This is a genomic window from Dyadobacter sp. HNCC25DJ186 (genome assembly GCF_056895235.1).
The window spans coordinates 57672-115342 of the sequence record NZ_JBXHAS010000005.1 but is presented as its reverse complement, the minus strand read 5'-3'; the positions used below and the strand labels follow the sequence as shown (position 1 = coordinate 115342).

Below are 57671 nucleotides of genomic sequence, written 5' to 3'. Positions count from 1 at the left end.
TTCCACGCACGTATTCAACCATGTTATTTTCGAGCCCCAAATTGAAAGTAAGCAATACTTATAAAATATTTACTGGCGGAAGTGTTGCCGGCGGTAACGGTTTCAATGGTTTATACACCAGCGGCACTTATTCTGGCGGCACACAATCTTCGACTTTCACTACCAGCAGCATGGTAACGAAAGTTGGAGGGAGCAATGGGCCTGGTTGATATGGTTCATGTTCAATTGAAATGCATGGATGTTGAGGTATTCAATGTTAGTGCTTTTTTTGTTTTCCAGCTTCAAGCTGCGATTTCTGGTCTGATTATTTGATGAAATTCTGCTTAAAGGATTAAATAAACAGGTCCAGCCTAAATACCAGCAAAATGCCCGAAGGTCCATCGATTGTGATTTTGAGACAAGCCATTGAGGAATTAAATCTCAAAGGTGAAAAAATTGAGTTTGCGGAAGGAACCGCAGCAATCGATATGGAAAGACTGATGGCTGAGGAAGTGATCGATTTCAAATCCTGGGGAAAACATTTTCTGATTTGTTTCAAAACCTTCACGTTGCGTATCCATTTTATGCTTTTTGGTTCATACCTGATCAATGAGCGAAAGAAGATGAAGGTTCGGCTAAGTCTTCAATTTGAAAAGGCTGAGCTGAATTTCTATGCCTGTTCGGTTAAAATATTGGAAGAAAAAGCTGCGGAAATTTATGATTGGGAAGGAGATTTGATGGCGGAAGAATGGAATAACAAAAAGGCATTGCAGAAATTAAATAATGCTCCTGCTATGCTCGCCTGCGACGCTTTGCTCGATCAGAATATTTTTTCAGGCTCTGGAAATATTATCAAAAATGAAGTCTTGTTCCGGATACGGGTACATCCGTTAAGTGTTTTAGGTGAACTTCCTGCGGCTAAACGTAAAGCAATGGTTAAAGAAGCGCGTGATTATAGTTTTGATTTTCTGGAATGGAAAAAAGAAAATTCGCTAAAAAAACACTGGCTGGCGCATACCAAAAAAATATGTCCGCGCTGCGTGATCCCCTTCCACAAAGAATATCTTGGCAAAGCAAAAAGAAGAAGTTATTACTGTATTAATTGTCAGATTTTGTACAAATAATAAAACTTAACATGCAATAGTTATCCATCGCAGATACGAAGCTTTTTTACAGGTGGTTTAAATTGCTAGAGTATTTTGTTTTAAAAAATTGTATCAATGTAAACTAGCGGCTACCATCCACTCAAATGAAATGTTTGTGAAGTCTGCTTCTGATTTATTTTTTGTCTGTTTTAACAATGATGCGTTGGGGAATCTTCTGATAAATAAAATCCAGGCGACCGGTTCGCGCAATCGTTACAGACAAGTGATCGACCAGGTGTTGATCCAAATACTTAAACAAAAAGATCTGATTTCTGTATGCAAGGTTAATTACCAGCCAAGTCAGTATTAGTGATCAGCTCGATAGGAATTATTGAATCTGGAAATTGATATTTAGACGGCTGAAAATAGCGGCCAAGATCATCCGGAAAATGCAGATCTGCTTTCGGCTAAGTTGATTTCGTAGACGCAAGCAGATCTGAAATTTGCGAAATCCTGAATTATTTTAACAAAGCAGTTGCCTTATCAATTTCAATGCTGAAAGATTTCAACGCATCACTCACACGCTGGATACCGGATTCAGCTTCTGTCCAGTTTTTTTGTTCGATGGCTTCGCGGATCATGGGTAATGTTTTTACACCATAACCGGTATAAAATCCGGGAGCATAAATCTGATGTTTGTACCAGGGGCGTCTTGGTAAACCCTCCTCGTTGATCAGAACACGTTCTGTTTTGTATAAAATCTGGTTAAGCTGTGCCAGTTTTTCGGCTGGAAGCGTCGTCATCTTACTGCTCGCTTGTGCGTAACCGGCGGCGCTTTTTTCTAATAGGGCAAGTGCATTTTCCAGTGGAGCAAAGTTCAGGAAAGGGACCGAAACCATTTCTTTTGGTTTGGTAAAAGGCTCTTTCGGGTCAGCAGCGATTTCAAAACGATTTTCCTTTACCAATTTGTTATGGTCATCTGATCTCATCCGCGCCGCTTCAAGGTCTCGTTTTATCTCAGTCGCATAAGTCTGGACTGTATTTGAAAAATTGCTGAAATCGAAAGGAAGTACTTCTGCATTTGCAAATCTTAGAACGGACCGTCCCATGGTTTTGGCCAGTGTCGCGCCATAAGCGAAATCGCCATCTTTGAACCGGACATAATTGTCATAAGAATCGTAAATGGAGTGGTAATCACCACCAGCATCCTCACCGCCAAAACCTAAGTTGATGGAGGCAATGCCCAAATGCTGGATGAAGGGTGTATAATCTGATCCTGAACCAAGCGCGCCGATACGCACATCGTTCCTTGTTTTCGCGTCCTGTTTGGCCGTGGGACTGCCCTCGACCATCATTCTGGAACGTAATCGATCAATAATCGGGATATTTCTTTCAGGATCGATAACGTCTCTGCCAACCTGATTTAAGAATTTTTCCAAAGTGTGGGATCCGCCGGCACCTAAAAATCCACGTCCGTTTCCATCTGTGTTAAGGTATACCACTGTCTTTTCCGACAAAGTTTTTTTGTATTTTTCAACCCATTCTGTGGAGCCCAGCAAACCTGGTTCCTCTCCGTCCCACCAGCAGTAAACGATTGTTCTTTTAGGTTTCCAGCCGGTTTTTACCAGTTCTCCCAATATTCTGGCTTCTTCCAGTTCTGCAACTGCGCCGCTTACAGGATCGCTCGCACCAAACACCCAGGCATCATGGTGGTTTCCACGCACGATCCATTGGTCAGGAGATTCGCTGCCTTTCAGGGTTGCGATGACGTTATATGCCGGAACGATATCAAAGTTAAATTCAAGTTTCAAATGCACCTTTGCCGGTCCCGGACCGACGTGATAGGTGATCGGTAAAGCGCCACGCCAGGAAGCAGGTGCAACCTGACCGCCAAGTGCTCTTAGCAACGGCAAAGCATCACCATAGGAAATAGGCAAAACCGGAATTTTCATCATGCTCGGCGCATCTTTTACGGACAAACGTTTATTGTCTTTATCAGCAACAAATCCGTTTGTTAGTGGATCGCCGGGCGCTAATGGTAAATCCACGACGGAACCGCGCTGTGCTCCTGCGTCGTTTTTAAAGGGACCTTTTGGATAAACTTCTCCCTGGAAATAACCGTCTTCCTTTGGGTCAGAGTAAATAATGCAGCCGATCGCTCCATGTTCATAAGCGACTTTTGGTTTGATACCACGCCAGGAATTACCATATTTAGCAATGACTATCTTCCCTTTGACGTCAATGCCAAGTTTTGCCAGTTCTTCATAGTCATCCGGAATTCCGTAGTTGACAAAAACAAGTTCTGCCGTCACATCGCCATCAGCAGAAAACGCATGATAGGGAGGTAGTACATCTTTTGTTTGTGCGGAAGTTGCATCTTCTTTTACCGCACGTTCTGTGAGCGAAGCTTTAAATTTTGAAGGTTCCGTCAATTCCAATATTCTTATTTTGGGCGTCGGAAATAAAACATGGACGGTATCCAAATGTGCCTCAAATCCCCAGGAAGTCAGTTTGTCTCGAAGAAAAAGTGCATTGTTTAATCCATAAGCAGACCCAAGCTGGTGCGGATAGGCAGTCATTCGTTTCATCCAGTCACGCAGGTTATTGACCTGCACCTGTTTATCAAATGACGTTTCCAGTTCAATTTCTTTTTTTGCGGCATCTGCCCCAAAGCCGATCAGAGATTGTGCAAAAACCGGACTTAGTAAGATTTGGGAAAATAGAAGTACAGGAAGTGTTTTTCTGAAAATGTGTTTCATAAGCGGAGTGAAAATTAGATTCAGGTAATGGGTATTCCTAATATAGTGATAATTAAGAACCCAATCTTCTCAACTCCGGAAATTCATATTATTGATATGATTATTTTAATTTTGAACGTGCCAGACCGATAATTCTGCCTAAAGCATTATTGCAATAACACTGATGAAATCCTGACGTTCAGTCCGTATGCAACATCAAGCGCCAGTTTGGTATCAATTTTGAAAAAGCGGCCTATTTTTTGTTTTAATATAAATTCGCTTTCAGGTCCTTCAATGCGTTTCATGGCCCGGATGATATTTTGAACCAGATTTTCTCTGTCGCCAGCGGATAACATTTCTCTGAAAAAAATACCTGAAAGCCGGAAGTTCTGGTCGTCCTCGCTGAAACAATTCGCCACATTAAGGCCCATCAGCAACGAAGTGTTTCGTTCCTCTGCGGTGCCGTTGAAGCAGTTTCCCGAACATTGATCCTGACATTTTACTTTCTCCTGAAAGACTTTGGGTTCCGGTTTTGTAATTGTATTCATTGTAGTGTATTTAATTTCCCGTGAAACAATCAGGTATATTACCATTTAAGAGACAATACAAAGTTATCTTACCCCTATCCTCAAACCGATTGCTTTTTTAAGGTAATTATGGTACAAATCACTGTATTTACTCACTCATTATTTACGCGTCAGCTCTTTATAGCTTATACGGTGTTTTTAATACGATAGATTCAGTAGAGGATAAAATTTATTTTTAGATACAAAATGCCTGCCAGAAAATGATCTGACAGGCATTTTTATATATAAATATTTTGTTTTAGCCGCTGTTCCGGTTATCTGGCTAGTCAATTTTTACTTCCATAATCAGTATAATGGCGTCATTCGAAAGGGCTTCAAATTCGAGTTCTTCCAAATTCAATAACGACAAGCCGTCACGGGCTTCCAGCAAACGATTCTGGACTTCAAATGCACCTTCAATAATAAAAACAAAAATTCCGTTATCAGGCTTGTTAATTTTATAAATGCCTTCTTCCCGGCCACCATATTTTCCAATGTACCCATAAGTCTCCTGCTGAATTCGTAACCCTTCATTTCCAGGCGAAAAAAGCGGGATCAGCTGATTGCGATTTTCAAGATTAAAACGTCCTTCCTGCGTTTTTGTGTGCAATTGCGGTTGATTATTTTTCAGCCTGATCTGTATATAATTGACAAGTTCCTTCTCATAGGGATTCCATATTTGATAATCCACAGGTTTGTCCGTAGAAAAAATCTGAAACTGGCCTGCCTCCAAATGTCCCGTTTCACCTATACTATTTTGAAATGCAACCGCTCCTACAACCGGGATCAAAATAGACTCCGTATTTTTTTCAAGCTTCATAACCAAACTTTTCCCTCCTGCCAGCGTATCGTCGTTCAATGTTTCCAGACTTCCAAAAGGTGCCCTGGATTTTTCCTGGTAAGACCCGAAATTGAACGTATGAAAACTTCGGAATTCAGATAACTGAAAAATGCCTCGTTGACCAGCCAAATATATTTGCCCTTGTGTTTGCGCGATCATGACGGACTATTTTCAGATGTTGGTAAGGGATAATCTTTCTCCTGAAAGTCAGCCTGCATACCCAATCGTATGCTGGAAATATTCAGATAAGGCTGTGGGCCAATGAGTTCAGTTTCAACTTCCAACCCGGATTTTAAAGCTTCCCTTTGATCACCATAAGCGACCAGTAATTTACCGTCCAGCGTATCAATCCAGGTGATGGGCTCACTGTAAAAATAAATCGCCACCTTATGTGCAGATTTATCTCTGATGTCAGAATGTATGATTTCAAATTTGAAACGTTTGAAAGGCAGGCATAATTTACCATACACATTGGCAATATCCGGAACAATCTCGTTCAGCTGACGGATATAGTTAATCGCCGCCGTGCTGACCATGTAGGTCATGTTACCCGCAGCCGGTATTTTGTCAGAAATTTCCTGAAAAGTATGATATCTGCCGTCCTGTGTGTAAGTCTGAGCCTGCATAAAAAACTCCATCCACGTATCTTCAAACACATATCTGTCCCAGGCTTTCTCTGAGGAAGCATCGATGATTTTTCTATAACAGAGCTGAATTAATCCTTTCATTATCCGTTTACAACGATCGTATGCGTTAATACATAGCCATCCGCAACGCTGCCTGTGAATGAAGCCAGTTCTGTTCCTACACCATCTCCGAAAACATTGTCACTGCCATTTGTAGTATCCTGCAAACCATGACTTTTGTAAACACTCTGCGCATAAACGGTATTATTAATAGTCTGGTCAAAAGCAATTTGGGTTACCAAAAGCGAATTTCCTGAACTGCTGTAAATATGCACGTGGATATGCGGTGCCCGGCCCGAATACCAGCCCGGATAAATGCTCGTAAAAGTTACCAGGCCGTTTGCATCCGTTGTCTGTCTGCCTCGCAGGAAATGAACACTGGTAAAATCGGTAGACTGCATACCCGTTCCGCCATACTCCGAATAATTCCCTCCGGCATCGCAATGCCAGATATCCACAATCGCATTGGCCTGTACTGCACAGCTGTTATTCTTATTCTGGATCGTGATTTTTACAGTAAGTTTCGTTCCGCTACGGTCGGAAGTGATATCGGTCATGACCAGGGAACCAGGTGTTTTAGTCGGAAAGGGTCCAGCTGTTTCCGAAGCCGTCGTCGTACAAGAGCCCGTTGTAGTTCCGGTTGTTGTACCCGTTGTCGTCTCAGTTGTGGATTCAGGATCGACAGTATCGCTGTTGCATGCACCAACCATCGGCAGGATAAAGGAAGTACCTAACGCCGACAAGAAACCTCTTTTTAAAAATTCTTTACGTTCCATAAGTTAAACAGTTCTGGTTTTTTAATCATTACGCCTCAAAGCAAAAGGTTGTTGCCAAAATCGGATAATTTTAGGTAAAGCGGTGGAATGTTGCGGTAAATTCGGAGAATTATGAGCAGCCTTCGGAATAACTTATTTACTTTGTCCTATGAAAAAAGTCTTCATTTTAATTGCAGCGGCAGCGTTAGGATGCTCCACTTCCAAACAGTCTGCTGTTAGTTCCAGCAATGGGTTGAACCTGACAGCTGATGGAAAGTTATTCACAGCATTATTTCAACAGCGCGCCGCAGAATATAAAGCATTATGTTTCCAGGCTTTCAATATCGCACATCTTCGCGTCGACGAAGCTTTGGAGCAGCCGCAAACAAAACCTCTGGCGATTGTAACCGATATCGATGAAACCGTTTTAGATAACAGTGCGTATGATGTGAAACAGTCGCTGGTCGGGAAAGATTATGAGCAAAAATCGTGGGAACAATGGACCGGACTTTCAAAAGCCGATACAATTCCAGGCGCTTTATCTTTTTTGAAGTACGCAGCTTCAAAAGGTGTTAAGATATTTTATCTGACGAACCGTGCAGAAGCTGAACGTAAAGGAACTTTGGAAAATCTGGTTCGTTTTGGATTTCCTGACGCGGTTAATGATCATCTGATTTTAAAACAAAATGTATCGTCCAAGGAATCACGGAGGCAAACCATCGCGCAAACACACAACATCATGATGCTGATGGGCGATAATCTGGCCGATTTCAGTATTTTATTTGATAAAAAACCGGAAGATGAAAGGATAAAAAATACCTACGCTTCGGCTTCCGAGTTTGGCAAACGGTTTATAGTTTTACCAAATCCTGTTTACGGAGATTGGGAAAATTCCGTTTATCAATACAACAACAAGCTGACAACCGCACAAAAGGATTCGATCATTAAAAGTGTCCTGAAGAGCTACTAGTTAAAACTATAATTGACCCAACCCTGACTATTTCCTGACCAAACTTGACAATTCCCTATAATCCAAACCATACTCCTATGCTAAATCGTTTTTTCATATTACTGATTCTTCTTGTTCCAATCGCAGCCCAATCCCAGAATGCGGTAATAAGTGCAAAACCTTTGAGCCAGCTCCAGCAGGAATTTATTGATCTACGTTTTGGCATGTTTATTCATTACAATATTCCGACTTATATGGATCAGGACTGGCCTGATCCGGATGCTTCTCCGGCCATGTTCAATCCGACAAAACTGGATTGTAGCCAATGGGCAAAAGCGGCGAAATCAGCGGGGATGTCTTATGGTTGTCTTACAACAAAACACCATAGCGGATTTTGTATCTGGGATACTAAAACTACCGATTACAGCGTCATGAATAGTCCGCTGAAACGAGATGTGGTAAAAGAATATGCAGAAAATTTTCGGGATAATGGTTTAAAGGTGATGCTTTATTATTCCATTTTGGATACGCATCACAAACTTCGTCCGGGGCATATCGAGAAAAAACATGTTGATATGGTGAAGGCGCAGCTGACCGAGTTGCTGACCAAGTATGGAGAAATTTCAGCGCTAATTATTGATGGCTGGGATGCGCCATGGTCCAGAATTTCCTATGACGATGTGCCGTTCGAAGAGATTTATACTTTGGTAAAAACCTTGCAGCCAAATTGTTTGCTGATGGACCTGAACGCGGCGAAATATCCGAAAGAAGCGCTGTATTACACCGATATCAAATCCTACGAACAAGGCGCCGGCCAACATATCTCGAAGGAGACAAATCAGCTCCCTGCACTTTCCTGTCTGCCGATTAATAGCGCCTGGTTTTGGAAAAAATCCTTCCCGGACGCTCCGGTGAAAAATCCGGTTGATCTGGTTAATAATAATCTGGTTCCATTCAACCAGGCCTACTGTAATTTTATTTTGAACGTAGCCCCGAACCGCGACGGACTTATTGACGACAATGCGCTGAAAGCTTTGGAACAAATGGGAAAGGCCTGGAAAAAGGGGAATGTGCCAAAACTGGGTAAGTTCGATGCACCGATTATTTCTTCCAACATCGCCAAACATCAACCTACAAATTCGAGCTGGAGTGAGGATATGGATATCATGGATTTTGCCAATGACGATAGTTTTACAACATCCTGGAAATCAAATAAGGAAGTAAAAAGTCCCTGGTTTGAGATTGATTTTGATAAGGACAAATCATTCAATATGATCACGATTGCACAAGGTGGAAATGCGGAGATCAAAAAATATCGGGTGGAATATTTTGGCGACGGCGGCTGGAAGTCAATTCAGACGGTTGAAAATCCTGAAAAAATAAAAACCCTTCGTTTCGACAGGGTTTGGGGTGGAAAGGTCAGGATTATGATTGATGAGTTCACAGCTGCGCCGGCATTGGCCGAGGTTGGTGTTTATAACGAAAGAAGATAATTCAATTAAATTCCGAAAGTCCGTTTATCCTTTTTTAGGGGTAAACGGGCTTTTCGTTTTAATCAAGATGATTTTAATCATGAATAAGGCGAATTGAAATCAATTTTTCTGTTGCCGCTTAGATATAGTTTTGAATCGTGAATTTAATACTCCGGCAAAACATCATGATTCAGGAAAATACTACGCATACTTTTCATATACCCGTTTTAGGACTGGGATATTCTGTTGATACTCCTATCAAAGTTTCCCATTTGGGAATTTCATCCGTTGCTTCCATCGTCGATGACGAAATGATTGAGCGAATGAGGAAATTTCATACATTAAAAAACGAAGAGAAATTTGAACCGATTTATTCCGGTGCGCCTGATTTCCGGAGCCGGCGCATTACTGCTTATCTGGATTTGATGGAAAGAATTGTGAACAAACAGTTCGATTTGTTGAAGCAACAGCCGTTTGGAGCAGGACGCGAAATCGACAGATATTTTGAGCTTTTGCCTGAAACTTCTTCGCTGAAAAAACAATACATTGAAATGACGTTATGCCCGGATGAAGATCAGAAATTAAACTTGCAGAAAGCACTGCGGGGAAAGCTGAAAAAAGGAGCGATTGACGTCAACATAATGTCAAAAGTGGATAAGCTGAACCGGGATGTTCATGGGGAAATGCTGCCGGATGAATACTCAGATGCTTCTGCATCTCTGCGTGGTTTTGCAGAGAGTACGCTTACTTCTTCGCTGATCCTTTCGGCAGGAATGAACCCGAGACTTTATAATTACCTCGAAAAATTTGAAGATTTTTATCCTGATAAAAACGGCGATTTACGCAAGAAAATAATCCTGAAAGTAAGCGATTTCCGGTCTGCATTTATCCAGGCCAAATTTCTCGCCAAAAAAGGAATCTGGGTTTCCGAGTTTCGTATTGAATCTGGTTTGAATTGCGGCGGACATGCTTTTGCCACCGAAGGTTATCTGTTAGGGCCGATTCTGGAAGAATTTAAAACGAAAAAGCACGAAATGTTGTCCGAGCTTTTTGGGTTGTATAAGTCGGCACTTACCGCAAAAGGATATGAAACGGATGAAATTCCAGACCTGCGCATTACGGTTCAGGGTGGAATCGGTACGGCGGAGGAAGATCAGTTTTTGTTGAATTATTATGAAGTTGATGCAACAGGCTGGGGGAGCCCGTTTTTACTTGTGCCGGAAGTTACCAACGTCGACGAAGCGACTTTGAAAGATCTCGCAGAAGCTGAAAGCGATGATTATTACATCAGTAATTCTTCTCCACTGGGTGTTTTGTTTAATAATTTTAAAAAAAGCAGTGCCGAAAAGGAGCGTTTACAGCGGATTGCCGCCGGAAGGCCTGGAAGTCCCTGCCGGAAAAAATATCTGGTTTCGAATACAGAATTTACGGCCGAACCTATTTGTACGGCATCAAGGCAATACCAAAATTTGAAAATCAAACAACTCGAAACGCTTGAACCGCGTCCGGAAAATTTTCAGGAACAATTTGATCTGATCACCGAAAAACTTTGTTTGTGCGATGGACTCAGCACATCTACTTTGCTGAAAAATAACCTGATCAAACCAAGGGAAAATAAAGCAGTCTCCATTTGTCCGGGACCTAATCTGGCCTGGTTTTCCAAAGTTTACTCGCTCGACGAAATGGTCAGCCATATCTATGGAAAGGTGGATTTGTTAAGCCACGTAAAACGGCCGAATATGTTTATCAACGAGCTGAATTTGTATGTTGATTATTACAAAAAAGATCTCGAAATGAACGCGAAGATGTTGAACGATAAGAAGAAAAAATATCTTCAGAAATTTAGCGAACAGCTGATCGTCGGGATCGATTATTACAAAAAACTGATACCACAATTAGTCAATCAGACGGAAGTTTACCGGGATGAAATGATCAGCCAATTGAAAAATATCGAAGCAGAACTGCTTGAATGCCGGTTGGAAATAGCATAATATCAATCCTACGTCCGGCTACACTTTTGCAGACGGACGTAGGATTGATATTATTTTTCTTTAATCACCAGGTAGTTATTCCGGCCAAACGTGAGGAAATATCCCATAATTAAAAAAGCAGGAATGTTGAACCAAATGATATATTGTATACTGAAAAATGTGAAAGCAATAAAATGAACTGCCAGGACGATAAACAAAGAGGTAATTATTTGATTTCCATATTTGAAAATATCGGCAGAAATTGATTTGGTCTCGTGTTCAGTGATCGGAATTACCAACTCTTTACTTCCATACCACCCAGATTTGACACTAATTTTATGCACTCCGATTTCTACGTCGAACGTGGTAGTTTCTCCATTATTAACCATTCCTAGCTCTTTCCCATGGTCAAAGACCGAGATTTGTTTCGTTCGCTTATTCCAGGATTTTGTAAGGGTTACTTCTAATTGTGGCATGAGATCAGTTTTATAGAGGGGTAATCTGATTAGTAAGTTTGAAACTAAGCCGTAAATCTGCTCAAAGTTTCTCTTGAAACACCAAGATACGAAGCCATCAGCGTTTTAGGTACTCTTTGATATAATTGCGGATATTTTTCGATCAGGTGCATGTACCGGGCTCTTGCGTCGAACTTTAAAAAAGACAAAATTCTTTGTTGTAAACCTACATAACCGGTATTGGTTTTAATCCTGAAAAAATGCTCCATCTTGTGCATCTCTGAGCAAAGCTTGTTTTTATTAAAATCGGTCAGTACCAAAACCGTAACATCTTCAATGCAATCGATATTCAGGGTCGCTTTTTCATGATTGTTAAAGGCTTGATAATCTGTAACCCACCAGTTCTCCATAGAAAATTGCAGGATATGCTCCTTTCCGTCATCACCCATATAAGTGGATTTTAAGAGTCCTTCCAGCACAAAATATTCCTGATCCACATCATTCCCTTGCTGCACCACAAACTGATGTTTTTTGAATTTTTTTAATTCGAAATGAGATAATACATAATCGAACTCAACGTCTGTCAGTGTGACAATTTCTTCTAAATGTGTTCTTAAACGTAAGCTCATAGTTTCGTCCCTGATCTTTAAACCAGCAATTTTTAAAAATTAATCTCCATGGCTGGTGTGATATTTGTCACAATAAAACAGTGATTTATTTCCTTATCCTGATCGTCAATTCTTGTCGACCTTTGTAAAAAATAAGTTATGAAATTCAAATCATTTCTGTTGGCGTTTTGTCTGATCCCTTTTGCGATTTTAAAGGCAAACACGCCTGACACAAATTTAACTAAACAAATGATGAACGATATGAAAACTAAAAAAGTCCTTTTCGTAGTAACCTCTTATGATCAGGTACCAAACGGAACAAAAACCGGGATCTGGATCGAAGAATTTGCTTCTCCCTATTTTTTATTGGCTGCACAGGGTATTGATATCACCGTTGCTTCGCCAAAAGGTGGCAAGGCGCCGATTGATCCTAAAAGTACAAAACCAGAATTCACAACAGAAGCGGTTAAGAGATTTTTTGACGATGCCTCGGCTCAGGAAGAGTTAAATAATACGGTCGCGCTGGATGCTATTGATTCGAAAGAATTTGATGCTGTTTTCTATCCCGGCGGTCATGGCCCTATGTGGGATTTGCCTGAAAATAAAATTTCAATCAATATTATTGAATCATTTTATAAGGCTGGAAAACCTGTTGCCCTGGTATGTCATGCGCCGGCAGCTTTGAAAAATGTTAAAAGTGAAAACGGTGATCTTTTTGTGAAAGGCAAAAAAGTAGCCGGTTTTACAAACAGTGAAGAAATTGCGGGACAATCAACTGGCGAAGTTCCGTTTATGCTGGAAGATATGTTAATTGAAAATGGAGCGGTTTATCAGAAGGGTGCAGATTGGCAGCCATTTGCGGTAAGCGATGGCGTGCTGATCACCGGACAAAATCCGGCATCTTCGGAACTCGTTGCTGAAAAGATAATTTCTGCTTTGAAATCGGTTCAATAATAAGAAAGAATGAATTAATGAAGACTGAGACTGCCGAAAGGTGGTCTCTTTTTTGTTGTCAAATCAGTGTGGCTATGGCTAAAGCCGGATATATTCTGGCTGTTTCTCCCCAGGCTGAAGCCTGGGGTTATGTAACGAAACTGTTGACTGGGTCAGGTAACTTGGCTGAAGCCTGGGGTTATGTAACGAAACTGTTGACTGGGTCAGGTAACTTGGCTGAAGCCTGGGGTTATGTAACGAAACTGTTGACTGGGTCAGGTAACTTGGCTGAAGCCTGGGGTTAGGTAACGAAACTGTTGACTGGGTCAGGTAAATTGGCTGAAGCCTGGGGTTAGGTAACGAAGCTGTTGACTGGGTCAGGTAAATTGGCTGAAGCCTGGGGTTAGGTAACGAAGCTGTTGACTGGGTCAGGTAAATTCGCTGAAGCCTGGGGTTATGTAACGAAGCTGTTGACTGGGTCAGGTAACTTGGCCGAAACATGGAGTTAGTAATCGGGCTGTTGAATGAGTGAGGTAACCTGGCCGAAGCCGGGGGGTAGGTAACTACGCTGAGGACTCGTGTTAAGTAAGTTGGCCTTGGTGACTGCTTGACATTAGAATTAGACGGTTGTTAATACGTTTCCATCACTTTCAATTTATTTCGGTCATTAAGTTTAATGGAAGCAAAGGACAGTTTGTAACAAACAAATCCAGCCGCCATCAATGCCCCGCCAACAATAAATGCGGAAGCGTCTGTTGTAAAACGCTTGTCATCCACACCCTTGTTTACGAAATCCGCACCGATATACAACAAACCCGCTATCGGAAAGTAATAGGATGCTTCAGTGACGAAGGGAATCCGTTTGGAAACTTTGAAAATCCGTACATCTTTCAGCATAATTTCTCTGGAATCCATTTTGCCGGTTGCTTCATTGGCGATGTTGAAAGATGAGTCAGAAATACTTAGTATCGCCGATTTGAAGCGGATTTTTTCATGATGCATTCTAAACTTTACCTGGTCTCCGGGAAAAAAGCGATATCGTCGAAATTTTCCAATGCGTGGCGAAGAATCCAGGATCAGGTATTTCTGGCCGGGCAAACCGGTGATATTTTTGTTGCTATTTTGCTTGAAAAAAAGTGCTTCGCTGGTAAGCGCTTTTGCGCGATCGTATTTGTCTTGTGACCGGACAGAAGAATTGATCATTATCACGGCGAAAATCAAAAAAAGATATTTTTTCATGAAAGACTTGAATGGTTCATATAGGGAGGTATTCGTTAAAACGAGAAGAAGTGTTGCATTGTTGCTCCCCCTTGGCCAAGGCTGTGCGTAATAATGTTTTATCGAGAGTTTAGTAAAACGTAAGGCTATTGAAAAGTAAAATCTACGTTTACTAACTACCTCTTTAATTTCATGGTTGTCTTACAACTTATTAGTAATTTCTACAATTATTTTCTGTATGTAAAATTATGTAACTTGTTATTATTCAGTATTAGTAGCACAATTAATATATGAAAAGAGAAAACTTTATCACTGCATTGATTGTACTTTGTACAGCACCGTCTATCGCATGGAATAATGTTAAAAGAGTTTTTACAAGAAGCGAAAAAGGCTTTAAGATCTCCGCAGGTGAAGGAAGAATTCACGGACATATTCGGCTAAAAGGTGTCAACGCCAATATGCTTGATGTTAAAATCTCGGGCAGCGATACCAATGGAGATCTGGCTATTTTTGAACAGACATCGCTCTCGCAGGGCAGAGGCACGCCGTTGCACGTACATCCATTACAAGACGAGACATTTTATGTTATGGATGGTTCGTACATTTTTTTGGTCGGAGAAGATAGATATGATTTGAAAACAGGCGACAGTATATTTCTGCCCCGCAAAGTGCGTCATGCCTGGACTCAGGTTTCAGAAAAAGGTAAAATGCTGGTTATATTACAACCTGCCGGCAAGCTTGAAAATTTCTTTGTGACCATGGCTGGTTTGGATCATGTACCCGCACAAGAGGAAATCACAAAGATTTTTAATGAGAATGAAATGCAGGTGGTTGGACCGGGTTTGAAGGTTGATTGATTAGGATTTTAGTTGATGCTCCGTAGAAAAATAATGATTTTGCTATTGAGTTGGCAAATTACCAACTCAATCATAACTTAGATTCTTTTAACCGAGAAAAATGACAAAACCACAATGGTTTTTACTGGAAACTGAACAGGAATATGACAAGGCTCTTGCCCGGTATGAAGAAGTAAAACGTACACCAAAAAATTCGGAGGGTTACAAAGAGAAACTTCTCCTGATACACCTTATTTCAGAATATGAAAAAGAAAACCGTAGTTTGCCGGAGGGGGATCCAATTGAAATGATCAAAATAAGGATGGCAGATTTTGGGTACAAATCTGCGGATCTTGCCAACGAATATGGCGACAAGGGGACGATAAGTAAGGTTTTAAACTATAAACAGGCGCTCTCGCTGACCATGATCCGGAAATTCAGCAAGCTGTTGCACATTCCTGCGGATGCTTTGATAAAAGAATACGATTTGATCGCATAGAATATTTTTTCATTTCTGAAAACTCACAGAAACCACGCCCTGCGAGTTTTCAGAACAAAAATATTCCTAAACCGTTTGATCATCAACCGTACCTGTCGGTCCGTTTTTCTTCACTGATTCAATTCCGTTATCTCTTCCCGATGTGCTTTCGTACATTTCGCTGCTTCCGATGATCTGGCCGTTGGTGGCTTTCAGGCTGAAAAAATACTTGCCGTTGGCGGAAGTTTTTTTCTCATAACGTGCGTCATCCGGCGAATTTTTCTTTACCGATTCTATTCCGTTTTCGCAGGAACTCTTGGTACTATATCCCTCGCTGGCCAGAATGACCTGGCCATTGTCCGCTTTTAGGTTAAACTGAAACTCTCCATTTGCACGTTTGGTTATCACATACTTGCCCATAATAAACTGGTTTTGTGTATAGAATTTTTTTTACGGTAGTAAGTAAACGTTTTGGTTTAGAAAATGCAAATTTTCTTTCAAACTTGAATATTTAAAAGTAGTGCAAAAATGTAATCCTAAACCACATCCATCCTCCTGAACGCCGTAGGCGTATTTCCCGTATATTTTCTAAACTGTTTACAAAAATGACTTTCGTCCGTATAGCCAAATTCATCCGCAATCTCTGAAAGTGAAAGCTGACTGTAAAGCAGCCGTGCTTCGATGAGTTTGATCTTGTGTTTGACGATGTATTGTTTTAAAGATTCGCCGGTTTGTTTTTTGAAAAAGATGCTGATATAGGCAGGCGCATAGTTAAAAACCTCAGCCAGATGTTCCATCGTCAGTTCCGCCGGATTGTAAATGTGTTGTCTGACGTATAATAGTATAGGTTCCACTGAATCTTTTAAAACAGCTTTCATTCGCGTTTGCCCCAGCAAATTCCGGGCGAGGATCACCATCATACTTTGCATCAGACTATCACGAACAATCTCAAAATATGGCGATTGGTGGTTTTCATATTCCCCTTCCAGAATTGTGAGCAGGCTATGAAGTTTCTGCTTTTCCAGTTTATCTTCCACAATGGAGCCGCGACTTTGGGAAGAGGTATACAACAAAGCCTGCCTGATCTGCTGCCATGGACTGTCCTTTTCTGTCTTATGATTTTTATTGAATAACTCATTAAAACGTATAAAACAGAATTCTGTAAGGTCTTCGATTTCAAAATCATGAAAATCTTCCGGGCCCAGAAGAAATACGTCACCTTCCTGATATCGGAAAGTATTCCCGTTGATATTATGAACGCCCTTACCTTTCAGTACAAAAATAATTTCAAAATACGTGTGTTTGTGCACCGAGTGCATCCACGTTTCAGCCTCAAAATGGTAGATGTTAAAAGGCGTATGAAGTATGTATCGTTTCATAATAAATTGGCAGAGCGACAAACATACCGAGAAATATTAGATTTTTACAATGAACCGAAATTTATGCCTGGTTACTTTTGTATCGGCATAGCCAGTTATGCCAATAATAATTACTATGCTATGAAATATATTTCCCTTTCAATTCTTATTTTAATTAGCATTTTCGCACTTTCATCCATGAAGAAGGCCGATGAATGGACTGTACTTCTGGATAAGGATTTATCTCAATGGGAATCGTACCTGAGTTATCGTCATAAAAATGGCTATAATGGAAAAATACCGAAAGATGCCTCGGGCGCAGATATTGCACCGATTGGTTATAACAAGGATGATACGCATGTTTTTTCAATATTAAATGAGCCTGGCGGACCGGTTTTACGCGTAAGCGGTGAAATCTATGGTTGCCTGATTTCCCGTGCAGTATACAAAAACTACCATTTGAAACTTCTGGTGAAATGGGGAAAAGATAAATATGAGCCGAGGAAAGATAAGTTGCGTGATTCGGGTATTCTATATCATTCCATTGGACCTGCCGGTGCGGAATACTTTCGTTCGTGGATGCTTTCGCAGGAGTTTCAGATCATGGAAGGGCATATGGGCGATTTCTGGTGCCAGGCCAATTCAGCTATTGACATCCGTTCGTATCCTTCGGAAGGTGTCATGAACAGGGTTGCTGACGAGAAACAGCCTTTTGGCATATTCAAGAGTGGTAGCGATTATTTCTGTCTTCGCTCTGTTGATTATGAAAAACCAGCCGGAGAATGGAATACGCTGGAACTGATCTGTGTCGACGGGAAAAGCCTGCATATCGTGAACGGGCGTGTGGTGATGGTTCTGCAAAACTCGCGGTATATTGAATCTGATGGAAAAGAAGTGCCGATGACCAGTGGCAAAATCCAGTTGCAAAGCGAAGCCGCCGAGGTTTTTTACAAAGACATCCGCATCAAACCGCTTTCAGCTATGCCGAAAGAATATGAGAAGCTGTTTCTCTGAAATAGTCGCTTGCCACGATTTGCAATCGGGGCGTTGCTGGTTAAGCGTTTGTAACGCGATTAAATAAAATAGCGTTACAAACGCCAAACAACTCAACCCCGATTGCAAATCGGGGTTAGCGGTAAAGAAATCATTACGAAATCACTTCCGGTTTTGTTATATGATTTCTTATCACGAATTTTAATGCAAGATCATCAGGGAATTTAAATCATCCGAGATTTCGTTCCGAGCAACCATCTGAAAGCCTGTATGGCCCAGCCGATAGCCGAAACGGATCTGCCTCTGCCAATGACTATACTGCTTCTAATGAAAATGGGTTAGAAAAGCTTATTTTTGAGTGAAAAGACCATCATTAAATTCATTTTTGAAATCATTGATGTTGTTCAAAAAGACAATATTTTTTTTAAGCCATTCCGGATCTTTTAACCACCATTTGAATTTTAGTAAAAATTCAATTGTATCTTGATCAAATCGATATTTAATAACTTCAGCGGGTACGCCGCCAACAATTGCAAAAGGAGGAACGTCTTTTGTAACAGCTGCATGTGCCAGTACTATTGCTCCGTCACCAATGGTGACACCCCCAACTAAAAACGCCCGATAACCAATCCAACAATCGTTGCCAATAACAACCCCATATTTATTGTCTCTGTCAGCATAACGATACTCATTAAAAAGCTGTGAAGATGTAAATGAACTTCCGTTTTGCTTGGCCAGAGATACAAAAACCGGCGAAGTGGAAGTATAAGGTGATGTGTATGGATGAATTCCGTTGTTGCTGCGGACCTCGGGAGCTATTGATGTGAACTTCCCAATTTTTCCATATATATGACTTGATTCCCCAAGATAAGACCCGTATCCCATTTTTCCGACAAATCTGGAATCTGGATAAAGTTTATTTAGGCCTTCAAAAGAAGAATGTTTTCCAATTCTTACAGAATACGAGAATTTCACTTTATTCCAGTATCTAATTTTGAAATAAAAGAATAAGACAATTTTCTTAAGTAGAAATGGTATTTGCATATTTATAACAGATTAATCTTCAATAAATTGGCATCTCGTACTATCGAAATAAAATACCAGGGAACCTGAATTAAATATTGATTTCAAAGTAGTTAGCTAAAATATTAAATTTCTTAGTTTTTTTTGAATATAATCGATTAGAATAATTATAATAGTCCGAAAGGTGAAACTTCTATAATCATATTTGATTTTTATAATATAATTATTTTTATTTCGATTAGGACTAATGCGGGCTATTTCAGTGTCGTACAGATAAATGTCTTCACCCTCTATTGCTTGAATAGCATTATTTTCATGAGGTCTCAGATCCAAACCAAATGATTTTACAACGTGAAAAGGTTTGATCTCCATCGTTAATAGGTACCTTTTATCAATGTTTACTTTGCTACCATACAAGTCCACGCACAACTCATTTTCTTCAAGATTCAAAAGCTTTCCTATCTCTTGCCTCTCAAAAAAGACGTCATATTTTACAGCTTCTGTCAATGATGGTGTTTTATAGTTTATTTTTCCGTTTTGAAGCATTACTTGGAAAAGGCTCATCTTGGATTTGATGTGTGTCCCCGTATCAGAAAAATTTGTTGTCAAAGAAATGTTCGGATAAATAAAGTATTTGTTATGTGTTACCAAATACATTATAAAGTGTTTTAACCACGAGGAGCGTGGCCAGCTTGACACGAATGCAGGAATGCGTTCAATTGTAACCGCTTCGGATTGATTTAATACATACCAGGAATGGAAGTGGTGCCACATGCCTGCAGTCCAACATTGACCCCAGGATTGAGCAAATTGGAAGAAAAAAACATCAAAACCATTCATTTCTGGTACAAATGGCCTGTTTACATTGACATTCCATTCATGCTTATAAAGCGATATTCCTGCGATACGCGATTCATTACCGTACACATCTAACATTTGAAGCGTGTAGTTGTAAAAATGTGGTGATACGTAGAGGTCATCTTCCAGCATAATGATTGCATCGTATTCGCTGCTCAGATTGCCACATTTTATAACATGATCTCTAAGTCCTAAATTTTCATTTAGTTTAATTATTCGTTTACTTCCAAATTTCCAGTCAAAATTTTGAGCTTCCCGAAGAACTAAACGATGAGAATCCGAGTCCTCATAGTCAATACTTATAATAAGAGGTATGTTACTGACGTCATATTTTGCAGATGCCAGGGATTGTAACAGTCTATTTAATGAATGAGGCCTGTTATAAGTAACCACTATGATTGCAGGAATTGTCATTTACTTTTAGTTTTAAACTTGTTTCCTAAGTGGTTAACTACTTCAATTGCTTTGTCATGCTCATTTTTATTGAGGCCTATAAAAAATACTAGTCCCAAGTAAACAACAGCGGTGAATAAAAATAAAATAGATTTGAAAAAATAGGAACAAGAAATTCCGGAAAATATATCAAATGTTAAGTAGGTGACAATCAGAATTAAGGTGCATGGAAACAGCACGTTTTTGTAAAATTCTAGTGTAGAATATTTTGTTAGCCTTGCGAAAAAATTAATACTAATAAACAAGACTATACTTTCGGTTATAATAGAAACTAGGATAATAGAGTATGGTGGGTAATTGTAATGGAATAATAAATAACCAATAGGGAGGCTGAGCAGCTGAATTGGTGCGTTCAAAAGCTGATATTTTTTTATGTCTCCAATGGCATGGGTGGCGGTGGTAATGCCTGTCCGTAACTGTAAAATCAAAGTGAGTATAATGATCGAGCGGCAGAAAGTTACAGTGTATTCAGGGATATTTGTTAGCCATAGTTTCAAAATTGAGGGTAATTCAATATAAGTCGGAATAGCAATAAACGCGAGCAAAAAAAAGGAAATCTTACTCGAGAAAATAGCGAGTGTTATTAATTTAAGTCTGTCTCCTGCACCCTCGCTTTTGATCATTTGCGGCTGGATAGCCACCATAATTGTGGTAGAAAAGAAAGAAAGTTGTCCATTAACCTGGTTTGCGATTCCGTAGGCAGCGTTTACTACTGTGCTAAAAAATAGGTTTAAAACGACTGCCGTGCCTTGATTTCGTCCAATATAACATAATACACCTAGCAGATTCCAGCCAGCGAAGGAGGACAGTTCCCGGATCACGTTTATGTCGAAGTTTGTTTTCAAAGAAATGTGTGTTTCAAAATATTTATTTTGACTGTAAACTCTTTTTATTGTAATAATAATTATTGATGCCAGCATTGTGAGAAAACCGAAAACCAGTAATTTGTCCCAGGTAGTATGGCTAAGGTATATGGCAATTCCTAATTTTAGTACCGTTTCAAAAACGCTGATTAAAGCCACAAAAAGCATATTTTCGTGAGCATTTATAAGAGCATCGTAAGGTACTGAAATAATAGAGATGACCGTCGAAATGACGACAAAATGGAAAAGTAAATTGGCTGTTTTTAGACTTTCCGGATTGATTTCTAACTTGTTGTTGATCAAATAAACACCTATTAATTCTATTGCAAGAGCTAATAAGATTCCAATGCAGTAGTGAAGAATAGAACTGTTTGCAAATACACTTTGAACTTTTGTTTTGTCATTCTTTCCTAAATTAAAGGAAATGTAACGCTGAGTCGAAGTAGCCAATGCAGCATTGAGAAAAGACAGCATACCAACTAATCCACCTATTACGTTAAACAAGCCAAAGTCTGCCGCGCCTAATGTATTTAATATTAGACGAGTGGAATATAAAGTTATAACAATTGTAACAGCAGATTTAGCATAGGTAACTATTGTGTTAAATAATATTTTGTGTGTGTTCTGCATTAAAGCTAATTTTGTTTATTGCTTTTTCCTTGAGACTTGCCGCTGGGAAATTTTGCTAAATATACATAACTTATTATATGTAAAGGGTTTCTGTAATAGCAAAAAAGGGTTTATGTATCTTGCCTCTCTTTCATATGTATTTTGATATTTCATTTTTTTACAATAGCATCTTGAAATTAAGAAGCCTTTGTTGAAAATGTGGAGATTCTTATTGATAAATTGTAAAATATAAGACGATCGTTAAAACCTGCTTTACAATCCAAGAGCCAAAAATGACCGACCTCGAACAATACCTTCATTCCTATTTCACCTTTGATCAGGACGACCTTGTGAAAGTGTCGGGACTGTTCAAAAAGAAAACTTTAAATAAAGGCGATTATTTCCTGAAAGCGGGCAAAAAGTGTAATCAGCTCTGTTTCATTCAATCAGGACTTTTGCGGATTTATGCGGATGTTGACGGCAAGGAAGTGACGCAGTGGATATCGACCAAAGGTTATTTTGTAGCCGATCTGTCAAGTTTGCTTTTTCAAACATCGTCGCGCTGGAATATGCAGGCGCTGACGAACTTGGAAATATTTGTGATCGAACGGGCGGAATACAATCGGCTGGGGGAGATTATTCCAAAATGGCCGGAGACGGAAAAGTTATTTCTTGCGCATTGTTTCAAGATGATGGAAGACCGTATTTTTTCGTTTATTTCGATGACAGCCGAGGAGCGTTACCAATTTTTCTTCGAGAAAAACCGTGAGATTTTTAATCAGGTACCGTTGCAATACCTTGCTTCCATGCTGGGTATGACGCCAGAAACCATCAGCCGTATTCGGAGAAAACAGTTGCAGTGATCGCTTAAAAACCAGCTGCTCTAATATTCACTATTTTTCTGAAAACTCGTTTTCTTGATTTTTGTCAAGTAACCTGGCCTGCCCGACCGGTACTTTTGTCATGTACCAAACCAAGTCAGAAATCATGTTTTTAGGACATTACGGTCTCGCCCTTGCCGCGAAGAAAATAGCACCCAAAGTTTCGCTTACCATGCTTTTTGTAGCCGTAGAATTTGTAGATATCCTGTGGCCGTTTTTATTGCTCTTCAACATTGAAACCGTGAAAGTACATCCTGGTTTTACCGAAGTGACACCTTTTGAATTCGTCCATTATCCCTATACGCACAGCCTTTTTATGGGAATTGTCTGGGGACTTATCGTTGGCGGCGCCTTCTGGTTTTTCAAAGAGGATGTTAAAAGCGCGGTTATTGTCGGTCTCGCGGTATTGAGCCACTGGTTTCTTGACGTTGTTGTCCATATCCCGGATCTGCCCCTGACGCCTTTTGGTGATTTCAAAGTCGGCATGGGTTTATGGAATTATAAGATGATCACGATATTGCTGGAAAGTATGATCTTTTTCGGCGGGGTTTATATTTATTCAAAAAGCACAAAAGCCATCAACGCCCAGGGTACCTGGGGATTGTGGATCATGACCGGCTTTTTCATTCTGGCCAACGCTTACAACCTGTTCGGTCCGCCACCGGAAGATAATGTCATGGTTTTGTTTGTTTCGTTTGTGGTGTTGCAATTGATTGTGCTGGGGTTGGCCTGGTGGGTTGATAAGAATAGGAGGATGGTTGAGGCCAAATAATACAAAGTGCGCAGCGTGCTTTTAGTACACTGCGCACTTTGATTGGCGAATATTGTCTGCAAAACAGGACGTTCAAAATTACCTGATAATAATAAACGAGCTGCTTGCCTCCTGCTGTTTCGTGCGGATTTTAATATAATAAGAACCTGGCTGCGTAGCAATTCCTGGCACCGATATCTGCTGATTTTCAGGAAGTATATATTTTGTATTTTGGTACACCGCCCTTCCCTTCTGATCATAAATACGAACCGAAATACTTTCTTTATCAGTATCTCCTGCCACGATAAACGCAAGCTCTTTGCCCGAACCCGGATTTGGAAATGCATGAACCGTCAGTTCCTGATGATAACCCTTCACGGCAATAATCCTGCTGTAGGCAAAACTCCCGTCCAGGTCAACCTGCTTTAAGCGGTAATAAGTGTAGACTGTTTCTGCATTGGGTTCGGTGAACTGGTAGGATACGTTTGCAGCCGAATTTCCCTGTCCTTTCACAGATCCGACTTTCTGAAATCCCGTGGCTGGATTAAGCGTCCGTTCAATCTCAAAATAATCATTATTCACTTCACTGGTTGTTGTCCAGTCCAGTTGGGTTTGTCTGGTATCAAGACGTTTCCCACTGAAACTGATCAGTGTTACCGGAAGCGGTGACGAAGGGCACGAAGAACCGCAATCTCCAACAGCGCGGGTGCGGGCATTAGGCATTTTAACGCCCTTTCGATTTGTGACAAAAAGCGCGGTGTAGTAACCGGGCTTTGTTCTGGCAAGCATCTCATCGGCCTTCTGTTTTGTTTTTGAAACAGGAGGATCAGAAAGCCCCACTGATTTTGTACCGGAGGCTGCGAGAGAAGCTGGTAGCAAAGCCGTCCAGCTTGCTAAAATGATCAGCACAATCCGGACAAACCGGTTGCCATTCATAGTAAAGATAGGCATGAGGATCGGTTAAAGGGCTGTGTTTCTGATAACATCCCAGCCAAAAGGGGAAGGATTCTGAGTTACTCTGCCGTCAGGTAGTTGCGAATAAGTGAAAATTTGTAAGGTCCCATATTGAAGAGTATAGCTTTCAGCAAGGCCCGCACATCCGTTTCCACAATCTCCCGCACCGCCGGCAGAGAAGTTTTTGATTCCGGCAGCACCCATCACAATCTTGTACGTAACACGAGGACTACTATCCTGATCCGACGCCAGAAAAATCACTTCAACCGTCTCTAATGTGGTTCCTCGTGCCTGGCCCTGTAGCAATTTTGTGGAAGCAAGATTGGTAAATGTAGTGAATGAAAAATCGCCGAATGCTACTTTTCCTGCACCAGATCCCGAAGGACCTGTACTATAAGTCTGGTCTGTACCAAATTGTATACTGGTTACCTCCATGTAATTTTTGAGTACCACGGCTTTACCGTTATCAGTGGCATTTCCTGCAACCGGGCTGGCATTCGTGGTTAATTCACTGCCCCTGTTATCGATGCATTTAATATACATCTTTTGGGCCATAACGGTCCCGTTAAACAAAAAGGTAAATAGTAATCCCGCAAGGGCAACGTAAATTTTTTTCATAATGTAAAGCTGGGAGATTTTTAAAAATGATTGAAGTTTCCTGTCGAACTCATAACAGTTACCAAAAGTAAACATACCACCCAACTATTTACATTAAAACAGGATTTAAATTACTGATTATTAGCTGTGTATTAACTTTGTGACACGCAAGCGGTGGATTGTGGATTATGACCGGATTTTTCCTTCTGGTCAACGCCTACAACCTGTTCGGCCCGCCACCGGAAGATAATATTTTGGTTTTGTTTGTTTCGTTTGTGGTGTTGCAGGTGGATTGTGCTGGGGCTGGCCTGGTGGGTGGATCGGAATAGGAGGGTAGTTGAATAATCGTTAAAATGGTGTACATAATCTTGTTAAACTGCAAGATTACCATGAATATTCACAATATTTGTAATGATTCTGAACCCATTCCCGAACTGCTATTAGGAGTCATCCGGGATTCCGTAAGGTTTTCCTTTTTTACAACGCTACATATAGTTCACTGCATTTTTTGTTAAGGACTTTTTATTCACGACTGCGGTCAAGGTATTTAATATAGTACCTTCCTAAAGGTTTTTCTTAATCCTTAGGGAAAATATTACAACACATATTTGAAATTAGTAGTTGGTAAATTAAATTTCTTTTGATCGATCACCATAAGGGCAACCTCGTCCAAATCCGAACACCCAACCGTTCAAAAACGAACAATCTCAATCCACCAAAACCCGCATTACGCTCCCAAAACCCAATTTCCCACCCGTGGCCTCATATTTACTATGCAAAGAGAAAAGATATACTCGACCAGCATAAAAATGTAATATCCGCCGATGAAAGGAACCCAGTTAGGAGAGTTTGAAGAAGTCGTGTTGCTCACCATTGCTTTGCTGTATGATGATGCGTACGGTGTTGCGGTTGTGGAGGAATTGAGTCAGCGTTTGCAGCGACCTATGAGTTTGGGCGTTGTGCACCGGACCATGCAGCGGTTGGAGGAAAAGGGGTTGGTCCGGTCGCGTTTTGGTGAGGCTACGGCTGAGCGTGGCGGGCGGCGTAAACGTATGTTTTCGGTGACCGCAGATGGCGAGCAGTCGCTGCGGGAAGCACGGCGAATCCGGGATGAATTGTGGGGTGGTATCCCTGAAACCGCTTTTGGAAATTGACATGGATAGCAGAAAAGATAAAAGGCCACTGCCGCCACGCTGGGCGGAATGGCTGATCGGGCGCATCACAGCCCCGCATATACGAGAAGAAGTTTTGGGCGATCTGTACGAATTATTTCAGAATCGGGTTCGCAGTCACGGATCAACAAAAGCGTGCCTGTTTTATGTGCTTGAAATGCTGCTGTTATTGCATCCCCGGCTTTGGCGCAGCCCTGCGCATTCCACCCGTTTAAGTAGTCAGTTTACTTTCGATTCACCATCAAACCCGACAGCCATGTTCAGTAATTATTTTAAAGTCGCTTTCAGGAAACTCAGTCGCCACAAATCGTACACCGTTATCAATGTCGTCAGTCTGAGCCTGGGTATTGCCTGCGCCATTTTGATATTTACATTGGTCAAATACCATTTGAGTTTTGATCATTTTCATGCAAATGAAGACAGGATATACCGGATTTATACCGAGCTTCATAAGGAAAAGGTGACATACAGTACCGGTGTTCCCAACCCGATGGGCGAGGCGTTCCGAAGCGGGTATAGCGTAGCAGAAAAAGTAGGCCGGATTGCATTTGTAAATAAACGGGTTGTAAGCCTGTCGCCGGAGAAAAAGTTTGAGGAAGATCTCGCATTTGCAGATCCCGAATTTCTAAATATTTTTGATTTTCCGTTGATAGAAGGCAATTCACAAACCGCGTTGCAGGAACCCAACACAGCCCTGGTCACGGATCGGATCGCCAAAAAATATTTTGGAAATCAAGACCCGATCGGGCAGCTATTACATATTGATCAATCACTGGTTGTCAAGGTCACAGGCGTTCTCCGGAACCTGCCGGCGACTACGGACTTTCGTTCAGAAATTTATCTGCCCTTTGCCAGTTTGAAAGACCACAGTCCCTGGATGGTCGAAAAGGATTGGTGGCTTGGTTACAACAAAGAAATGCAGTGTTTTGTCCGCCTGAAACCGGGCGTATCTGCCGATATGGTAGACTCCAAAATTCTTCGTGATATTGCTGATAAACATTACGACAAAGAAATGGCGAAACAGTTTCATTTCAAATTGCAGCCACTTTCCGATGTCCATTTTAATCCCAAATTACGTGGATATACAGAGAAGAAAAATCTGTGGACCTTCGCACTTATCGGCTTGTTTCTGGTCGCTACGGCTTGTGTGAATTTTATCAATCTGGCTACGGCGCAGGCTTTGGGGCGTGCCCGGGAAATAGGTGTTCGCAAAGTGCTGGGTAGCCAGCGGGCAGCACTTTTCTGGCAGTTTATCACAGAAACAGGCATCATAACGGCACTGGCGCTGCTCATCGCGCTGGGACTGACCTACCTGGCTTTGCCTTTTGTTAATAATTGGTTCACCATTGCGCTGGTCGTCAATCCTTTAACGGATACTTACCTGCTCGCCTTTCTCCTTGGCATTTTGCTCATCGTGATTTTCTGTTCCGGTGCTTATCCGGGTCTTATTCTGGCCCGTTTCCAGCCGGTACTTGCGTTGAAGGGAAAACTTTCTCAAAGATCCGTGGGCAGTTTTTCGCTGCGAAAGGGATTGGTTGTAGGTCAGTTTGCTATTTCGCAGCTGCTGATCATCGGTACGCTTATCGTGACCAACCAGCTGCGTTATTCCCAACAGGCTGATATGGGTTTTAAAAAAGATGCCATGATAATCTTGTCCGTTCCGAACAACCAAAAGTCAAAAACCAATGCGCTGGCCGCACAACTTTCGCAAATGTCTGGCGTTGAAAATGTGACCTTTTTTGATTCACCACCAGCGACCGAGACCATCGGGAGTACACCGATTCAATTTGATTCACGACCGGAAGCTGAAAAATTCAACATTTCTCTCAAATCCGCAGATCATAATTATATCCCGACGTTCAAAATTTCCGTTCTGGCTGGCCGCAATTTGAATCCATCCGACACGGTCAGGGAATATGTGCTGAATGAGGCGGCAGTCAAAGCCCTTGGATTGGCTTCCATACAGGAGGTAATCGGTAAAACTGCAACAATTAATAGTCGCAAAGGTACCATTGTCGGAGTGATAAAGGACTTTCATTTCAAGTCATTCCGCACGGCTATCGAGCCACTTTGTCTTACGACCTGGGGGGAAGTTTACAATAGTTGCGCTGTCAATGTCAATACAGCGAATCTGGAACCGATACTGTCAGGTTTCCGGAAAGCCTGGACGGCTACTTATCCATCTTCCGTATTTACTTACCGTTTTATGGATGAAGACATTGAACGGCTCTACAAGCTCGACAACATGCTTCTGCGCCTCATTCAGGCTTTTGCCGGTATAGCGATTTTTGTGGGTTGTCTGGGATTATACGGTTTGGTATCGTTTATGGCCGCTCAAAAAACGAAGGAAATCGGCGTTCGGAAAGTCTTGGGGGCGACCACTACGAATATTCTTTTTTCATTCGGAAAAGAATTCATGCGACTTCTGCTCATCGCATTTGTGCTCGCAGCGCCACTTGCCTGGTGGGTTATGGAAAACTGGCTGAACAACTTCGCCTACCGCATCGAACTGGGTGCTGGCATTTTTTTACTGGCAATCCTGATCACTTTTATTGTGGCCTTAATCACGGTTGGCTTCCGCAGTGTGAAGGCGTCACTGGCGAATCCGATTAAGAGTTTGCGGATGGAGTAGGGTAGTTTGGGGTTGTTGGCTTCTGTTTGAATTGGTTGAGGAGGAGGAAGATAATGGGCTATTCCAGGGTTTAGGTAATGATTACCGGAATAGAGTGATGGTTGGAAGTCAGTTTGATTTTTTTCCGACGCCTCAGAAAAAGCATCATAGGCTAGATCATAAACACTCCGGCATACCAAAATATACCGGAGTTCTTAAACATTTCCTCTTACAGATTCAACAATTCCGTATGGTAAATCGCGGCTGGTTCCTGAATTAATGCCGGAATTTCTGCAACAAGCTTTTTGATGTAAGGCTGCTGATCATGCAGGTCCAGACCTTCCTGGCTTTCCCATATTTCGTGAAAAATGAAAATTTCGGGATTTTTTGTACCGTGGTGCAGGTCATATTGCAGACAGGCTTTTTCTTCTCTTGATTTTTCAACCAGGTTCAAAAGCATGGCACGTACGTCTTCGATATGCTCAGGTTTGCTTTTAAAAACTACTGTTAAATTGATTTGCATTGAATTTCTGACTTATAATATTTTGATTTTTTCTCTCTTATGAAACAGCAAATACGCTAAAATCAATGGAAAAAACGTAAAAAAGCCGAAACCATTTTTCACCGCACTGTACACGGTAATGCCTATACAGATGCCAATAAGGAATGCATTGATCAGTTTATTGTTTTTTATCTTTTTTTGCTCTTTCAGTGTTTCTGCGTCGGGAAGTTGGTTTTGTTCCATATTTTCAGTTTTTATGTTTTTCATAACCCGGCTATCACTTAAATAAGCAGCAGCAAAAAATAGTTAACTTTATTGATTTTGCAATGACTTATCAATCATCCGATTACAGCGCTAAACGCTAACAGCTAATGGCCAAAAGCTACTTAGCGATATTCTTTACTGTCCACATGACTCCATTTTTCGTACTGAACTTTTCTAATTTTCCCTCAGCAACCAGGCCGTTTAAAATATGCTCACTCTGAGTTCTTTCCGTTCCTGTTATTTGGGCGTACTCGTTCGCTGTTAATGAATTGTATTTCAAAAAGACGGAATTCCAATCCGTTTGATAGATCAGTTTTGTTGCTGCCGGATAAAGTTTAAGCACTACACTTTCAAGGACACTATAAGGCTTCGAACCATATACGAATTCCTGTTCTCCTGCTGCATTGGTAAAAATCATTGTTGGAAATCCTCTGACACCTGATTCTTTCCCGACTTGTACATCCTCGTGAAATAGTATTTCTGCTTTTCCCTCGTAATCATTTTTTAATTGTACACTGTCCAGGCCTACTTTTGCAGCCGCCGCTTCCAGGTGTTCCCAGCTGGTGATATTTTTCTTTTGCAAAAAGACCATTTCTCTGATCTCACGCAGAAATAAAAGGGCCTTTTCCGTGTTTTGCATCTGAGCCGCCTTAAATGCAATCGACGGTGGATAGGATGAATCGAGGGGATCTTCCAGCCAGATATCCCCGTCTATGGGCATATCGTAATGCACACTTACCTCGTCCCAATGCCCTGCTACGTCCGACGGTTTGCTGATCTGCCCGCTGTTATAACTCCAGTCTTTGAGCAAACCGCCCATTTTATATTCAATTTCAAAATCATTTCCATACTCTAATTTCAGCTTTCGCAATTGCGGTTCAATTCCCCAGCAGGAGGAACAAATCGGGTCTGTATAATACGTTATGGATAAGGGCTTTTTAATAACTTTTGATGTTTCAAGGGCTGTGGTGTCCTTTTGATCAACGGGAACTTCACAAAGACCGCTTTCGATGTCGCATAATAAAGGATTTATCTGTTCTTGCATTTTCGTTTTGTTTTAAGCCTGGTAACTGAAATTTCCATTATGGAAACTGTGATTGGATAAGTTACTTTTGCCGGTAGTGGATTACCCGACACAGTTTATTTTTATCTTTGGGTAAAGTTGAGGACTTAATTTTGAGTGCGCAATAAGTCAGATATTTATGACTACTAAAAACGAAGGGATAACCAATGAAACTTGTCCTGCCCAGGCACTTTTAAAGTCGCTTTCCGGGAAATGGAAGCCTGAAATATTTCGCCTCGCTGTGGACGGCACCTTGCGTTTCAGCAGCCTGCTTCGCCAGATTGAGGGCGCTAACAAACAAACACTGGCCGTTGCCTTAAAAGAGCTGGAAGTCGTTGGACTGCTGCAAAAAAATGTGATCAAACAAAAACCTTTGCACATTGAATATGTACTGACCGAAAAAGGCCAGTCGCTAATTCCTGTTTTTCAGCAGCTGGAGCGTTTTGGTTAGGGTGAAATCGGATAGGGAAATCTCGTCCATGAATATTGTAACCATAAGCAAAATGCTGGATTGCAGTCAGGTGTTTTTGCCAAGCATAATCTGTGATTTTAGGGAATTGATGCTAATGGTTTGATTAGAAAGTATGCGATGGTGGGAATAGTTGGGTGGTTGAATAACCATTAAAGCGTTGTTCATTTACTTATCGAACCACCAGATTATCAAGGATATTTATCATATTTGTAATGGATTCTGAACCCAGTCACGAACTGCTAGTAGGAGTCATCCGGGATTCCGTAAGGTTTCCCTTTTTTTGTAGGTTTGCAATATGGTTTACGATATTTCTTGGTGCAACCATTAAGTAAGTTGAATGTGGCTATATCCGATTTAATTTGTATTATTACGATTCAACGTTACCCTCTTTATTAATGTCAGAAAATAAATCAAACCTGGGAAAATGGGTTATTGGAATTTGTGCCTTTATAATCTTGCTTCAAGTTGTTAACATTTTTAAGAAACAAGAAATACCAAAAGGAACAAAAACATATACAACTTCTAATTCAGAGATTTCTGATAATTCTTCCAGTGCAGCTAAAACTTATAAATTCATCCTTACTGAGTGTCTTGGAAAGGATTTATTGAGACCTGCTACATTTATCGTTGATCCAAGTTCTACCAAATGGAAATTGGATTTCAATAATGGCGAATCCATTATCTACACAATCATTTCAGGAAATCAACACGATCCATTATGCGGATTAAATGCCAAAGATAGCTTCGGGGATCGGTGTAAAACTTGCATTAAAAATAATGGAGATAGGGTTACTATTACGCTTGATTATTCTGGTAAGGTGTTGGTTTATAAAGGGTATTTTGAAAAATAGGCTTTGGTTACAAGTCAAAAATACAGGACAGCACTTTTGTTAGACATATCTACTATTATGAAAAATTTCAACCTTCTACTTTTACTTTTAACGTTTACCCTTTCATGCACTTCGAAAAAAACACAGGCTCCATCAGGGATTGAAGATGATAAAGAAATAAAAGAGTCCGTTGCTCCAAAAATATACGGTATTCAAGGTGATGGAATTGAAATATATACTGGTCCTGGTAAAACATTCTCAAAATTAATAAATGAAAAAGCTACGGAAGTTTTAAAGAAAACTCAGTACGCAACCGTCGATCATTCTGTTAAAGTTACTCAGGATAGTATCATTGGAGATTGGTCAAAAATTTCGGTCGTAGATCCAGAGTGGTTATCAAACAGCCATCATGGGTGGATTTTAACAAAAAACATAATTAAAGACGAAACAGAATCAACAAAGGAAGTTACCAAAATTGTTAAAATTGAAAAATTTCAAAATCCTGAAACTTTAAGCGCCATTTTATCACAAAATGGTATTGGTCAGCTGAATCAATGGAAGAAGGATTACATGGGATGGATTTCTTTATCCTTTTACTTTCCAATTGGAGAACAATCATCTGTTAATGGAATGGAGAACAATTTGGCCTATTACTTAGAAAGTAAGAACGAAGAATATGTTGAAGAATTGAAGCTTGTTTTAAACATTAACAACTCTGAGGAAAATGCGAAAGCACTTTCCTCTTTTGCTGATATTACTAAAAAAACCTTCTATTCGATTGATCAAAATGTTCCCTCAGGGTTGATTGAAGCTATTAAGAAGCAAAAAGAATTTAAGGTAGATAATATCAATTTCAAAGCTAGTTTGGAATTAGAAAAAAGCATGATCAGGACTTGGAAACTAATTATTATTACTAAGTGATATCAATGTTTAAACTTATATTTGATGAGAAATGAATTGCCAATACATCGTTTGATATTGTTTTTAATCATTTCTCTTTTGTTACTTACCGTAGCTTTTCTTTGGGGAGAATGTGGAGACATCAGCTTTGACCTAAAAATTAATGATGATAAAGTTGACCACTATTTCACCTCTTTCGCTGCCCTCACTGGAACATTTGCTATTATTTTTATCTATTTGCAATACGTTCAAAGTATTCAAAGCAACAAACCGAATCTACTAATTAAAAATGATGAATTTGAACTTACTGATAGTGCGCCTACTATGTTATCTAATGGATTACCATTCATGGGAATGATTACAGTTAACAAAAATGTTATCGTGCCATATTTGGAAGTTTATAATATAGGATTAGGAAATGCTAAGGATGTAAAATTGAATTGGGTTTATGATAAACAAGCAGTCATACAGGCAATAAGCAACACTTATTATTATGATGCGGATTTTGAGCCTGAAAAACAGTCAATCCAATTTATTCCGAAGGACAGCTCCCAAAAAATTTCCCTACCAAATAAGTATTTAATTTGCTGTGGCATCAGACTAAATGGCACTGAGCTTGAAGCAAGGCTGGGCCAAGTGGGTACTAAGCCCAAACTTCAATTAAGGATCACATTTAAAGACATTGCTGACAAAGAATATAGTAATCTAATTGATGTCATAGTGATGGCACGATACAATAGGCTTGAATTGAATTTCAATATGATTGAATCAAAAAGCTAGCTACGTTATATTGGCTAGAATCACATAATTCGGTCAAAAGGTTCTCAAATAAATTTTGTGTTATGGATAATTTTAGCATGTACCATCAACTTCAATATGATAGAATAGATAAACTTGAAAGTAGGCGTGAAAGCTTCTCAAACCTAGTTCTAACTTTAAATGTTGGAATATTAACATTTGGATTTTTGAAAGAATACAACGTTGAAGAGATCATTCAAAATCTACTTTTATTATTAATAATAGTGATAAATACTATTGCTTATAGTTTTATTCGTCAATCTATCATTTTTATTGAAAACCATCAGAATAGGGCTCGTCTAGCACTTTCCTTATACGATCCAGTTTTAGATTCTATAAGTGTCAGGTTTCGGGAAAAACAGTCAAAATTCCGGCTTTTTCGCAGAAATAATCTTTATATCTATTTACATTTATTTTTTGGATTAGTTGCATTCTGCTTACTATATAGGCGAGGTCTTTTAGAGTTTGTTTTGCATTATAGTTGTAAAATTTTCAACTCATTTAAATATTATTTGATTTTTAAAAATGATAAAATGTTAGAGTCTATTGTGTTAGGTGTTTTGGGCAGTATCATTGCGTCCTTGATTATTTTTGGTGGTCAATATCTTATTAGAAGAAAAAGATGTGAAAAACTATTTAAGCCTTGGGAAGGTACTTATAAGCATTATCAACTTGATGGAACCTTGATTCAAGGAACTTCCACTCAGTTTACTTTTGAACATCCTAACATCCTTAATATTTTTACAATCGCTTCTAATGATACAGATACATATAAAGGGAAAATTTTTATGAATGAGTCTAATCCAGAAGCTGGATCAGGAGTCTATGATTACTTTAAGAGAACTAGTCCTGAATGGGGAACTATGGAAATTCAAAGAAGTGAAGATAAAAACGTACTTTATATTAGATCAACTTCTAAATTACATGGTATTCAAGATCCTGTATACAAAATGGCAAAATAATCATTTTATGATTTAACAATTCTTGCCGCTCATATCTTATTTAAAGGGTACCAAAAAAGTGCAGGAGGAGCTTGAGTGAATCAGTTTGTATGATTAAACCTGTGGAGTTAAAGGTATGACTGTTTATTCCCCCCTAACCTCCAACAACCCCTCACTCTCCAGATAAACCTCCTTCAACCCCTGCAAAACCTCAGCGGACGGTTCGGCCCACAAGCCTCTTTGTGCGGCTTCGAGTAATCTTTCGGCGATGGCGTGTAAGGCCCATGGATTGCTTTCGGCGAAAAACTGCTGCATGTTCGCATTCAGGGCGTAGGTTTCTGCTACTTTTTCGTACATCCAGTTTTCAGTATCTCTTTAAAATTTTTGTAACCGTTTAATAAGTAACCCTTTATAACGGATTATTTAATTTCTATCATTGTCATAGACATTACTTTCATCGTATCGTCAGTGATGTGTGATACAGTTTTAAATATCAGCATATATCACCATATGAAAATGAGATTATTCCTGTTTCTCTTTTTGGGCCTGGTCAATGTCACTTTTGCTCAAAAGAATGTATTTAAGCTTTATACGGATTCTGTACTTTTGAGAAACGACAGTGATCTGATCATCGCGGATTTTGAAAGTCGTGTAATAAAAGTGGACAGCCAGGTGAGTTTTAATGGGCTGAAAACGATAGTCAAGGACAATCTGTTCAGCGGGAATTATCTTGAAAGAACAAACCGTATTTACCTGCCTCACTGGCCTACGGCACCAAAACCGATCAAAGACTTTTGTACCCAGGTAATGGGCGGAAAAAAAGAAGGTGAGCAGTTGGCTGCTATGTATTTTTATGGATTTTTCCTGCCGCATGAAGTAGGGCATGGGTTGCAGTTCAATGCGCATGTCCGTAAGGATAATGAATATGACAATGAATACGATGCCAATGTGATGGCTTTATTATATTGGAGGGCGAAGGGAAAAGATAAGGAAATGGCGGAATGTTACAGGATCGCCAAAATTGTGCTGTCCAAATTAAAGAATCCGATTCCTGAAAATGCGGATGAAAAAAAGTATTTCACCGAGCACTACGATGAAATGGCGCAGAATGCCGACCAATATGCGTACATGTTGTTCAAGCAGATTGTTATCATTTTTGAGGATAAAAATCTGCCTGATTTTAACACATACATCGGGCAATATTTAGCCAAAAAGCCGGGTAATTAATATAACAAATCCAGGTTTACTCCCCCCTCACCTCCAACAACCCCTCACTCTCCAGATAAACCTCCTTCAACCCCTGCAAAACCTCAGCGGAAGGTTCGGCCCATAAGCCTCTTTGTGCGGCTTCGAGTAGTCTTTCGGCGATGGCGTGTAAGGCCCATGGGTTGCTTTCAGCGAAAAACTGCTGCATGTTGGCTTCCAGGGCGTAGGTTTCGGCCACTTTTTCATACATCCAGTCGTCGATGACGTTCGCCGTGGCATCATAACCGAAGAGGTAGTCAACCGTCGCCGTTAGTTCCAGTCCGCCTTTGTAACCGTGTTTTTTGATGCTGTCGAGCCATTTCGGGTTCACAACTCTTGAACGGAAAACACGCAATGTTTCCTCTTTCAGGTCGCGCACCACCGGTTGGGCCGGGTTTTGCGAGTCGCCGAAATAATGTTTTGGCTGCTGTCCGGTAAGGCTGCGTATGGTCGCAATCATCCCGCCATGGAATTGCAGATAATCGTCGCTGTCGAAAATATCATGTTCGCGGTTGTCCTGGTTGTGCAGCGCCACCTCCACGCCGGAAAGACATTGCTGAAATTCGCTGCGGGCATCCACACCCTGCGCGTTCTTCGTATAGGCATAACCGCCCCAGTTGACATAGGCCTGCGCAAAATCCGCATCGCCATGCCAGTTTTTTTCATTGATCAAAGGCAAAATCCCCGCACCATAAGCGCCTGGAGCCGCCCCGAAAATCCGGTAACTGGCCCGTTCCTCGGCATCTTCAATCGATAATTCATTGTCTTTTTGCAGTTCAGCCAGATCTTTCAGATAATGTTTGCGGACAAAATTCTGGTCCAGCGGTTCGTCCAGCGCGATAACCTGCTGCACGGCATCATCCAGCAGTTCGATCAGATGCGGGAAAGCATCACGGAAAAATCCACTGATCCGGGTAGTCACATCAATCCGCGGCCGGCCAAGTTCTTTAAGCGAAATAATTTCCACGCCGGTAATGCGCCGGCTTTCCTGCTGCCATACCGGCCGGGCGCCCATCAGCGCCAGCACTTCCGCCACATCGTCCCCATGGGTACGCATCGCCGAAGTGCCCCAGATACTGATCCCGACACTTTCAGGATAACGCCCCGTTTCTTTCAGGTGACGATCCAGAACTTCCCGTGCAAGCTGCTGGCCCACTTCCCAGGCCGCTTTGGACGGAAGTGCGCGCGGATCTACGGCGTAAAAATTTCGTCCGGTTGGCAAAATATGAGCCATGCCACGTGTAGGCGCGCCACTCGGACCGGCAGGAATATACCCGCCGGAAAGTCCGTGCATGAGGTTGGTAATTTCTTCATCCGTCCGCGCCAGATTCGGTACCAGCTGGGTACAGACAAATTCCAGCACCAGCCGGATACCTGCCAAACCAGTCGTCGAAGGCGCCATATCCAGCGTTTCATACAAAACCTGATCGATGGATTCTGGATGAAAACGGTGTTGGGCCAGCATCCGGAACAAATGATTGTTCAGCTCATCAATAATTTCCATCGCATCCGCCGCCGTCACCACCGGCCGACCGGCCAGCGACTGAAACTGCGGCGAAACCGAATCTATTTTCTGACCTTTTTTCTGCAAAAGATCTTCTATTTCAAACCCAAAAAGCAAAGCCATTTCCGACTGTAAACCCGGCACCGTGGCATTGGGCAACCGGGTCAGTGCTTGCAGCATATCTATCAACGCGTCACCTTCCGGCATTTGTCCGAGCGTGTGCAAACCGTTACGGATCTGCGCCGCGCCGAGTTCACACAAATACCCGTCGATGTCCTCGATCAGGTGGGCAATATCCTTTCCATCCATCTCCGCCAGACTCGCCGGCACACCCTCGGGCGTCATATCATCGTCCCAATCGTGCTTGTGATCGCCATGGTCACGGCTCAGCATGGCAGCCAGATCGGCATCCAGATTGGTCTGTTTGATCAGCTCCCAGATCTGTCTTTGCAGCAAAGGCAATTTCGAAGGATCAAGCGTTTCCACCTGATAATACTCATCAACAAGCTGGGTCAGCTGCGCCAGTTCGCCATAACTATCCGCGGAAGTCATGGGTGGCGTCAGGTGATCAACCACCACGGCATGGGCACGGCGTTTCGCCTGCGAACCTTCGCCGGGATCGTTGATAATAAAAGGATAAAAAAGCGGCAGATCACCCAGAATCGCATCCGGAAAACAGTTTTCCGACAACCCGATCCCTTTGCCCGGAAGCCATTCCAGCGTTCCGTGTTTTCCTACGTGCACAATCGCATCGGCACCCCAGCCATCACGTAGCCAGCGGTATAGTGCATAATAATGATGCGTCGGCGCGAGATCCGGCTGGTGATAAATGGCATCCGGATCCATACCATATCCGCGCGGCGGTTGCAAGGCTACGAAGGCATTACCAAGTTCCAATCCGGCGAGGGCGATATGGCCGTCATGGACATAGGTTTCGCCGGGTGCCTGTCCCCATTGTTTGGTTATTTTATTACGTAAAACTTCCGGTAATTCATCAAACCAGCCAGCATATTGATCAAACGAAACCTGACCGGCAGCATTGGAAAGCTGTTCTGGTGTGAGGTAAGTCTGGTCGTAAGAACAGCGGTCAATTAACTGATGGATTAATTCCGTCCCGGTAGCCGGCAGGTTTTTAATCTGATAACCTTCTGCCTGCATCGCATGCAAAATATGCATCAGCGAAGCCGGCGCATCCAGCCCAACCGCATTCCCGATCTGGGAAGCTTTGGTATTGGAATTGGTAAAGATGAATGCGATTTTCTTTTCCGAATTTTTCAAATGACGCAAACGGGCAAAACGCAGCGCAATGCCGGCCACGCGATCGATGCGGTTGTCGAGCGCTTCATAGCCTTTTGCCTGTCTGTCTTTTTCCTTGAAAGAAATCGGAACGGTGATAATCCGCCCGTCAAATTCAGGAATCGCGACATTCATAGCGGTGTCCAAAGTACCCAACCCGCGACTGGAAGATTCCCAGGCATTGCGGTTCATGGTACTGGAAATGGCCTGCATAATCGGCACATTCAGCTGACTTAATGCTTTCTCGGCGCCGGTATGATCAGAACCGGCTTTTTGAATATCGGTAATCGCAAGGGAAAGCGTATTGACCAAAACATCAATCTGAACCCCTTTTTCTCCGTTGAAAAACTGGAAAGCAACGGGTTGTCCCGAAACCGGATCGGTCACTTTCAGCGATGAGGTGAAAATGGGTAAAACATTCATATCCCGATCTTCCAAAGCGCCGACCATCGCGTCAACAAAAGCAGTATTGCCACTCGTCCAGTGCGAGCGGTAAAAAGTAATTCCGGCAGTGGGCTGGTCTGGATTATATCGTTTAAGCCAATCAGAAAGATCAGCGTTTTCGGGTAATTCCGGATGATAAATACCATGTTCGGGCAAGGTAACCGGTATTTCGGAGCCAAAACCTGTCATCAACAAATGATCAGAAAGGTAATAAAGCAGCGAAGTGAAATTGGTATAACCACCGGCTTGGAGATATAACATCGCATCATGCAAAATCGCTGGCGAAACCGTAGAAGCGGCTGCAAAATCAGGATTTAAATCACCCGTTCCGCTGACGACAATAAGATGCTGACCGTTTTTCTTAGCCCGATTGATCAGTTCATTAAACCCCGGAATAGCACTGGGCCGACCGAGAATCCGGAGAATAATAATCTGTGCCGCCGCAATTTCACCATCGAGCAACTGCTCCATCTGCGCTTCACTTTTCACGGCCATCAGGTTAATGCCTAATGTTTTGGGGAAATCATCCGGCAAATCCTGAATGGTTCGGTGAAGGGTTAACAGATCGGTATCTGCATGGGTAAGGAAAACAATTCCTTCCGTCGGCATGGGAGTCTGTCCGATTTTTGTTGAAGCTTCCGAGCCTTTCCAGGTATAGAACTGAAATACATTTTCAGACAATTCTGCTGGCGGAACCAGGAAACGATCAGCCGCGATCATGCTGTCGATATAATCAAAAATAGCAATAATCTGCCAGTCGCTGTTCACCGAATGAAACCAGACAGAATTCCCGTCAAACAAAAGCGTAACCACATTTGCCAACGTACACGGACCGAGGCAACCGCCTTTTGTCATATGTACCACATTCCGCATTTTCCGGCGCAGCCATTCACTTTTGTACAATTCAACCGGAATAGGCGCATACCCGCGATCCACGCGACCGCAGCAGCAAGCGTTATAACAATAAGACAGATGTCCCCGGCGCTGTACAAGATTGATGGCTTTCCCGTCTGCGCGGGTGATACGTTGGCGTTTAATTTCTGACATAGGTTTTCAAGGGGTTCACGCAAAGGAGGGAAGGTCAGGGGGCAAAGGTCGCAAAGCTTTTCTTTGTGTTCTTTGCGTTTTTTTCTTACCTGCTCTGCGTGAAAATTTATTGCATTTGTTGATAAAAAGAAAGACTCCGGGGTGGGAGTCTTTTTAGGTTGATGGTGTGTAAGGTGTTTAATTCAGTGTATTGCTAATGTTTGTACGATTGCTTCTTTGACGTCAACGATTTTGGCGATTTCAGGAATGGTAAGTTTTGTTTGGGTTAATAAACTTGTAACCATTGTATATTTAGCCGAAAGAATACCTTTCATTTCAGCTTGGTGTATCACTAGTTCTATTATTTCATTTGAAACTTACTTCAAAGTATTTTTAATAGTTTCGACAAAAACTTCGGAATCATTAACCATTTGTGCGATTTGAGCATTTGTAAATTGATTCATTGTTAATAATCTTATTACAAATTCAGATTTCGCTTCCTCTTTTCCTCTTTGTTTGCCTTTCTTCTCTGCGTTATCAATTACCATTTCTCTAATTCCCATACTTTTTTGATTTCCGGTTAGCTCTCCAATTTCTTTATCAAATTTAACATTATATCCTTGATCTGCAAAGGTTATGTAACGTTGTAAAAAGATTAGCAGATCATCTATTTTCTCCTTTGAAATCTTTCGTTTTAATAAATTTTTGGCCAGCGAATATTTCAGATCAAACAAATTTTCATCATCCAGCTTTTTCTTTTTTAGTGCCAATAATACTGTTAATACAACGATGGCAAACGGGTTTTCATTTGCAATCAACGCGGTTTCATCTTGCTCAATAATTTTGTACGTATTAAACTCGTAAATAATTTTTGAGCCGAGATATTTGTATTCGTAAACACCGGGATGAAATTTCCTGTTCGCATCTGTGAATATGGCGATGGCTGTTACCGGCTTTCCATACTTGTCGAGGATGCGATAAAAATAGGTAAACATCCGTTTGGCAAAATCCTTATCATCATATCCCTGCACTTCAATGTGTACTAAAATCCAGTCTTCTTCTCCTGTTTTGGTAAAAACTTTCACAAGCTTATCTACAAACTTCGGCGCTTCGATTTCTTCGGTTGGGAAAAGTTGTTCGAGTTCTTTGTCTAAAAATTGAAAACCTCTTTCCAGATCGAATAGCTTTTCGGCATCTTCGAAGAAGAATTTTAGGAAATCATCACAGATATTTTCGAGTATGCCTTTCCATAGTGTGTCGTCTTTGTTCATTTTTAGATTTTAAGTTGTGTGTGTTGTATTTTCACGCAAAACAAAAAAGGGTAAAACGTAAAGTCCGCAAAGAGAAAGCTTAGCGTTCTTCGCGTTTTAACCGCGCGGCGTCCGCTTACCTGCTTTGCGATGAATTCAAATTCATTACAGTAACGGTTTTGCTGCAGAGAGCTTTCATAAAGTTATTAATCACGAAACAAAATTCCTTATTGGGTAACTTTGCGTGAAACCTTTAGACGCGAAATTCTTCAATAAGTATTCAATAAACTCAAATCGCTCTCCCCAATACAAATGCACATAAGAAGCAAACGTATTCAGTTTTCGGAAAAGCTGCGTTTCCACCTCAATTCCTTTGGCATTTTTAATAATGACAGATTCAGCACGCAAAGCATTTTCCACCAATCTGGAATAATGAAATTCATGTCCTTTCAATTCCAGATCATTCCAAAGAATGGTTCTATAACCCAATGTCAATTTAGAATTTTCCATAGAAGTCGAGCAATCCAAAATGCCTGCCATTGAATAATTGAAGGCCTCGGAAGTAATAATTTCATTCCCCAAATACATCAAACCGCCACATTCCGCAAAAGTTAATCCGCCATTTAAACAATACGATTGAATACTTTCAAGCATTGATTTATTTGCGCTTAATGCATCTGAAAACAATTCAGGATAACCGCCAGGCAGGTACAGGAAGTCCGTTTCAGGAAGTTCCTTATCATGAATCGGACTGAAAAATGCGACTTCCCCAAAAGAAGAAAGTACTTCAATATTTTGGTGATAAGTAAAAGTAAAAGCTTCGTCCCGGGCGATAGCTATTTTATATTTTTTTGCTGAAACAGAATTTTGAGATATGGCTTTTGATTCTATTTTGGGAAGAATATCTCTCGTAGAAATTTCCAGTAACCGATCAATATTTATCGTTTTAGGAATCTCCTCAGCCAGTTTTTCAATAATTCTTTCATAATCCGTTTCAGCAGAAATGTGTAATCCCAGATGCCTGGAAGGTATTGATAGTACATCATTTTTTGGCAAATATCCCAACGCCTCAATACCAACTTCCTCACAGGCTTCCTGTAAAAACCGGTAATGCGAAGTGGTGCTAACAAAGTTGAAAATCGCGCCAACAACACGAATTCCTTTATAGAAATTTTTAAAACCATAAAGCAAAGGCGCAGCAGAATAAGCCATAGACTTCCCATTAATGACCAGGATCACCGGAATATCCAGTAACTCAGCAATCGCCGCGCTGCTTCCCTTCATTTTATCGGCACCATCAAAAAGTCCCATAACACCTTCGGTTACTGAAACATCGGCTTTCTCAGAATACTGTTTATACATATCGCGGACATGAGCCTCCGAAGCCATGAAAGTATCCAGATTTATCCCTGGATTTCCTGATGCGGTTGTATGGTGTTGTGTATCAATATAATCCGGCCCGCATTTGAAAGGTTGAACCGTTAACCCTCTATTTTTCAAAGCCCGCAAAAGGCCGAGGGTAAGGGTGGTCTTACCGGAATTACTGGAAGGAGCTGAAATGAGGAAATGAGAACTTTGCATACGTTTAAGGTTACACAGAGAACTACAGAGCTAAAAAGAGGTACACAGAGGTTTTGTTTCGGAGACCAAGAAAAACTCTGTGTATCTCTTATTTACTCTGTGGCCCTCTGTGTAACCTATTAACTACCTATTTCAGGACAGGCAATATTACGTTGCTACTGTTTTTTAGGTCGTGGTGGACGGTGATTTTGGCGGATTGGAAATCGGATTCGTTGGCTTCGAAGATGTTTATGAATTTTTGTGGGTTACGATCAACCAGGGGGAACCAGCTGCTTTGGATTTGTACCATTACGCGGTGACCTTTTTTAAACGTATGTGCAATTTCATTTAATTTGAACGACACTTTTTCAACTTTATCTTTTAAGAATGGCTCCGGTTTTGAGAAGCTGTTACGGAATTTTCCACGGAATACTTCTGCACGTACCATTTGCTGGTAACCGCTCATGTCCATTGGCTTCGGCTGTCCGCGCTGTACTTGTGCGGGTACACTATCCGGCCATACATCGATCACTTTTACAACAAAATCAGCATCCGTTCCGGTAATTGAAACAAAAAGATTTGCTGTAATTTCTCCTGTCAAAGTCATGTCTGAGCTTAATGAATCTGTTTGGAAATAAATTACATCCGGGCGGCGGGACGCAAAACGCTGATCTTCGGCCATGTATTTATTATTTCGATCGCCGCTGATTTCGTTGGTATACGGAACAGGTTTGGCAGGATCGCTAATGTATTCGGTAACGGCTTTCGCTGCTTTTGGTTTTTCAGCTGAAAGCTTTCCTTTGGATTGAAAATAAAATGTTTCCGGCTGACTGTTTTTTGGCGGCCAAACATCATAATTTCTCCACTGGTTAGAACCCGTTTCAAAAACCGTTGCTTCGGCCTGGTTAAATTCTCCCTTATCTTTCAAATAAAAATTGAAAAATCTGGTTTCGATTTCGTTTTGGTAGAATTGGTTTAAATCTGCGCCAAACTGATAATCTGCAAACGATTTCCAGCTTGGAGAAGCCCAGCCGCCGTGTGTCCATGGCCCCATAACCAATCTCGTATTATTGTTTGGTGATTGTTTTTCGATCGCCGAATACGTTTTTAAAGCGCCGTACAAATCTTCCGCATCAAACCAGCCACCAACAACCATTACCGCTGGTTTAATATTGTTCAAATGTTTTTTGATATTTCTGGATTGCCAGAATTCGTCATAAGTATCGTGAGAAGTAACTTGTCGCCAGACACTTTTCGGGTCAGAAAAATAAGCGTTTGTATTCGCTTTTTTTAACGGACCGAAATCAAGGAAATATTGATAAGCATCGCTGAAATCAGCATTGAAAAATGGTTTGTAACTTTCTCCGTTCGCACTTTTCGGACCATCAAAGTGACTGTAAAATCCGAAATTATCCATCAGGAAAAATGCGCCGTTATGGTTACAATCATCTCCTAGAAATTCATCTGACATTGGTGCTTGCGGGGAAACTGCTTTCAAAGCCGGATGTGCATCAGGTAAGGCTGCCGAGGAATAATAACCAGGAAAGGAAATTCCATAAATCCCCACTTTGCCATTGGAAGCCGTATTTTTCAAAAGCCATTCAATGGTATCATAAGTATCGCTGGATTCATCGACATCCTGTTTCGTTTTTTTATTGTCAATGGCCGGTGTCATTTCACGGAAATTCCCTTCGCTTTTATAACGGCCACGTGCGTCCTGATAAACAAAAATGTATTTTTCTTTCATCAAAATGCTATTCGGACCGATGCGTGGACGGTAATTATTCACACCATAGGGGCGACAGGAGTAAGGCGTCCGTTGCATCAAAATCGGGTATTTTTCATCAGTATCGCGTGGTGTGTAAATGGCGGTATAAAGTTTCACACCATCCCGCATTTCAATAAACTGTTCCGTTTTCTGATAATTTTTTCTTACCCAACCTGTGTCGGGCATTGCTGAATTTTGAGCGTTTGAAAGCAGAGGAATTAATAAAAAGAGCAGGTAGAGGATTCTGTATTTCATTGGATTTGCAGTTTAGCGCGAACGGTCGACGCGACAAAATTACATGAAGAATTGAGTTTGTCGTTATTGGCGGATTTTAAAAAGGTTACAAATTAATTTAATCATCTATAAAATTTAATAGTAAGTTTGCAGCCGTTAAGTGGTGTGTGAAGTAATATTTACTTTACACTTAAAAGGGAATCCGGTGAAAATCCGGAGTAGTACCCGCTGCTGTAAGTTCACTAAAAAGTCACAACATTTTTGCCACTGGGAGCAATGATGAATGATAGAATGAGTGAATGGTTGATAATGCCAAAATCTGGCGCGCTCCAACATTCTATCATTCACTCACTCAAAATTCAAAATTAATTTCCCGGGAAGGCGTTGTTTGACTGAACGAGCCAGAAGACCTGCCATTTAACATCATATTCGGAATGCTTTCGGGAAAAAAGGCGTGAGGTTACTGGTTTGACAGCGGTATTTTGTTGTCAGGTTGCTTCGTATTGTATTTTCCATAAGTTGCCCGTAATGTGATAAACGGGTTTTTCTCAATAACTTATGTGAAAGGAAATGATCAATTATTTACTTATCGATTCTCTTCTTCTGGGCGTTCAGCATTCTTTTGAGCCGGATCATATGGCGGCGGTTTCTGTTTTGGCAACTGAAAAAAATCAAAAACCAAAAGATCGCTTGAAGTTAATCTGGCGGTCGTCGCACTGGGCGCTTGGGCATTCATTGACGCTAATTCTCTTTGCTTGTCTGGTTTTGATATTGAAATCAACAATCTCTCTGAATGTTTCTGAAAAGGTCGAATTGGTAATCGGGCCTTTGATGATCTGGCTTGGAATTGTTGCCTTTCGCCGGAATTTCAGAAAGCCTGATGTGGTAGCTCAACCGGTAACAGAACAAAAATTCAGTCGATCTTTTTGGGTGGGTATGGTACATGGACTGGCTGGAACGGGTGGTGCTTGTGCAGTTGCATTAACCTTGGCTGCAAGTGATGCTTATACGGCTGTATGGATCATCATTCTACAAAGTTTCGGGATCATTTTCTCCATGTCGGCTTATGGATATTTCTTCGCTTTCTCCATTAATAAATTTGCTGCAAAACGGGATTCTGTTTTGAAAATTATCAATTATGTAGTCGGGACTTTCTCCATCATTATTGGATTGATCACACTATACGGCGCTTTTCAGGACTAATTTTCCAGCGCATTTTTTCTGTTTTCGGCTCGCCCAGATAAAAATCTATTTTTACATATCCATACCAATGAATTGCAATTTTTACCACTCAACCATTCATCAACTCACGTTTGCAGGTCTATTAGCCATGACCGCCACTTTCTCCGCGCAAGCGCAGGAAGTGGTTTTATCTGATTCTACAAGAGAAAATATTTTGAACCCTGTGGTCGTAACCGCAACACGTTATGAAACGCGGAAAGAAAAAATTCCGCAAAAACTGGATATAATTACGCGTCAGGATATTGAAATGACACCGTCCAATGACCTGACGGATATCGTGCGGAAAACGGCCGCAGTGGATGTAATTCAATATCCAAATTTATCATCGGGTATCGGTATCCGTGGTTTTCGTCCTCAGTTTTCAGGGTTAAATCAGCGGACTTTGTTACTGATTGACGGACGTGCGGCAGGGGCAACCAATTTGTCTCAAATCAATCTGAACGGTGTTGAAAGAATTGAAGTTTTGAAAGGCCCAGCCTCATCACTGTATGGTTCTCAGGCAATGGGTGGTGTGATCAACATTATTACCCAACGATCAAAAGGAGACACAAAAGGAAACGGTTTTCTGGAATACGGTAGCTTTCAGTCTTACCAGGCTGGCTTGAATGCAGGAGGCAATTTGACCAAAAAGCTGGATTACGATATGTCCTTTTCTTATTTTGAAAGATCAAAAAATTACAAGATTGGGAAATGGAATTTGTTCAGGGATGCTTTTGATTATAATACAGTTCGGAAAAATTATACGGCTCAACCTGTTCAGGATGTTGATGAAACACTGGCGGACGGCGCGACGAGACCTTACACGAAACTTCATTATTTTACAGGTTCTTTGAGATTGGGTTACCAGTTAAATGACAATTGGAGAATTGATATCCGTGGTGATAAATTCCAGGCGAAAAATGTAGAATCGCCGGGAGAAATTTCTTCGGGAAGTACAGAAGCCAGTACCAAAGACGTTGATCGTGCAGCTTTTGATGTTTCACTTACCGGGAAAATTGGGAATCATAGTCCAAGCTTGAAGGTGTTTACTTCGGAAGAAAATACGAAAAATTATACACTCAATGTTTCCGGCAAACCTGTTGTGCCTTTCCGCTCTGCTGAACTTGGAAATAATTGGAAAGGGATTCAGGTAAAAGATGTCTGGTCGATTGGAAACCATTCTTTAATTGTTGGATATGATTATTTGAATTCTTCCACTGAAAGTCGCCGCTGGACAAATGATACAACGGAACGCGCGCCAACGCAACCAGCCTATGCATTAATTTCTTCTGCATTTTTTGCACAAGCCATGTTGAATTTCGGTCGCTTGACTGTGCAGCCGGGTGTTCGTTATGACAATATTACCTTTGATGTAAAGGAAACAGCACTCTTGCCAACCTACAAATCGGGTAAAAAAACGAATCCCTTCACGAGCCCAAGTCTTGGCATAAGTTATGAACTGGTTCCGACTTTATGCGTAAAAGGAACAATCGGCCGCGCTTTTGTGACCACGGACGCTTACAGCGTGGCGGGATATAATGAAGTGCGTGATTCAAAAGGAAGAATTGCGGTGACGGCCGGGAATCCGGATCTGAAAAATGAAAGCAGCCTGAGCTGGGATCTGGGATTGAGTTTTAACAAACCGAAGGCGGGTCTTTCTGCAAACGTTACTTATTTTTCAACCAAGGTAACGAACCGGATTGCCAAGGTGATCAAAACGGTAAATGAGCCGCTTGCCAATAAAGATGTGATCGTTTCCCGTGCGACTTTTGTCAACGCGGCGAATGCAGAAATTAATGGTTTGGAAACAGAAGTGACGTATGATTTTGGAGCGTTATCCAATTACAGGTATTCGTTAAGAGCTTTTGTTAATGCAACGTCCATGTTCAAAGCAACAGAAGATATTGTAGGTACAGACGAATCAAAAGTTACCCGCGATATTCAAAATGTAGCTAAAAACACGTTCAACTACGGTTTGGAATATGATAATTTGAAATGGCTGCGTCTGCGTTTATCAGGTCGTTCGATTGGAACGCGTATGGATATTGATTATACTGATCCGATTAATCCGGTTATTGATTATCCTAAATACATGGTTATTGATTTTACAGCCGCTTTCAAAATCGCTCAAAAACATACACTGGCTTTGAAAGTAAATAATGTAACTGATGAGAATTATTACGAAAAACGTGGTTACAACTTACCAGGCCGCGCCGTATCCGTGCGATATACCGTATCATTTTAAGGTTTCAGATTTGACTTTTGGTTACCAAAATGTAGAATTGAGTTTTAAATAAACAATAATATAAATCCTTCATCCGTACTTTTAGGGTGAAGGATTTTATTTTTACAATACCTCTTAATCCAAATCATCATGAGACAACGGATTTACAACCTGATTTTAACTTCAATTTTATACCTGATTATTGTTTCAGTTAGTCAGGCGCAATCGGCGTTTAATGTGGTGCCGCTTGGTGTAAAAGGCGGCGGCGCGGAAGGAAATCTTTCGGCATACATGATCGCGCCTGTAAATTCCCAGGCCTATGTTTGTCTGGATGGTGGGACGGTTCGTCAGGGAATTGAAGTGGCAGTTGCCAATGGCGCGTTCGCTGCTACGGCAGATCAGGTTTCAAGAAGTTTTATCAAAGGATTTCTTATTACTCACGCACATCTTGATCATGTTTCAGGTATGATCACCAATGCGCCTGAGGATACTGCGAAGTTTATTTATGCATTTCCAAAATGTCTGGAAATTATAAAAAACCACTATTTCAACTGGCAGAGCTGGCCGAATTTTGGAAGTGAAGGTATTAATCCTTTGAAAAAATATACTTACAAACCATTGTCAGAAGGCCAGGAGATCCCTCTGGAAAATACAGAAATGACATTAAAAACTTTCTCATTGAGCCACGGAAATCCGTATGAAGGCGCTGCTTTTTTAATTCAAAATAATGGAAAACAGGTTTTGTATTTTGGAGATACCGGCCCGGATGAGGTTGAAAAATCAACGAAACTGCAAAAGGTTTGGGAAACAATTGCTCCCCTAATCAAAGCAAAAACGTTAACAGGGATATTCCTGGAAGTGTCTTATCCAAATGAGCAACCGGATAACAAACTGTTTGGTCATTTAACACCAAACTGGATGATGAAAGAAATGGAAAAACTCGCGATCCTGGCAGGTAAAGAAAATATGCGGGATTTAAAGCTCATCATCACCCATATCAAACCTACCGGTCAGAATGAGGTAATTATCAAAGGTCAGCTGAGTAACAATAACGCGCTAGGATTACAAATTATTTATCCTGAGCAAGGAACCGCATTTGAATTATAGAAACCACGAATACGCAAATCAAAACACATTTGTGAAAATTAGTGCATTCGTGGGGCGAAAAGGAAAAGCTCTTAAAGCAGAGTCAGGTCCTAATTACTCTTTTTCCCTGAACCGCCAGGCGTTTCCGGAATTTTAATATCAGTTCCGAATTCCTTGTTTACTTTTTCAATGAGATAAGCCGACAAAAGGGGAGAGGCCTCTTCATGATTTTGGTGAACGAAGAAGTAAATATTTTCGATCCCCTGATCCACCCAAAGTTTTAAACGGTCCATCCAGTCATTCAGTCGTGTATAATCCGAGTCAACATTGGCGCCGTTGTAACGGATAAATGCCGTTGGTGTGGTTAATCGCATATGCAACAAATCGCGCCGACCGGCAGTGTCCGTTATGATATGTGTGATATTTTTCTTTTCAAGCTGCGCATACAAGTCGCCGTTGTCCCACGAACCGTCATACCAGCCTGTATGTCTTAATTCAAGGGCTAAAGGAAAACCGGACGGCCAAATTTCCAGATAATCTCTTAATACTTCCCAATTTTTTGGACCAAAATTAACTGGCAATTGCAAAAACAGCATACCCAGTTTTTCTTCCAGATGAGAAATGTGGTCTAGATAAACACTTGTTGGTTGATCAGCATCTTTCAGCCTTTTCCAATGACTTATTCCCTGATGAAGTTTCGGGAAAAATCGAAATCCCTCCGGCGTTTTGGTATGCCAGCTGTCAATGGTTTCAAGTGGAAAATTGTTGTAAAAAGTTGCATTTAATTCGATGCTGTTGAACTGTGTGGCATAATAAGCAAGTTCGTCTTTTGTGCCTTTTGGATAAAAATTCTTTAAGTCAGATTTATTCCATTTGGCACAACCGATATAAATATCGGGTTTGCCTTTCACGCCCTTCAAGATATTTCCGTTTTCCGGACTGTCGGGCGGAAGTTTGAACTCGACATTTTGTGGGTCCTCAATTTTTCCGAATTTCATGGCTGGTCGATGGGTATCTGGATTTTAAATAAAATAAATAATCCAAAGTATAGAACCTTGGGCCTCATAGTATAAAAAAGAAGTGCCATGGTAAAACAAAAAACCATGGCACTTGTATTTGTTTCTTTAAACTATCTTCCAAAATCGTCCTGAACCCGAACAATATCGTCTTCATCAGAAGGATTAGAAGGATCAGTATGTTGCCAGATTTCAGCAACTACACCCCATTCGTCAACGCCGATCAGGCGGTGACGCTCCCCCTGGTTAAGGCTTATTACGGTTCCGATTGGCAATTGTTTCATCTCGGTTTCTTCGTCCGTATCGCTGATCACGATCCCTGCGTTTCCTCCAATTACTTTCCAGATTTCGGCGCGGCGGTGGTGGTATTGCCACGAAAGACGTTTCTCTGGTGCAACAACTAATATTTTCGGGCTCAGTTTTTCATATCCTGCAAAATCTTCCAGCGAAAGATGTGGGAAAAAAGTTTTGATAAACTGCGGCGCCTGGCTTTCGTCAAGGACAAAAAAACCTCCCCAAGGCCGGGAGTGATCTTTGGCTACAACGGAAAAACCCTGTTCGTCAATAAACTTCTGAACGTTTTCAAAAACAACAGCTTTGTCGGTGGAAGCTGGAAATACATCAAGCATATTTGATAAGTTTGGTTATGGTCCGGTACAAACTCAAAATTAGAATAAAAAGCAAAAAGATGCCCCTTTAATTCGGGGCATCTTTCAATAACTTTTTTAATGGTAATTTATTTGTCCCACCAAATTTTCGTCATGAAGGTATCACCGCCCTGCCGACTGATGGCTTCGGTGATATTATCGTTAACACCGACCTCGCTTTGCGGATACCGGAGACGGCGGGGAATTTGTCCGTTTGTTTCATTTCCCGGATAATTTACAGGAATCAGCTTCGGGAATCCGGTTCTTCTCCAATCGGCCCAGGCTTCCATGTGGTTTAAAACGGAACCATTTATCAGCCAGTTTTCTGTTTGGATTGCTTCCAATTTTGAATCCAGCGACCCTGATGGATATGGATTGGCTGCTGAATACGCTTTTGCATCCGCATCGGTCAATGTACCTCCGTATGCGTTCAATTGCAGTATTGCTGCCATCTGGCCGGCATCGAAGGCTGCTTTTGCGTCACCAGTCGCCCACCCGCGTTCAATTGCTTCTGTTTTTAATAATTGAGACTCAGCATAGGTCATGATAAAATAGGGGTTACTCAAAACATACATGTTAGGAGCAGCGCGTGAATAATTATCCAGATTTTTCTCCGGAAGGCTGGTCAATGCTGTGGCATCCGTTCCGCTGGGAATACCGATTTGTTTGTCAACTGACCGGTCCCCGTTTTTCAAGGCTGCCACGACCGGAAGTCGTGGGTCTTTTCTGGCTTTCATCATATCAATAAAAGTTTTTGCCCACTGGATATTATTCCCATCTGCAATTTTTCTTCCCGCTCCCAGGTTCCAGGAATTCGCATTTGAGTTATTTCCTGCACCCGTTTTATCCATTTTGATGGTGAAACTGTCATCATTACTGGACATTATACCTGCATCAATCGCCTTTTTCGCCCAGGCCTGTGCATTGTTAGCATCCGCTTTTTGCATCCGCATCGCAATTCTCAACATCAATGAATTTGCTCCTTTTTTCCATTTGTCAAGATCACCGCCGTAGACGAAATCAGCTGTTGTGGGTTTATAGGAAGAAGGGTTAAATGCCTTACTGGCTTCATCGAGTTCTTTAAGCATGTCCATATAAATGGCTTGCTGTGGATCATACTTCGGCGAATTTATTTTACTAATAAACCCTTTTCCCGCTTCTGAATACGGGACGTCGCCATATAAGTCAGTTAAAAAAGACGTTTCGACCACGCGCAATATTCTCGCCATCGACAAGATATTCACGTCTTTGGCATCTTTGCTTGCCAGATCTATCAGGTTAACGAGATTTTTGATCGAGTTCGGGTATGAGCTTTCAAAATAAGCAGCACTTAAATCGCCCTGAAAAGTATAAACTGTACCGCGATAAAAACCTACTTCAACCGATGCCATTTGCTGCATAATACAGCCGGCATAAATAAAATTCGCACGCCAGGATTTGTATCCCGGATCTCCGGCGGATCCGGCGAGTAACAAGGCAGATTGACTTAATAAATAGTCAAGAGGAACCTCCGCGGGTGCATTGGGGTTGACATTGACTTCCTCAAAGTCTTTGGTGCAAGATCCTAATAAAGTCATCAGACCCAGCAAAACAAATATTTTATATTTCATAATCATATCCTTTTAAATGTTGATCGTAGGGTTTTAGAATTTCAGGTTTAAGTTAACACCCATACTGCGTGTCGGGGGTGCACTGTAAAATTCGAGACCCTGCGCATTTGAACTGTTGTAGTTGGATTCAGGATCAATATTGGGCGTTTTCTTGTGGATAATCCAAAGATTACGTCCTGTTAATGATACAGAAATCGCTTTGAATGGCGACTTTGATCCCAGATATTTTGATGGAATCGCATAATCAATGATCACCTGACGCAGTTTGATAAAATCAGAACTGTATACAAAGGGTGTTGCAATGTTGTTTGCGATTCTGTCGTAGTAAGGTTGGGCTTCAACACGAACCGTATTTGCTTCACCGTTTTCATTAACACCGTCACCAATTAGCCCACCGTCCCGTCCCGGTAATGTTTCTTTTAGATTTCCACGACGATATCCAAGGGCATTGGTTCCAGAGAATATTTTTCCACCGAATTTGCCATCAACGAGGAAACTTAAACCTACACCCTTATATCGGAAGGAGTTTGTGAAACCTAAGGTCCATGGAGAAACTCCTGAACCATAACTCATAAGATTTCCCTGAAGTGGATACCCTTGTGCATCATAAACAACACGTCCCTGATCGTCACGTTTGAAATCGAAACCCTTTACCTGGCTGTATGGCAGGCCAACGTCCTGATGTACGTAGGCAGTCCTGGTTCTGTTTTCATCTACCCTTAATGTCTGTAAGTCATTGTAGAGGTTAATCACTTCGCTTTTATTGTATGCCAAGTTAAAGGAAGCATTCCATGAAAAAGAATTCTTTCTAAGTGCTTCTACATTTAATAATAACTCAATACCCTTATTTGAAATTTCTCCAACATTAAACACAGCCGCGTTATAACCGGACGTGTAAGATACTGTGGCATTGACAATATCATTTGTGGTCTTTCTTGTGTAATAGGCAATATCCGCACTCACGCGATTATTGAACAATCGCGCTTCCAGACCAGCTTCGAATGTTGTTGAAGTTAGCGGCTGCAACAAACTATTCGGGATTTCAGTGTTATTAATTTGAGCCAAAGGAGCACCATTGTGAGCACCGGATAAAGCGTACGTCAGTAATAATTTGTAGGGATCCGTCGCGCCTCCAGCCTGTGCCCAGGAAGATCTTACTTTGAAATAATTAACTGCAGCAGGCATTTGGATCGCTTCTGAAACTACGAAACTCGCTCCAAACGAGGGATATAAGATACTGTTATAACCAGAAGCTAAGGTTGAGAACCAGTCATTCCTGGCGGTTGCCGTTACGAACAGGTAGTTGTTGAAAGAAAACTCGCCCGATCCATAAAGGGAATTAATACGCCGTTCAATGTAATTTTCGCTCGAACTTCTTGCTGCCGGGTCAATGTTCGAAATGTCGTAAAAGAACGGGATGTTAAAGTTATTTCCACCAAGGTTTGTCAATCGATTAACGTTTCTCATCTGGTTTCCTCCTACGAGAAGGTTGAAGCCAATTTTGTCTCCGAATTTTTTGTCAATTCCCACCATTAAATCCATGTTTCTTTCCATGAATTCCCGCTGGTTTGACGTGTAAGAACCTAGAACTTTGTAGGCAGTTCCATAAGGTTCGATCGCGCGATAACGATAATTAAAATAATCTATACCAAGTCTTCCTTTTACAAAAAGCCAGTCCAAGATGTCAAATTTCGGTTCAATAGCACCGATTACACGGTTTTTCTGGTCATTATTCTGGAAGTCGTATGCTGCGAAGTACGGATTTGTAACATATACATTGTCCGACCAGACTTTTTCATTTCCGGCCGCATCGTATTTGGTGTCCTTGAAAGTTTCCACATCCATGGAAGAGGCCAGTGAATAAATCGCATAGTTTGCATTACCTGGCGAATCAGATAATCTGGGTCTGTTTTTGGTCTTTTCATACACATACTTGATGTTTGTCAGTATGCTTAGTTTTTTGCCAAGATTTGAATTGACATTCAGGGCAAAGTTATTTCTGTGCAACGTGTTGTTGGGCATTACGCCTTTGTTATCCATATTATTCATGGAAAAACGGTAGGTGCTTGTCGCCGCCGCACCAGAAAAGGCGACACTGTTCGTGAACGTACTTCCAATCTGGTAAAATTTGCTCAGGTTATCGCGCTGCGCCGAATATGGGCGGGAAACACCATCAAACTGTATCACATTGGAGCCGTCAAGTTTTGCGCCCCAGCTGTTTGAAGTTAATGCTTCATTGACAGTAGTTGGTTTAAGTCCATTGTTACCCATGCCATACTCATACTGGTAATCCTTGAAGTCCTTGATTAACAGGTCTTCCGCCAAGTAGTTGCTGTTTACTTCCAGGCCGATCCCTTTTTCCATTTTTCCGCCTTTGGTAGTAACCAAAATAGCACCATTGGAAGCCCTTGACCCATAAAGTGCTGCTGCCGTTGCCCCTTTTAAAACACTAATGTTTTCGATTTCATCCGGGTTCAGACTGGAAATTCCATCACCCTGGTCAGCACCGCCCCACATCCCGGCCTGTCCAAGATTTTCGTTGTTGATCGGGATCCCGTCCACAACAATTAATGGCTGATTATTTCCTGATATCGAACCGTTTCCGCGTAATGTTATTCTTGTAGAACCAGCCGGGCCGGTCGCAGTGCCCGTGATATTCAATCCCGCTACTTTACCTGCCAGCGAGTTTGCCATATTGGGTGTGCGGGCCACGGTAAGCTCTTCTCCTTTAATTTCGGAGACCGCATATCCAAGCGCCTTCTTCTCCTTTTTGATTCCCAGGGCCGTCACTACGACCTCGTTAAGGGCAGTTGCCTCAGGTGTCAGTGCCACATCCAAAATCGATGCGTTGACTGTTACTTCTTTGGAGTTATATCCAATAAAACTGAAAATTAAAACTTTCCCTTTTTCAGCCTGAATGCTGAATTCTCCTTTGTCGTTTGTAGTAGTGCCCCGGTTTGTTCCTTTCAGAACGACATTCACGCCGGCAACTTCGCTGCCTCTTTCTTCATTCACCTTTCCTGTGACGGTCATTTCCTGAGCATAACTGAGGTTGACGAGAAGGGTGCATAAGAAGAGTGTCAAAACTAGTAGATTTTTTTGCATACAGTTTTTGTGTTTTACAATAAATGATCTTTAATAAAAAATTTAAATTAATTATACGTAGAGTTACATGCGCCTGCCAGGAATGTGGGTATAATCAAAAATTTTAAATCAAATGTACTATTTGAAAAGAGTAAAGACATAATGTTATTTTATCAAAGAATGACACATTTTCTATCAGCAAACTACGAAGACCGATAACGCTAGCACCGATTTGCACCGCTAACACCGATTTGCAATCGGTGTTGCCTGGTTTAGCGTTTGTAACGCGTGTATGGTAAATTTTATGTAGTATTCGCGTTGCAAACGCTAAACCATAAACGCCCCGATTACAAATCGGTGCGAGCATAAAAAAAGCAGTTTTCGCTGCCTTTTTTTCGTGGTATCAGGTCTATATCCGCCTGAGAATTTCCATACATGCCCTCGCGTTGTGGTAAGGACATTTCCAAAAACCGATCTTATCTTCTTCCATTTTAGAATAGTCATCCCAAACGCCCCAAAACCATTCCCCTTTATCCTTATCAAGTAAGTGTTTTTGAATAAATGACCAGAGGCCGAAAACCCTTTTTAAGTAACTTTCGTCGTCTGTAATCTGATAGGTATTCAAATATCCAACCATGGCTTCTGCCGAAACCCACCACTCCCGATGCGTATCAGGGTGATGTGTTTCAAGGTTGTATTCATGAATCAGACTTCCGTCGGGCATAAAGCCTTTCGCCGCAGCATCCGATATTTTGATTGCTATTTCTTCCCACTTTGAGACAAGAAATTGATCATCTAAAACTTCCGCAGCTTCATACAAAAGCCATGCTGCTTCGATATCGTGGCCATAAGAAATGGCTTTGGACTGACTTTTCCAGTTTTTGTCGAAAAATAATTGTAAGTGGAAGCTGTCGGGATCGATAATATGGTTTTCAAAAATTTCGAGCAGGTGTTCAATTTTGTCGGCGACACGTTTTTCATGCCAAACGCGATATAAATTAACGTAGGCTTCTATCACGTGCAAATGTGTGTTCATCGTTTTTGGATCGTTGCGGTCCTTTTCGCTGAGACGTGAGTCTTCCAGAGGCTGCCAGTTTTCTGTAAAGGCTTCAAAATAACCGCCACTCTTTTGATCGAAACTATGTTTTTCAATCAAATCAAAAAGCTCGATCGCAAAATCCAGAACCTCCTGCTTTTTATTAGTCTGGTAAAATTCACTCAGTCCATAAATTGTAAATGCTAATCCGTAAATCTGCTTTCTGGTATTCACAGGTTTTCCGGTTCCGTCAACCGACCAAAAAACGCCGCCATTTTGCTGATCACGAAAATGGTCCCTGATATATTCATAAGCACGTTCCGCTAATTTAAGATGATCAGGATTGCTGAACTTGTTAAACGCAGCGGCGAAAGTCCACAGGATTCTGGCATTTAATACACAGCCTTTTTCAGCCTCCGGGTGTACAGTTCCGTCATTATCAACTTTTCCTACGAAACCACCCTGGGGGATATCGACTGCGTTTTTGCTCCAAAAGTCCAAAATTGAATGTAACTCATTTTCAATTTCAGTCCTGAATTGAGGTAGTTTTTCTAACATCAGATGGAAACGGAATGACCTGCGTGAGACAGATTTTTATTGATTAAACCCATTAAAACTTCCACCGAGGCAGCTGAGCGAAAACTATCCGCCGGTGTATTGACGACATAGTCCAGCAATTTTTTAACGGACGACGTCGCTACATGAAGACGCGTATCCGATGACGCATAATAAATAAATACAGTTCCGTCATCGTCCAAAATCCATCCGTTTGAAAAGGTTACGTTAGATACATCACCAATTCTTTCTTCTCCCTGGGGCGCGATAAAATAACCTGCGGGCTTATAAATTACTTTGGCAGGATCATATAAATCGGTCATGAACATATATAAAACGTAACGCAGGCCGGCAGCCGTATTTCTAACACCGTGAGCCAGGTGAAGCCAGCCCTTATCTGTTT

General features: G+C 41.3%; 53 protein-coding genes and 1 riboswitch (2 of these 54 cut by a window edge). Of the genes, 23 read left to right on the top strand and 30 right to left on the bottom strand.

Annotated features, from left to right (window positions below):
- From AC1XUO_RS16470 to AC1XUO_RS16460, 3 genes are all read left to right on the top strand, one after another.
- Window positions 1–209, top strand: the 3' end of a protein-coding gene (locus AC1XUO_RS16470; protein WP_483330865.1) for a carbohydrate-binding domain-containing protein. Its footprint begins 1387 nt before the window's first position; 209 of the gene's 1596 nt are visible here — the last part of the coding sequence; the start codon falls outside the window, past its left edge; the stop codon is at window positions 207–209.
- A 156-nt stretch (window positions 210–365) separates the two neighbouring features.
- Window positions 366–1103 (top strand): DNA-formamidopyrimidine glycosylase family protein, encoded by a 738-nt coding sequence (locus AC1XUO_RS16465; RefSeq protein ID WP_483330864.1) that lies wholly within the window; start codon window positions 366–368, stop codon window positions 1101–1103.
- Between the two features lie 130 nt (window positions 1104–1233).
- Window positions 1234–1434 carry a hypothetical protein gene (locus tag AC1XUO_RS16460; protein ID WP_483330863.1) on the top strand — a complete coding sequence of 67 codons (201 nt, stop codon included), beginning with the start codon at window positions 1234–1236 and terminating at the stop codon, window positions 1432–1434.
- A gap of 148 nt (window positions 1435–1582) precedes the next feature.
- On the opposite strand, the gene AC1XUO_RS16455 is transcribed toward AC1XUO_RS16460, so the two are convergent.
- The 5 genes from AC1XUO_RS16455 to AC1XUO_RS16435 form a co-directional block, all read right to left on the bottom strand.
- Window positions 1583–3823 carry a M28 family metallopeptidase gene (locus AC1XUO_RS16455; protein WP_483330862.1) on the bottom strand — a complete coding sequence of 747 codons (2241 nt, stop codon included), beginning with the start codon at window positions 3821–3823 and terminating at the stop codon, window positions 1583–1585.
- Between the two features lie 146 nt (window positions 3824–3969).
- On the bottom strand, window positions 3970–4350 hold the full coding sequence (locus AC1XUO_RS16450; protein WP_483330861.1) for a catalase-related domain-containing protein: 381 nt from the start codon (window positions 4348–4350) through the stop codon (window positions 3970–3972).
- A 301-nt stretch (window positions 4351–4651) separates the two neighbouring features.
- A complete protein-coding gene (locus tag AC1XUO_RS16445; RefSeq protein WP_483330860.1) occupies window positions 4652–5368 on the bottom strand; it encodes a pirin family protein in 717 nt (238 codons plus the stop codon).
- Window positions 5365–5937, bottom strand: a complete 573-nt coding sequence (locus AC1XUO_RS16440; RefSeq protein ID WP_483330859.1) for a hypothetical protein — start codon at window positions 5935–5937, stop codon at window positions 5365–5367. Before AC1XUO_RS16440 ends, AC1XUO_RS16445 begins: the two co-directional genes overlap by 4 nt.
- A complete protein-coding gene (locus AC1XUO_RS16435) occupies window positions 5937–6671 on the bottom strand; it encodes a dioxygenase family protein (RefSeq protein WP_483330858.1) in 735 nt (244 codons plus the stop codon). The genes AC1XUO_RS16440 and AC1XUO_RS16435 overlap by 1 nt, the downstream gene beginning before the upstream one ends.
- Window positions 6672–6819: 148 nt before the next feature.
- Here AC1XUO_RS16435 and AC1XUO_RS16430 point away from each other — a divergent pair, with 148 nt between their 5' ends.
- From AC1XUO_RS16430 to AC1XUO_RS16420, 3 genes are all read left to right on the top strand, one after another.
- A complete protein-coding gene (locus AC1XUO_RS16430; protein WP_483330857.1) occupies window positions 6820–7620 on the top strand; it encodes a 5'-nucleotidase, lipoprotein e(P4) family in 801 nt (266 codons plus the stop codon).
- Window positions 7621–7697: 77 nt separating this feature from the next.
- Window positions 7698–9092: an alpha-L-fucosidase gene (locus AC1XUO_RS16425; RefSeq protein WP_483330856.1), complete on the top strand. Its 1395-nt coding sequence runs from the start codon at window positions 7698–7700 to the stop codon at window positions 9090–9092.
- Window positions 9093–9256: 164 nt separating this feature from the next.
- Window positions 9257–11062 carry a hypothetical protein gene (locus AC1XUO_RS16420; RefSeq protein ID WP_483330855.1) on the top strand — a complete coding sequence of 602 codons (1806 nt, stop codon included), beginning with the start codon at window positions 9257–9259 and terminating at the stop codon, window positions 11060–11062.
- 50 nt (window positions 11063–11112) lie between these two features.
- Here AC1XUO_RS16420 and AC1XUO_RS16415 read toward each other — a convergent pair whose 3' ends face one another.
- Both AC1XUO_RS16415 and AC1XUO_RS16410 read right to left on the bottom strand, forming a co-directional pair.
- Window positions 11113–11517 carry a hypothetical protein gene (locus AC1XUO_RS16415; RefSeq protein ID WP_483330854.1) on the bottom strand — a complete coding sequence of 135 codons (405 nt, stop codon included), beginning with the start codon at window positions 11515–11517 and terminating at the stop codon, window positions 11113–11115.
- A gap of 44 nt (window positions 11518–11561) precedes the next feature.
- Window positions 11562–12125: a Crp/Fnr family transcriptional regulator gene (locus AC1XUO_RS16410; protein WP_483330853.1), complete on the bottom strand. Its 564-nt coding sequence runs from the start codon at window positions 12123–12125 to the stop codon at window positions 11562–11564.
- Window positions 12126–12365: 240 nt separating this feature from the next.
- On the opposite strand from AC1XUO_RS16410, the gene AC1XUO_RS16405 reads away from it, so the two are divergent.
- Window positions 12366–13058 (top strand): type 1 glutamine amidotransferase domain-containing protein, encoded by a 693-nt coding sequence (locus AC1XUO_RS16405; RefSeq protein ID WP_483330852.1) that lies wholly within the window; start codon window positions 12366–12368, stop codon window positions 13056–13058.
- Window positions 13059–13136: 78 nt separating this feature from the next.
- Here AC1XUO_RS16405 and AC1XUO_RS16400 read toward each other — a convergent pair whose 3' ends face one another.
- Entirely contained in the window at window positions 13137–13538 is a 402-nt protein-coding gene (locus AC1XUO_RS16400; RefSeq protein ID WP_483330851.1) for a hypothetical protein, read from the bottom strand.
- A 129-nt stretch (window positions 13539–13667) separates the two neighbouring features.
- The gene (locus AC1XUO_RS16395) at window positions 13668–14276 is read right to left on the bottom strand and encodes a hypothetical protein (RefSeq protein ID WP_483330850.1); all 609 of its coding nucleotides are present in this window, start codon (window positions 14274–14276) and stop codon (window positions 13668–13670) included.
- A 269-nt stretch (window positions 14277–14545) separates the two neighbouring features.
- Here AC1XUO_RS16395 and AC1XUO_RS16390 point away from each other — a divergent pair, with 269 nt between their 5' ends.
- Window positions 14546–15112 (top strand): cupin domain-containing protein, encoded by a 567-nt coding sequence (locus tag AC1XUO_RS16390; protein WP_483330849.1) that lies wholly within the window; start codon window positions 14546–14548, stop codon window positions 15110–15112.
- Between the two features lie 100 nt (window positions 15113–15212).
- Window positions 15213–15590, top strand: coding sequence for a helix-turn-helix domain-containing protein (locus tag AC1XUO_RS16385; RefSeq protein ID WP_483330848.1), 378 nt, complete (start codon window positions 15213–15215; stop codon window positions 15588–15590).
- 66 nt (window positions 15591–15656) lie between these two features.
- Here AC1XUO_RS16385 and AC1XUO_RS16380 read toward each other — a convergent pair whose 3' ends face one another.
- Window positions 15657–15989 (bottom strand): YegP family protein, encoded by a 333-nt coding sequence (locus AC1XUO_RS16380; protein WP_483330847.1) that lies wholly within the window; start codon window positions 15987–15989, stop codon window positions 15657–15659.
- Between the two features lie 116 nt (window positions 15990–16105).
- Complete coding sequence (locus AC1XUO_RS16375; RefSeq protein ID WP_483330846.1) at window positions 16106–16948, bottom strand: AraC family transcriptional regulator; 843 nt, start codon at window positions 16946–16948, stop codon at window positions 16106–16108.
- Window positions 16949–17011: 63 nt separating this feature from the next.
- Here AC1XUO_RS16375 and AC1XUO_RS16370 point away from each other — a divergent pair, with 63 nt between their 5' ends.
- Window positions 17012–17941: a 3-keto-disaccharide hydrolase gene (locus tag AC1XUO_RS16370; RefSeq protein WP_483330845.1), complete on the top strand. Its 930-nt coding sequence runs from the start codon at window positions 17012–17014 to the stop codon at window positions 17939–17941.
- Between the two features lie 327 nt (window positions 17942–18268).
- Here the strand turns inward: AC1XUO_RS16370 and AC1XUO_RS16365 are convergent, their stop codons facing one another.
- The 3 genes from AC1XUO_RS16365 to AC1XUO_RS16355 form a co-directional block, all read right to left on the bottom strand.
- Window positions 18269–18964 (bottom strand): CatB-related O-acetyltransferase, encoded by a 696-nt coding sequence (locus AC1XUO_RS16365; RefSeq protein ID WP_483330844.1) that lies wholly within the window; start codon window positions 18962–18964, stop codon window positions 18269–18271.
- A 96-nt stretch (window positions 18965–19060) separates the two neighbouring features.
- Window positions 19061–20215: a glycosyltransferase family 2 protein gene (locus tag AC1XUO_RS16360; protein ID WP_483330843.1), complete on the bottom strand. Its 1155-nt coding sequence runs from the start codon at window positions 20213–20215 to the stop codon at window positions 19061–19063.
- Window positions 20212–21747: an MATE family efflux transporter gene (locus AC1XUO_RS16355; protein WP_483330842.1), complete on the bottom strand. Its 1536-nt coding sequence runs from the start codon at window positions 21745–21747 to the stop codon at window positions 20212–20214. The genes AC1XUO_RS16360 and AC1XUO_RS16355 overlap by 4 nt, the downstream gene beginning before the upstream one ends.
- A gap of 272 nt (window positions 21748–22019) precedes the next feature.
- Between AC1XUO_RS16355 and AC1XUO_RS16350 the strand changes: the two genes are divergently transcribed.
- Entirely contained in the window at window positions 22020–22589 is a 570-nt protein-coding gene (locus AC1XUO_RS16350) for a Crp/Fnr family transcriptional regulator (protein ID WP_483330841.1), read from the top strand.
- A gap of 61 nt (window positions 22590–22650) precedes the next feature.
- Window positions 22651–23379 carry a hypothetical protein gene (locus AC1XUO_RS16345; protein WP_483330840.1) on the top strand — a complete coding sequence of 243 codons (729 nt, stop codon included), beginning with the start codon at window positions 22651–22653 and terminating at the stop codon, window positions 23377–23379.
- 78 nt (window positions 23380–23457) lie between these two features.
- Here the strand turns inward: AC1XUO_RS16345 and AC1XUO_RS16340 are convergent, their stop codons facing one another.
- Window positions 23458–24309: a T9SS type A sorting domain-containing protein gene (locus AC1XUO_RS16340; RefSeq protein WP_483330839.1), complete on the bottom strand. Its 852-nt coding sequence runs from the start codon at window positions 24307–24309 to the stop codon at window positions 23458–23460.
- Between the two features lie 9 nt (window positions 24310–24318).
- Window positions 24319–24930, bottom strand: coding sequence for a type VI secretion system tube protein Hcp (locus AC1XUO_RS16335; RefSeq protein ID WP_483330838.1), 612 nt, complete (start codon window positions 24928–24930; stop codon window positions 24319–24321).
- Window positions 24931–25733: 803 nt separating this feature from the next.
- Here AC1XUO_RS16335 and AC1XUO_RS16330 point away from each other — a divergent pair.
- Together AC1XUO_RS16330 and AC1XUO_RS16325 are read left to right on the top strand one after the other, a co-directional pair.
- A complete protein-coding gene (locus tag AC1XUO_RS16330) occupies window positions 25734–26063 on the top strand; it encodes a PadR family transcriptional regulator (protein ID WP_090337741.1) in 330 nt (109 codons plus the stop codon).
- Window position 26064: 1 nt separating this feature from the next.
- The gene (locus AC1XUO_RS16325) at window positions 26065–28713 is read left to right on the top strand and encodes an ABC transporter permease (protein ID WP_483330837.1); all 2649 of its coding nucleotides are present in this window, start codon (window positions 26065–26067) and stop codon (window positions 28711–28713) included.
- A gap of 208 nt (window positions 28714–28921) precedes the next feature.
- Here the strand turns inward: AC1XUO_RS16325 and AC1XUO_RS16320 are convergent, their stop codons facing one another.
- The 3 genes from AC1XUO_RS16320 to AC1XUO_RS16310 form a co-directional block, all read right to left on the bottom strand.
- Complete coding sequence (locus tag AC1XUO_RS16320) at window positions 28922–29215, bottom strand: putative quinol monooxygenase (RefSeq protein ID WP_137338544.1); 294 nt, start codon at window positions 29213–29215, stop codon at window positions 28922–28924.
- Between the two features lie 12 nt (window positions 29216–29227).
- On the bottom strand, window positions 29228–29437 hold the full coding sequence (locus tag AC1XUO_RS16315) for a hypothetical protein (RefSeq protein WP_483330836.1): 210 nt from the start codon (window positions 29435–29437) through the stop codon (window positions 29228–29230).
- 139 nt (window positions 29438–29576) lie between these two features.
- The gene (locus AC1XUO_RS16310; protein WP_483330835.1) at window positions 29577–30503 is read right to left on the bottom strand and encodes a DsbA family protein; all 927 of its coding nucleotides are present in this window, start codon (window positions 30501–30503) and stop codon (window positions 29577–29579) included.
- Window positions 30504–30660: 157 nt separating this feature from the next.
- Here AC1XUO_RS16310 and AC1XUO_RS16305 point away from each other — a divergent pair, with 157 nt between their 5' ends.
- The 5 genes from AC1XUO_RS16305 to AC1XUO_RS16285 all read left to right on the top strand — a co-directional run bounded on the left by AC1XUO_RS16305 (window position 30661) and on the right by AC1XUO_RS16285 (window position 34483).
- Window positions 30661–30972, top strand: coding sequence for a winged helix-turn-helix transcriptional regulator (locus AC1XUO_RS16305; RefSeq protein ID WP_483330834.1), 312 nt, complete (start codon window positions 30661–30663; stop codon window positions 30970–30972).
- A 416-nt stretch (window positions 30973–31388) separates the two neighbouring features.
- Complete coding sequence (locus AC1XUO_RS16300; RefSeq protein ID WP_483330833.1) at window positions 31389–31844, top strand: hypothetical protein; 456 nt, start codon at window positions 31389–31391, stop codon at window positions 31842–31844.
- A 57-nt stretch (window positions 31845–31901) separates the two neighbouring features.
- Window positions 31902–32744: a hypothetical protein gene (locus AC1XUO_RS16295; RefSeq protein WP_483330832.1), complete on the top strand. Its 843-nt coding sequence runs from the start codon at window positions 31902–31904 to the stop codon at window positions 32742–32744.
- Between the two features lie 24 nt (window positions 32745–32768).
- Complete coding sequence (locus AC1XUO_RS16290) at window positions 32769–33503, top strand: hypothetical protein (protein ID WP_483330831.1); 735 nt, start codon at window positions 32769–32771, stop codon at window positions 33501–33503.
- 62 nt (window positions 33504–33565) lie between these two features.
- Window positions 33566–34483 (top strand): hypothetical protein, encoded by a 918-nt coding sequence (locus AC1XUO_RS16285; RefSeq protein WP_483330830.1) that lies wholly within the window; start codon window positions 33566–33568, stop codon window positions 34481–34483.
- 123 nt (window positions 34484–34606) lie between these two features.
- Here AC1XUO_RS16285 and AC1XUO_RS16280 read toward each other — a convergent pair whose 3' ends face one another.
- Window positions 34607–34819: a cobaltochelatase subunit CobN gene (locus AC1XUO_RS16280; RefSeq protein WP_483330829.1), complete on the bottom strand. Its 213-nt coding sequence runs from the start codon at window positions 34817–34819 to the stop codon at window positions 34607–34609.
- A 159-nt stretch (window positions 34820–34978) separates the two neighbouring features.
- Between AC1XUO_RS16280 and AC1XUO_RS16275 the strand changes: the two genes are divergently transcribed.
- Window positions 34979–35689, top strand: coding sequence for a hypothetical protein (locus tag AC1XUO_RS16275; RefSeq protein ID WP_483330828.1), 711 nt, complete (start codon window positions 34979–34981; stop codon window positions 35687–35689).
- A 16-nt stretch (window positions 35690–35705) separates the two neighbouring features.
- Here the strand turns inward: AC1XUO_RS16275 and cobN are convergent, their stop codons facing one another.
- The 4 genes from cobN to AC1XUO_RS16255 all read right to left on the bottom strand — a co-directional run bounded on the left by cobN (window position 35706) and on the right by AC1XUO_RS16255 (window position 44810).
- On the bottom strand, window positions 35706–39998 hold the full coding sequence (gene cobN, locus AC1XUO_RS16270) for a cobaltochelatase subunit CobN (protein WP_483330827.1): 4293 nt from the start codon (window positions 39996–39998) through the stop codon (window positions 35706–35708).
- A 356-nt stretch (window positions 39999–40354) separates the two neighbouring features.
- On the bottom strand, window positions 40355–41248 hold the full coding sequence (locus tag AC1XUO_RS16265; protein WP_483330826.1) for an RpnC/YadD family protein: 894 nt from the start codon (window positions 41246–41248) through the stop codon (window positions 40355–40357).
- A gap of 189 nt (window positions 41249–41437) precedes the next feature.
- Entirely contained in the window at window positions 41438–42808 is a 1371-nt protein-coding gene (locus tag AC1XUO_RS16260) for a cobyrinic acid a,c-diamide synthase CobB (RefSeq protein WP_483330825.1), read from the bottom strand.
- Window positions 42809–42935: 127 nt separating this feature from the next.
- Window positions 42936–44810 carry a CocE/NonD family hydrolase gene (locus tag AC1XUO_RS16255; RefSeq protein ID WP_483330824.1) on the bottom strand — a complete coding sequence of 625 codons (1875 nt, stop codon included), beginning with the start codon at window positions 44808–44810 and terminating at the stop codon, window positions 42936–42938.
- A 123-nt stretch (window positions 44811–44933) separates the two neighbouring features.
- A riboswitch (cobalamin riboswitch) is annotated at window positions 44934–45221 on the top strand.
- 138 nt (window positions 45222–45359) lie between these two features.
- Between AC1XUO_RS16255 and AC1XUO_RS16250 the strand changes: the two genes are divergently transcribed.
- The 3 genes from AC1XUO_RS16250 (at window position 45360) to AC1XUO_RS16240 (ending at window position 49341) form a co-directional block, all read left to right on the top strand.
- Window positions 45360–45992, top strand: a complete 633-nt coding sequence (locus tag AC1XUO_RS16250; RefSeq protein ID WP_483330823.1) for a hypothetical protein — start codon at window positions 45360–45362, stop codon at window positions 45990–45992.
- 67 nt (window positions 45993–46059) lie between these two features.
- Window positions 46060–48255: a TonB-dependent receptor plug domain-containing protein gene (locus AC1XUO_RS16245; RefSeq protein WP_483330822.1), complete on the top strand. Its 2196-nt coding sequence runs from the start codon at window positions 46060–46062 to the stop codon at window positions 48253–48255.
- Between the two features lie 129 nt (window positions 48256–48384).
- Entirely contained in the window at window positions 48385–49341 is a 957-nt protein-coding gene (locus AC1XUO_RS16240) for an MBL fold metallo-hydrolase (RefSeq protein WP_483330821.1), read from the top strand.
- Window positions 49342–49430: 89 nt separating this feature from the next.
- Here AC1XUO_RS16240 and AC1XUO_RS16235 read toward each other — a convergent pair whose 3' ends face one another.
- The 6 genes from AC1XUO_RS16235 to AC1XUO_RS16210 form a co-directional block, all read right to left on the bottom strand.
- On the bottom strand, window positions 49431–50318 hold the full coding sequence (locus AC1XUO_RS16235) for a DUF72 domain-containing protein (RefSeq protein ID WP_483330820.1): 888 nt from the start codon (window positions 50316–50318) through the stop codon (window positions 49431–49433).
- Between the two features lie 131 nt (window positions 50319–50449).
- A complete protein-coding gene (locus tag AC1XUO_RS16230) occupies window positions 50450–50965 on the bottom strand; it encodes a cupin domain-containing protein (protein WP_483330819.1) in 516 nt (171 codons plus the stop codon).
- Window positions 50966–51072: 107 nt separating this feature from the next.
- Window positions 51073–52593 (bottom strand): SusD/RagB family nutrient-binding outer membrane lipoprotein, encoded by a 1521-nt coding sequence (locus tag AC1XUO_RS16225; RefSeq protein WP_483330818.1) that lies wholly within the window; start codon window positions 52591–52593, stop codon window positions 51073–51075.
- A 33-nt stretch (window positions 52594–52626) separates the two neighbouring features.
- A complete protein-coding gene (locus tag AC1XUO_RS16220; RefSeq protein WP_483330817.1) occupies window positions 52627–55698 on the bottom strand; it encodes a SusC/RagA family TonB-linked outer membrane protein in 3072 nt (1023 codons plus the stop codon).
- Between the two features lie 388 nt (window positions 55699–56086).
- Window positions 56087–57271, bottom strand: a complete 1185-nt coding sequence (locus AC1XUO_RS16215; protein ID WP_483330816.1) for an AGE family epimerase/isomerase — start codon at window positions 57269–57271, stop codon at window positions 56087–56089.
- Window positions 57271–57671, bottom strand: the end of a protein-coding gene (locus AC1XUO_RS16210) for a glycoside hydrolase family 130 protein (RefSeq protein ID WP_483330815.1). Its footprint extends 790 nt past the window's final position; only the last 401 of its 1191 coding nucleotides appear in the window; the start codon falls outside the window, past its right edge; the stop codon is at window positions 57271–57273. Before AC1XUO_RS16210 ends, AC1XUO_RS16215 begins: the two co-directional genes overlap by 1 nt.

Coding starts and splice junctions, on each gene's coding strand:
- AC1XUO_RS16465 (WP_483330864.1), top strand. CDS start 366: ATGCCCGAAGGTCCATCGATTGTGATTTTGAGACAAGCCATTGAGGAA.
- AC1XUO_RS16460 (WP_483330863.1), top strand. CDS start 1,234: ATGTTTGTGAAGTCTGCTTCTGATTTATTTTTTGTCTGTTTTAACAAT.
- AC1XUO_RS16455 (WP_483330862.1), bottom strand. CDS start 3,823: ATGAAACACATTTTCAGAAAAACACTTCCTGTACTTCTATTTTCCCAA.
- AC1XUO_RS16450 (WP_483330861.1), bottom strand. CDS start 4,350: ATGAATACAATTACAAAACCGGAACCCAAAGTCTTTCAGGAGAAAGTA.
- AC1XUO_RS16445 (WP_483330860.1), bottom strand. CDS start 5,368: ATGATCGCGCAAACACAAGGGCAAATATATTTGGCTGGTCAACGAGGC.
- AC1XUO_RS16440 (WP_483330859.1), bottom strand. CDS start 5,937: ATGAAAGGATTAATTCAGCTCTGTTATAGAAAAATCATCGATGCTTCC.
- AC1XUO_RS16435 (WP_483330858.1), bottom strand. CDS start 6,671: ATGGAACGTAAAGAATTTTTAAAAAGAGGTTTCTTGTCGGCGTTAGGT.
- AC1XUO_RS16430 (WP_483330857.1), top strand. CDS start 6,820: ATGAAAAAAGTCTTCATTTTAATTGCAGCGGCAGCGTTAGGATGCTCC.
- AC1XUO_RS16425 (WP_483330856.1), top strand. CDS start 7,698: ATGCTAAATCGTTTTTTCATATTACTGATTCTTCTTGTTCCAATCGCA.
- AC1XUO_RS16420 (WP_483330855.1), top strand. CDS start 9,257: ATGATTCAGGAAAATACTACGCATACTTTTCATATACCCGTTTTAGGA.
- AC1XUO_RS16415 (WP_483330854.1), bottom strand. CDS start 11,517: ATGCCACAATTAGAAGTAACCCTTACAAAATCCTGGAATAAGCGAACG.
- AC1XUO_RS16410 (WP_483330853.1), bottom strand. CDS start 12,125: ATGAGCTTACGTTTAAGAACACATTTAGAAGAAATTGTCACACTGACA.
- AC1XUO_RS16405 (WP_483330852.1), top strand. CDS start 12,366: ATGAAAACTAAAAAAGTCCTTTTCGTAGTAACCTCTTATGATCAGGTA.
- AC1XUO_RS16400 (WP_483330851.1), bottom strand. CDS start 13,538: ATGTTTCGGCCAAGTTACCTGACCCAGTCAACAGCTTCGTTACATAAC.
- AC1XUO_RS16395 (WP_483330850.1), bottom strand. CDS start 14,276: ATGAAAAAATATCTTTTTTTGATTTTCGCCGTGATAATGATCAATTCT.
- AC1XUO_RS16390 (WP_483330849.1), top strand. CDS start 14,546: ATGAAAAGAGAAAACTTTATCACTGCATTGATTGTACTTTGTACAGCA.
- AC1XUO_RS16385 (WP_483330848.1), top strand. CDS start 15,213: ATGACAAAACCACAATGGTTTTTACTGGAAACTGAACAGGAATATGAC.
- AC1XUO_RS16380 (WP_483330847.1), bottom strand. CDS start 15,989: ATGGGCAAGTATGTGATAACCAAACGTGCAAATGGAGAGTTTCAGTTT.
- AC1XUO_RS16375 (WP_483330846.1), bottom strand. CDS start 16,948: ATGAAACGATACATACTTCATACGCCTTTTAACATCTACCATTTTGAG.
- AC1XUO_RS16370 (WP_483330845.1), top strand. CDS start 17,012: ATGCCTGGTTACTTTTGTATCGGCATAGCCAGTTATGCCAATAATAAT.
- AC1XUO_RS16365 (WP_483330844.1), bottom strand. CDS start 18,964: ATGCAAATACCATTTCTACTTAAGAAAATTGTCTTATTCTTTTATTTC.
- AC1XUO_RS16360 (WP_483330843.1), bottom strand. CDS start 20,215: ATGACAATTCCTGCAATCATAGTGGTTACTTATAACAGGCCTCATTCA.
- AC1XUO_RS16355 (WP_483330842.1), bottom strand. CDS start 21,747: ATGCAGAACACACACAAAATATTATTTAACACAATAGTTACCTATGCT.
- AC1XUO_RS16350 (WP_483330841.1), top strand. CDS start 22,020: ATGACCGACCTCGAACAATACCTTCATTCCTATTTCACCTTTGATCAG.
- AC1XUO_RS16340 (WP_483330839.1), bottom strand. CDS start 24,309: ATGCCTATCTTTACTATGAATGGCAACCGGTTTGTCCGGATTGTGCTG.
- AC1XUO_RS16335 (WP_483330838.1), bottom strand. CDS start 24,930: ATGAAAAAAATTTACGTTGCCCTTGCGGGATTACTATTTACCTTTTTG.
- AC1XUO_RS16330 (WP_090337741.1), top strand. CDS start 25,734: ATGAAAGGAACCCAGTTAGGAGAGTTTGAAGAAGTCGTGTTGCTCACC.
- AC1XUO_RS16325 (WP_483330837.1), top strand. CDS start 26,065: ATGGATAGCAGAAAAGATAAAAGGCCACTGCCGCCACGCTGGGCGGAA.
- AC1XUO_RS16320 (WP_137338544.1), bottom strand. CDS start 29,215: ATGCAAATCAATTTAACAGTAGTTTTTAAAAGCAAACCTGAGCATATC.
- AC1XUO_RS16315 (WP_483330836.1), bottom strand. CDS start 29,437: ATGGAACAAAACCAACTTCCCGACGCAGAAACACTGAAAGAGCAAAAA.
- AC1XUO_RS16310 (WP_483330835.1), bottom strand. CDS start 30,503: ATGCAAGAACAGATAAATCCTTTATTATGCGACATCGAAAGCGGTCTT.
- AC1XUO_RS16305 (WP_483330834.1), top strand. CDS start 30,661: ATGACTACTAAAAACGAAGGGATAACCAATGAAACTTGTCCTGCCCAG.
- AC1XUO_RS16300 (WP_483330833.1), top strand. CDS start 31,389: ATGTCAGAAAATAAATCAAACCTGGGAAAATGGGTTATTGGAATTTGT.
- AC1XUO_RS16295 (WP_483330832.1), top strand. CDS start 31,902: ATGAAAAATTTCAACCTTCTACTTTTACTTTTAACGTTTACCCTTTCA.
- AC1XUO_RS16290 (WP_483330831.1), top strand. CDS start 32,769: ATGAGAAATGAATTGCCAATACATCGTTTGATATTGTTTTTAATCATT.
- AC1XUO_RS16285 (WP_483330830.1), top strand. CDS start 33,566: ATGGATAATTTTAGCATGTACCATCAACTTCAATATGATAGAATAGAT.
- AC1XUO_RS16280 (WP_483330829.1), bottom strand. CDS start 34,819: ATGTACGAAAAAGTAGCAGAAACCTACGCCCTGAATGCGAACATGCAG.
- AC1XUO_RS16275 (WP_483330828.1), top strand. CDS start 34,979: ATGAGATTATTCCTGTTTCTCTTTTTGGGCCTGGTCAATGTCACTTTT.
- cobN (WP_483330827.1), bottom strand. CDS start 39,998: ATGTCAGAAATTAAACGCCAACGTATCACCCGCGCAGACGGGAAAGCC.
- AC1XUO_RS16265 (WP_483330826.1), bottom strand. CDS start 41,248: ATGAACAAAGACGACACACTATGGAAAGGCATACTCGAAAATATCTGT.
- AC1XUO_RS16260 (WP_483330825.1), bottom strand. CDS start 42,808: ATGCAAAGTTCTCATTTCCTCATTTCAGCTCCTTCCAGTAATTCCGGT.
- AC1XUO_RS16255 (WP_483330824.1), bottom strand. CDS start 44,810: ATGAAATACAGAATCCTCTACCTGCTCTTTTTATTAATTCCTCTGCTT.
- AC1XUO_RS16250 (WP_483330823.1), top strand. CDS start 45,360: ATGATCAATTATTTACTTATCGATTCTCTTCTTCTGGGCGTTCAGCAT.
- AC1XUO_RS16245 (WP_483330822.1), top strand. CDS start 46,060: ATGAATTGCAATTTTTACCACTCAACCATTCATCAACTCACGTTTGCA.
- AC1XUO_RS16240 (WP_483330821.1), top strand. CDS start 48,385: ATGAGACAACGGATTTACAACCTGATTTTAACTTCAATTTTATACCTG.
- AC1XUO_RS16235 (WP_483330820.1), bottom strand. CDS start 50,318: ATGAAATTCGGAAAAATTGAGGACCCACAAAATGTCGAGTTCAAACTT.
- AC1XUO_RS16230 (WP_483330819.1), bottom strand. CDS start 50,965: ATGCTTGATGTATTTCCAGCTTCCACCGACAAAGCTGTTGTTTTTGAA.
- AC1XUO_RS16225 (WP_483330818.1), bottom strand. CDS start 52,593: ATGAAATATAAAATATTTGTTTTGCTGGGTCTGATGACTTTATTAGGA.
- AC1XUO_RS16220 (WP_483330817.1), bottom strand. CDS start 55,698: ATGCAAAAAAATCTACTAGTTTTGACACTCTTCTTATGCACCCTTCTC.
- AC1XUO_RS16215 (WP_483330816.1), bottom strand. CDS start 57,271: ATGTTAGAAAAACTACCTCAATTCAGGACTGAAATTGAAAATGAGTTA.